We start from the raw sequence: 55,674 nt of genomic DNA on the forward strand, positions 1-55,674 counted from the left end.
CCGCGCCCGGGGAAACGAAGTGCTCATGCGGCTTGGAATGGTGCGCCTTCCCGGCGGCATCCGCTCCCGCGGCCTCCGGGGTCACCGCGTCCGCATCGCCCGGCCCGGACGCAGCGGCATTCGGAACGTCTTTTTCGGTCATCATCGAATGCTCCCATTGGGCGCCCGGCCCGGCTAGGGGCTAAAGACCGTTGAGCGCCCGACGGCGGAGCGTCAGTTCCAGCCGAGCAACCGCAGCCCGGCCGCCGCGCCGGCGCCAGCCAGGACCACCACCAGGAACGGCGCCCGCAACCACAGGGCGACGGCGGCCGCGGCCAGGGCACCGAGCCGCGCGTCCAGCGCCAGGGACTGCCCGGACGCCACTGTGTTCACGACGGTCAGGGAGGCCAGCAGCCCGATCGTCATGGTGCCGGCGATCCGGGACATCCTCGGATTGCGCAGCAGGCTGGCGGGGACAAGGTATCCCACCAGTTTCCAGGCGTACGCCAGCACGCAGGACAGCAGGAGCCAGAGCCAGAGCGTCATGAGGCCTCCCCCGGGCTGTGTCCGGAGCGACGGACAGCCTCATGCTCCTCGGCATACGGGTCGACGTCGGGTTCGAGGCCCTCGTCGCTGCGGCCGTGACTGAACCAGCCGACCACCGCCGCCACGAACGCGGCGACCAGGATCGGCACCCCGGCCGGCACAAACGGCACGGCCAGGACGGTTGCCAGGGCGCAGACGACGGCGATCGCGACGGGTTCGCGGCCCTTCAGCCGCGGCCACAGCAGGCCGAGGAACGCCGCCACGGCGGCGCCGTCGAGCCCCCACTGCTTCGGGTCGCCAAGGGCGCTGCCAGCCAGCGCCCCAACCGCGGTGAACAGGTTCCACAGCACGAAGATGCCCAGCCCCGCCGTCCAGAAACCCCGGCGCTGCTCCGCCGGGTCGGTCTGGCCGGTGCTCGTGGCCGTCGATTCGTCGATGGTCACGTGGGCGGCGGCGAACCGGCGCCAGCCCCGCGGCTGGAGCAGCGCGTTGAGCTGCATGCCGTAGATGCCGTTGCGCATGCCCAGCAGGGTGGCGGCGCTCATCGCCGCGACGCCGGAGCCGCCCCCGGCCACGACGCCGATGAACGCGAACTGCGAGCCGCCGCTGAAGAGCAGCAGGCTCAGGGCCATGGTCTGCCAGAAATCGAGGCCGGAGGTGACGGACAGCGCCCCGAAGGACACCCCGTAGAGCCCGGTGGCGATGCTGATGGAGAGCCCCACCCGGACGGCCGGGGATTGTGAGAGCTTCACCGGCGCCGCCGCTTCGGGACCGGCTTCGTCAGGCTCCACGCCCAGGCGATGAGCGGCGCCTGCAGCGGCAGCCGCAGGCTGTGGAAGCGGCGCTGCGCGGGCGCTCCCCCGGGTCCGAACGCCCTGCGAAGCGCGTCAAGGTGTCCGGCGAGAAACGCGGTGAACATCCCGGTGACGCAGCCGGCGGTCGCACGGCGGGTGGGCGGGATCAGGAGTCCGACGGCGGCGCCGACCTCCAGCAGACCGCTCGCCGCCACCCACTCCTCCCGGGACAGCACGGCGAGGGGTCCGTTGCGCCAGCCGCCGGAGTCGTCGCGGCAGAGGAACTCCGGGACCACCGGGGTGAAGAAGTCCGGATCGCGGAAGTGTTTGGCCGCGCTGGCCAGCAGCAGCCCGCTCAGGGCGGCCGCGGAAAGTGTCTGGGTTGCCCGGGGGGACCAGCGGAAAGGCATGCAACCATGCAACCACGGCGGCGGGGCGCCCGGTAACCGGGGCCTTAACCTGCGCCGGGTGCGATGCGCCACCCGGGCGTGGGCCGCGAAAGCAGGACCTTCCGCAGGGGTCCGGGAGCGGTGCCCGGGAGTACCTTGTTGACTATGAGCAGTGTCGTGCAGATGACCGGCGTCGTAAAGCGGTTCGGGGCCGTGACCGCCCTCGACGGCCTGAACTTCGAGGTGGCCGCCGGCGAAGTGCATGGCTTCCTGGGACCCAACGGGTCCGGCAAGTCCACCACGTTGCGGCTGCTGCTGGGCATGCTGAGGTCTAACGCCGGATCCATCCGGGTGCTGGGACTGGATCCGTGGCGCGACGTCTCGACGCTGCACCGCAGGCTGGCGTACGTTCCCGGCGACGTGGCCCTGTGGCCCAACCTGACCGGCGGCGAGGTGATCGAGCTCCTGGGCAAGCTGCAGGGCGGCCAGGACCGGGCACGGCGGGACCGGCTGCTGGAACTTTTCGAGCTGGATCCGACCAAGAAGGCCCGCACCTATTCCAAGGGCAACCGGCAGAAGGTGGCCCTCGTTGCCGCGCTGGCCACCGACGCCGAATTGTTCCTGCTGGACGAACCCACGAGCGGACTGGACCCGCTGATGGAGGACGCCTTCCGCGGCTGCGTCCGCGAACTCCGGGCACAGGGGCGCACCGTGCTGCTGAGCAGCCACATCCTCAGCGAAGCCGAGGCGCTCTCCGACCGGGTGAGCATCATCCGCGCCGGTCGGGTGGTGGAGACCGGCCCGCTCGAGCAGTTGCGCCACCTGACCCGAACCTACGTCACCGCCGACGTCGCCGCCGTGCCCCAGGGGCTGGAACTGCTGCCCGGCGTGCACGATGTGGTGGTGGTCAACCACCGGGTTAGCGCCCAGGTGGATCCCGCAGGGCTGGGCCCTTTCCTGCAGGCCCTTACCGCGGCCGGGCTGCGGGCGCTGACCAGCCAGCCGCCGACCTTGGAGGACCTGTTCCTGCGGCACTATGGCTCCGGGAACGGCGCAGTTAACGCTGGCGCCGGGACCGGGGCGGGCCCGCGTGACACCGGGGCCGAAGCGGTGGGTTCCGCGGCTGCGGGGCCCACCGGGCCGGGATCCGGCAATGCCTGAGACGCTGGCCGGCACCGGAACGCTGGTCCGGTTGGGGCTGCGCCGGGACCGCTGGCTGCTGCCGGTGTGGGTGCTGGGATTCGCCGTCGTTGCCTACTCGACGGCGGTGGCCGGCGCGGAACTCTACCCCGACGTCCGCAGCCGGATCGAAGCCGCCAATGCCGTGAATGCCACCGCGTCAATGGTGGCTATGTTCGGTCGCATCTACGACCCCGCCTCCCTTGGGGCGCTCTCGCTGATCAAATACACCGCGTTCATGACGGCCATCCTCGCGGTCCTCATGGTCATCCTGATCATCCGGCATACCCGGGCAGACGAGGAGGGCGGACGGCTGGAGCTGCTCGGCGGCGGCCGGCTGGGACGCGACGCCGCCCTGGCCGCCGCCCTCATGATCGGTCTGGGCGCCAGCCTGGGCGTGGGACTGCTGTCCGCCGCCGCCCTCGCCGCCGGCGGCCTGCCGGCCGCCGGGTCGCTGGCCTTCGGCCTCGGCTGGGCCGCCACCGGGATGGCCTTCAGCGCCGTGGCCGGCGTAGCCGCGCAGCTGACCGCGAGCGCCCGCGCTGCCACCGGCTTGAGCGTTGGCGTCGTCGCCGTCACCTACGGCCTGCGCGCCGTCGGAGACCTTGCCGAACCGGGCCCATCGTTCCTCTCCTGGCTTTCGCCGATCGGCTGGAACCAGCAGATCCGCGCGTTCGCCGGGGACCGATGGTGGGTGCTGGCGCTGCCGGTCGCACTCTGCGTTCTCCTCATCCCGGCGGCCTTTGTGCTCCGGGCACGCCGGGACCTGGGCGCGGGGCTCCGCGACGAGCGTCCCGGCCCCGCCGTCGGCTCGCTCTCCGGGGTCTGGGCTCTGGCCGTGCGCCTGCAGCACAGGGTGTGGCTGGCCTGGGCCGCGGCGTTCGTCGTCTTCGGCGTCGTCATCGGCTCGCTGGTCAGCAACGTAGCGGAGATGCTCAGTTCCCCCAACGCGCAGGACCTGATCAAACTGATCGGCGGCGCCTCGGCGCTGCGGGACGCCTTCCTGGCCGCCGAGATCAGCATCATGGGCCTGCTCGCCGCGGCCTACGGGGTGGCGTCGGTGAACCATCTGCGCAGCGAGGAGTCCGCCGGGCACACCGAAGCACTGCTGGGGACGGCCACCACGCGCAGCCGCTGGGCAAGCAGCCACTACGTATTCGCGCTGGCCGGGGTCGCGGTGCTGATGGTGCTGGCCGGGGTCTCGATCGGTGTCGGCGCGGCAGCCGCCGTCCAGGACAGCGGGCTGGTGGGCAGCGCCACGGTCGCCTCGCTCGCGCAGATTCCCGCCGCGTGGGTGCTGACCAGCGTGGCGCTGGCGGTGTTTGGCTGGGTGCCCCGGCTGGCTGGCGCGGTCTGTGGCGTGCTGCTTGCCTTCGTGGCGCTCGGCGAGTTCGGGGTGCTCTGGAACGCACCGGGATGGCTCATGGACCTCTCCCCTTTCCGGCACTCCCCGCTGCTGCCGGTGGGCACCGACGCGGTGCCGGCACTGCTGGGCCTGACCGCCGTCGCCGTCGGGCTCGCCGCGCTGGGTTACCTGGGCTGGCGACGGCGGGATCTGGCCGCCTAAGGGCACCACCAGTGGCTCCAGCTGGAGCGGCAATTAAGTGTCGCTGGCCGCTGGCCGTGAGCCTCCTGGCTGCAGTTCTTTGTCATACGCCTGCGCCCTGCAGTGCGCTGTTAGTTGCCGTTGTACTCGTCGTCGGTGATGTGCTCACCCCAGGTCGTGGTGGCGGCGGGGTCTTCGCCGTTCTGCAGCATGGCGATGTGTTCCATGAAGCAGCCGGGGGCGGCAGCATGCCAATGCTCCTCGCCGGGTGGGGTGTAAAGCGTCTGGCCGGGGTGGGCTTCGATGATCTTGCCGTCGCGGCCGCCGAAGCGGGCGACGCCGTGGGTGACCCGAAGGTATTGGCCGTGCTCGTGGGAGTGCCAGGCGGTGCGGGCTCCGGGGGCGAAGCGGACGGTTGCGACGACCATCGTCTGGCCTGGCTCATGGGGCAGAGCGATCGGGTCGAGCCAGACGTCGCCGGCGAATTGTGCGGACGGGTTTTTCGAGGTGGGCACGGCGGGTTCGATGTTCATGATTTTCCTTAGTTGTTGTCGGTGAAAAGTTGCTTGGCGACGCCCATCGCAGCCATGCCCTTGGGCCAGCCGGCGTAGAGCGTGATGTGGGTGATGGCTTCGATGAGCTCTTCCTGAGTCACGCCGTTCTCCAGGGCGCGGCCGAGGTGGAAGGCCAGCTGCTCTGTGTTTCCCCCGGCGGCGAGCACGGCAACGGTGATGAGGCTGCGGTCCCGCGCGGAGAGTTCAGGCCGGTTCCAAACGTCCTCGAAAAGCACGTCGTCGGTGAGTGCAGCGAGCTTCGGAGCGAAGTCACCGAACATTTTCCGGCCGCCGCCGATCTGCTTGGGTTGGTCAGTCATGATGTTCCTTCTTTCGGTGCGGTGTACGGGACGAGTCGGCGGGGCCGCCGGCATGGCTAGAGGCGGCCGGGGAAAGCGCTGCGGCGCCCGTAGATGGTCAGCATGAGCGCGGCCAGGCCGGCGGCGATCATCACGTCCGCCAGCACGAGGCCGCTATCGCTCGTCAGCAGGGCGGCGCCGAGGATGCCGGCGGTGAAGATGGCGAGGTTGAACGCCACCGGCAGGAATGAGTTCGCGACGTCGGAGTCCGCGCCTCCGGCGGTGGTCAGGGCGGCTTGGAGCTGGGCGGCGGCCCCGCCGAAGGTGCTCCCCCACAGGACGGTCGCGGCGATGATCGCCGGGGCCGATGTGTGGCCGAGCAGCAGCACCACCGCAGCCGAGATGAACAGGGCGACGCTTCCGTGCAGGAGCGGGCGGGGGTGTTTGTCGAGGAGGGCTCCGGTGATGATGATGCCGGCGATCGAGGAGATCCCGAAGATGAAGAGTTCGACGTCGACGGTGAGGCTGGTGCCGGTGGCCCGCAGGTACGGGGCGATGTAGGTGTAGATGGTGTTGTGGGCCAGCATCCAGGTGAAGATGACGGCCAGGATCACGGCGATGCCGGGGATGCGGAACACCCGGACCAGTGGAAGCCGGGAGGTGCCAGGCTGCCCGCCGGCATCGGGGGCGATGACAGCAATGAATACACCGGCGATGATGGCCACCGCGGTGAGTCCGGCGAAGGCCCACCGCCAGTCGAAGGCCGTTCCGAGCCAAGACCCCAGCGGTGTGCCGAGCGCGAATCCGACGGGCGCCCCTACCGAGACGATCGCCAGAGACAGGCCTGCCCGGGATGGCGGGCTGATCTTCCGGCCGTAGGCGGCCAGCATCCCCCAGATGATTCCCGAGAATGCGCCGGCGACGAAACGCGACGCCAGCGACAGGGTCACGTCGCTGGAGAGGGCCGTGGCGCTGTTGGCCAGGATGAGGCCGAGGAGCGCGCCGAGGAGCAACGGCTTGCGCCGCATGCCCCGGGTGAGGGTGATGGCGGGGATCGTGATGATCACCGTGCCGAGGGCGTAGGCGCTGACGAACAGTCCGACGGTGCCTTCGCTGGTCCCCATTCCGCCGGCGATAGACGGCAAGAGGCCGGCCGGCATGGTCTCCATCGCAACGAGGACGAAGCCGATAACGGCCAGCACAGCCAGGGTGGCGAGCGGCAGTCGTTTCTGATGTTTAGTAGCTGCCGGGTCAGTAGCTGCCGGGTCAGTAGCTGCCGGGTCAATGGCTGCCGGGTTCGACGCCGGGAGGGTGGTGGTGTCCATATGCTCTCCTAGCCCGCAGGGGAAGCGGACGGGTCATGTGCTGGGGATCTTCATCCAGTCAACAGGTGATGCACTCCGCGTGGGAGTCACTGTTGAGGGGTGTACCGGGAGGGCGCCCCTTGTTCAATCGCACCGATTTATCCTTGAAGCATGGATAACCGGGCTGAAGTGCGTGAGTTCCTGATGTCGCGGCGCGCACGCCTCACCCCGGAAGAAGCCGGGCTCGTAGCCGGCGGAAATCGGCGCGTGGCTGGGCTGCGGCGCAGCGAGGTGGCACTCCTCGCCGACGTCAGCGTGGAGTACTACGCCAAGCTAGAGCGCGGTTCGATCGCGGGTGCGTCCTCGTCCGTGCTCGATTCCCTTGCCCGCGCCCTCCGCCTCGACGACGCCGAACGTGCCCACCTTTTCGACCTCGCCCGGGCGGCAGACGGCATTCCCGTCTCCGGCAGGCCCCGGAAACGTGCCGCCACCCAGGCCAGCGCGCGACTGAGCCTGCAGTGGGCCCTGGAAGCGATCACCGAGGGCGTCGCCTTCGTCCGCGATCCGTACCAGAACCTGCTGGCGACCAACGCCTTGGGGCGGGCCTTCTACTCCCCGCTGATCGGAGACGGCGGCCGCCTGCCGAACCTCGCCCGGTTCCAGTTTCTCGACCCCGTTTCCCGGGACTTCTACCCCGACTGGGAGCTGTTCAGCGAGATGTGCGTCGGCATCATGCGTGCCGAGGCGGGCCGCGACCCCCACGACCGCACCATGCAGGACCTCGTCGGAGAACTCTCGACCCGAAGCGAGACCTTCCGTGCCCTCTGGGGTGCGCACAACGTACGCACCCATGGCTCCGGAACTAAACGCTTCCTTCATCCCGTGGCCGGTGAACTTACCCTGGCCTACGAAGAACTCGCCATCACCGCAGAGGCTGGTCTCGTCCTGATGGTCTACACCGCAGAGCCCGGTTCCCCCTCTGCAGAACGGCTCCGCCTCCTGGCAAGCTGGGGTGCAAGCGAGGACACGCCCGCGGAACAGCACCGGACCACCAGCTGACAGGCACCGGCACGCAGCAATGCCCTAGAGCGGGGCGAGCAGCTGGGCGCGGACCTCGGCGGGCCGGTTGGTGGTGATCTCGTGGATGCCCAGTTCACGGCAGAGGTCGACGTCGTCCGCCGAGTCCACGGTCCAGACCCGGAAGCGGCGGCCCGATTCGAGCCAGCGCCGGACGGTGCGGGAGTGTCCGCGCACGTAGCCGATGCCGGGCCCGGCCAGGCCCACCTCGCAGTCGTCCAGGATCCGCTCCCCCTCGGTCTGCGCAGCTTTCATGACGTTGGCGAGGGCGCCGCCGGTGATCGCCCCGAGGCCGAGTTCTTCGCGGATTTCCTCCACGTTCACGTCGTCCACGAGCTGGCAGATGGCCGCGGCGGGCACGCTCTGGAGCAGGTGCTTCACCGAGTCGGGGCTGAAGCTCATGAATGAGACCCGGATGTTGTCCAGCATCGAGGTGGCCCGGTCCCAGCCCTCGGACTCGAGGACAGCCAGGACCCGGTCCTCGAGCTTGAGCTGGTAGGGGCTGGGGTGCTTGAGTTCGATCGCCAGGCCGATCTCGCGGCCGGCCAGGCGCAGGATATCGAGCAGTTCGGGGAGGGTCAGGAACTGCTCGGACCGGGCGCCGTACTCCTCGGGAATCCGGGCGCCCTTCCAGGAGCAGAAGTCCAGCAGCCGCAGCTCCGCCAGGGTGTGGTCCGCGACCGGGCCGGTGCCGTCCGAGGTGCGGTCCAGGTTGGCGTCGTGCAGCAGCACCGCGTGCTGGTCGCGGGTCAGGTGGATGTCGCATTCGACGCCGTCGGCGCCGTCGGCGATCGCCTGCAAATAGGCGGCACGGGTGTGCTCGGCGAAGGCTCCGCTGGCGCCCCGGTGGGCGTAGACCAGCGGGCGGGCGGCGGCGGACTCCTCGGTATTCATGCTGACACGTTAGCGGACGTCGGTTACGGATGCGCGGCTAGGCTGGGCACATGCAGGTGAACACTGAACGACCCGCCCGTCCCGCCGTCCCCCCGGCCGGCGTCGAACACCGACTCTCCGCCGCGGACGCAGAAAAGGCCGCGGCGCTGCGGAAGATGAAGCTGCTGGCGGTGTCGCTGCTGATCGGCATGGCCGTCATTTTCGTGCTCGCCTTCGCCCTGCAGAAGCAGTACCCGTGGCTTGAGTACGTCCGGGCAGCGGCCGAGGGCGGCATGGTGGGCGCCCTCGCGGACTGGTTCGCGGTGACGGCCCTGTTCAAGTACCCGCTGGGCCTGAAGATCCCGCACACCGCGATCATCCCGCGGCGCAAGGACCAGATCGGGGCGTCGCTGGGCGAATTCGTGGAGACCAACTTCCTCTCCGAACAGGTGGTGAAGGAGAAACTGGCCAGCGTTGACATTGCGCGCAAGGTCGGCGGCTGGCTGTCCGGGCCCGGTGGAGCCGAGCGGGTGGCCAAGGAAGGTGCCGCCGTGATCCGCGGCGCCTTCACGGTGCTGAACGACGACGACGTCCAGGCCGTCATCGAGGGCATGGTCCGCCGGCACCTGCTGGCTCCGCCCTGGGGACCGCCGGTGGGCCGGCTCGCCCAGCGCGTGTTCGACGACGGCCACCACCACGCTCTCGTGGACCTGCTCGTGGACCGTACGGTGGACTGGGTGCGGGACAACCACGAAACGGTCAACCGGCTGGTCACGGACCGTTCCCCCACCTGGGTGCCTACGTTCGTGGACGGGCTCGTAGGCGACAAGGTCTACGTGGAGATCCTGAAATTCACCCGGGCCGTGCAGGCCGATCCGCAACACCAGGTCCGGCTCTCCATCGACAAATACCTCAAAGAACTGGCCCAGGACCTGCAGCACGATCCGGTCATGATCGCCCGCGCCGAGGGCGTCAAAGCGCAGGTGCTGGGCGACCCGGAGGTCCGCGAACTCGCCTCCCGCACCTGGGGCACGGTCAAGGCCGCACTGCTGGCCGCCGTCGACGATCCGCACAGCGAACTGACAGTGAAGTTCAAGGCCGCCGTGCACGACTTCGGCACCCGGCTGGTGGTCGACCCCGAGCTGGCCGGCAAGGTGAACACCTGGATCGGCGACGCCGCCGGGTACCTGGTGAACAACTACCGCTCGGACATTGCCGGCGTGATCACCGATACCGTGGCCCGCTGGGATGCCGAGGAGACCTCGCAGAAGATCGAACTCCAGGTGGGCAAGGACCTGCAGTTCATCCGGATCAACGGCACCGTCGTGGGCGCCCTCGCCGGGCTGGCCATCTTTACCGCCGCGCACCTCGTCTTCGGCTGACCCGGATGGATCCGGCACAGACACCCCGCCCGGAGGCCGCCTTCGAAACCGGCCGGTTGCTGCTGCGGCCATTGCGCGTGTCCGACGCCGCGGTCCAGCACGAGCTCTGGACCGAACGCGACCCCCGCGTCCCGCCGCATCGCCGCATCAGTCCCGACGGCCACCCCACGCTGGAGGAAATCGCCGACGGGATCCGTCGGGACGACGGGCTCCCCTTCCCGGGGCTGCTGGCGGCGGAGCAAAAAAGTTCGGGGCAGGTCATCGGCTACTGCGGGCTGATTCCCAATCGGCACGGGCAGGACGGGGAGCCGGAACTCGCGTTCGAGTTCCTACGAAGGGTCTGGGGGCGGGGGTTGGCGAGCGAGGCCTCCCGGGCCGTCCTGCAGCAGGCGCAGGCAGCCGGTTACCCCCTGCCTTTGGGCCACCGTCCGCGATTGGAACACCCCGTCACGCCGCGTCCTGGCCAAACTTGGCTTCGTCGAAACCGGCCGGGTGGACCTGGACGACGTGCACGGCGACTCCCTCTTCACCCGGAAGACGCTCTGAGCCCACCGGTCAGCTCGGCGGCCCGCTTGGCCGTCAGGCGTGCGCGACTGTGGCCTTGACGCGGCCATGCATGGCGAAGACCGTGAACGCCAGCGCCGCGAGCGCCGTGACCACGAGCAGCATCAGCCCGATCGAGTAGCTGCGGGTCGCGGCGTCGTAGGTGGCTCCCATCACCAGCGGCGGGAAGTAGCCGCCCAGGCCGCCGGCGGCGCTGACCACCCCGCTGATGCTGCCGACCTTGCCGGCCGGGGCAAGCACCCCGACCCAGGCGAAGACGCCGCCGGTGCCCAGCCCCAGGGCGGCCGCCATGGCGACGAACGTCAGGCCGGCGGGCACATCGCCGTCGGGCTGCAGGTTCACCACCCAGGCGAGCACGGCGACGCCGGCGAGCGAGACCACCACCACGGGCTTGGGGCCGAACCGGTCCGCGAGCACTCCCCCGATGGGCCGGGCCAGCACGGCGGCCAAGGCGAAGCCGGCGGTACGCGCGCCGGCGGCGCTCGGGTCGAAGCTGTAGATGTCCCGCAGGTACGTCGGCAGGTAGGTCGCGAAGGACACAAATCCGCCGAATACGACGGCGTAGAGGAAACACATCTTCCAGGTGACCGGGGTTTTTGCGGCGTCGAGCAGCTTGGGCATGACCGGCGCGTCCTGGCGGCTCCACGCCGGGGACTCCTTCATCAGGAACCAGACCAGCGCGGCCATGACGGCCAGGACTCCGGCGATCAGCAGGTGCGTCGGAAAGTAACCGATCCAGGCGACCAGCCGCGGGTTCAGGAACGCGGCCAGGGCGGTGCCGCCCATCCCGGCACCAAACACCCCGGTGGCGAAGCCGCGCCGTGACGGTTCGTACCAAGCGCTGACGAAGGGGATGCCGACGGCGAACACGGTGCCGGCCACCCCGAGCAGCAGCCCGGAGCCGAGCACCAGCGCGAAGGAGCGGATGGTGCCCCCGACGGCCACCAGCAGGATCGGGACAATGGCCGCCAGCAGCACGAAGCTGAAGAGGGCGCGGCCGCCGTACTTGTCTGTCAGGGCGCCGACGACGATCCTGCCCAGCGAGCCGACGAACACCGGCATGGCGACGAGGATGCCCGTGGTGGCGGGGTTGAGCTGGAGGTTCTGGGTGTAGAAGGCCCCGAGCGTGGCCACGGAATTCCAGGCCCAAAAACCGGCCACCGAGGCCGCGGTGGCGAGCACCAGGTTGAGCGTCTGGCCTGCCGGCGCGGTTGCGGACGGGGTCGCTGCTCCGGCCACGGAGGTCTCCTTTCGGTTCGGGAAGGGTTCGGGAAGGCTTCGGGAAGCTGCGGCATAGCCGGCACCTCAGCGGTTGCGGGTGTCCCGGTCGCGGGTCCCGACGGCGGACCAGCCGCGGCGGGCGGCGGTGCCGGAGGACCGCGTGGCGGCCGCGCCGGCCCGGCTGCCGTCCCGGTCCCGGTCGCGGGAGCGGTAAACGATGTACGGCCGGAAGAGATAGTGGAACGGCGCCGTGAACGCATGGACCAGGCGGGTGAAGGGCCAGATGACGAACAGCGCCATGCCCACCAGGGTGTGCAGGTGGAAGGAGAAGGGCGCCGCCGCCATCGCCGCGATGTCGGGTTGGAAGATGAACAGCGAGCGGAACCACGGCGCCACGGTTTCGCGGTAGTTGTGCCCGTGTTCGCCCTCGAAGACGCTCGCCAGGGTGGTCCAGAGCCCGAACACGATCGCGCCGGTGAGCACGACGTACATGGTTTTGTCGTTCCTGGTGGTGGCCATGAAGACCGGACCGGTGGTGCGGCGCCGGTAGATCAGCAGGATGATGCCGCCCAGGGTCCCCACCCCGGCGATGCCGCCAACCAGGAGGGCGTTGAAATGGTAGAACTCCTGGCTCATGCCCACGGCCTGGGTCCACGCCATCGGAATGACCAGGCCGAAGAAGTGCCCCGCGATCACGGCGAGCAGGCCGAAGTGGAACAACGGCGAGGCGATCCGCAGCAGCCGGGATTCGTAGAGCTGGGAGGACCGCGTGGTCCAGCCGAACTGGTCGTACTTGTAGCGCCAGATGAGGCCGCCCACCAGCACAACGACCATGACGTAGGGCAGTACGCCCCAGAGCACGATGTCCAAGGCGGAGATTTCGACGGCGGATCCGGGCTCGGCCTCTAATGCCAGCATGGTCAGGCCCCCTTCACGGGCAACAGTCGCGGATCATACGGGTCCAAACCCACCGCCTCGGTGGGCGGCCCGTAGCCGGCCATCCGCATCACGGCCTGCTCATCCGCGGGTGATTTCCCGGGCAGGGTGGCGCAGACGGCCCGCAGGATCCGGGCGTGTGGGAGGTCGTCCCGGAGCAGGCCAAAGCGCAGCATCTCCAAGCTGGCCCGGAACCGGCTCAGCAGCTCGCGGCCGGCCGCCAGGTCCACCAGCGCGGCGTATTCCAGCACCATCGGGAGGTAGTCGGGCAGTTCACCGTGGGTGTCCACCAGGATGTCGCTTTGCCGGTAGGTCTTCTTGAAGTTCCCCAGCACTTCGCCGCGGCGCCGGGTGTCTCCGTCGGTCCAGTAGGACAGGTGCAGGGCGTGGCGCTTGCCGAGGTCGAACTCGCGCACATAGTGGGCCTGCAGCTCCAGCGGCGGGGTGGCGTCCAGCCGGTCCAGCACCTCGGCGAAGTCCGCCCCGGCGCCGGGAAACTCGGCCAGCGCGGCCCGCATCAGCGGCACCCGCCCGATCAGTTCCTCGTCCGGGTAGGACAGGCACCAGGCCGCGGCGAGGTAGACGACCTGTTCGCGGCGGCTCACGGCTGGTCCTCCGCCGCCGCCAGGGTGCCCGGTTCGGGCCGCTTGTCCGGGAACAGCCCGGCCGGCGCTCCCGTGCCGTCCCAGTTCAGCAGGTTCACCCGTCCGCGCAGCGTCGTTTCGCCGGGTGCGGCGCCGGAGGTTTGCCGGTCCCGGAGGGCGTTGAAGGTCTCCACCGCCACCGGGACGGGCCTGCCGCTGGCCTCGCCAAACGGCGAGGAGTCCTGCATGCCCGGGCCGCCCTCAAAATCCAGCGAGCAGCCCATTTCCTCGAGGTCGTGGGCCTGCTCCACGTGTGCCTTGGGGATCACGTAGCGCTCCTCGTACTTCGCGATCGCCATCAGCCGGTACATCTCGTACATGGTCTGGCTGTCCATCCCCACGGCTTCCGGGATGGAGTCGTCCGGGTCGTTGCCGAGGCTGATGCCCCGCATGAAGGAGCGCATCGCGGCGAGCTTCTTTAGCACCGCGGTGACCCGGTCCGCGTCGCCGGCGGTGAAGAGTTCGGCGAGGTATTCCACCGGGATGCGCAACGCGTCGATGGCGCCGAACAGGTTGCCGGCGTCCTCGCCGTCGTGGCCCTGGTCCCGCAGCAGGTCCACCACGGGTGAGAGCGGCGGGACGTACCAGACCATCGGCATGGTCCGGTATTCGGGGTGCAGCGGCAGGGCGACCTTGTAGACCTTGGCCAGGGCGTAGACCGGCGAGCGCCGGGCCGCGTCGATCCAGTCTTCCGGGATGCCCTGGGCCCGCGCCTCGGCCTGCACGGCGGGGTCGCTGGGGTCCAGCAGCACGTCCATCTGCGCGTCGTAGAGCTCCTGCGGGTCCGTCACGGCGGCCGCCGCGGTGACGGCGTCGGCGTCGTACAAAAACAGCCCCAGGTACCGCAGCCGGCCCACGCAGGTCTCCGAGCAGACCGTCGGGAGTCCTACCTCCACCCGCGGGTAGCAGAAGGTGCACTTCTCGGCCTTGCCGGTCTTGTGGTTGAAGTAGATTTTCTTGTACGGGCAGCCGGTGACGCATTGCCGCCAGCCGCGGCACTTGTCCTGGTCCACCAGCACAATCCCGTCCTCCACCCGCTTGTAGATCGCGCCGGAGGGGCAGGAGGCCATGCAGGACGGGTTCAGGCAGTGCTCGCAGATCCGCGGCAGGTAGAACATGAAGGTCTGCTCGTAGGCGAACTTGATCTTGTCCTCGGATTCGCGCCGGACCTTTTCCACGATCGGATCCAGGTGCCCGTTCTCCGTGGAGCCGCCCAGGTCATCGTCCCAGTTCGCGGACCAGGTGATCTTGGTGTCCTCGCCGGTGATCAGGGACTTTGGCCGCGCCACCGGGAAGTCGTCGCCCAGCGGTGCGTCCACGAGGGTCTTGTAGTCATAGGTCCACGGCTCGTAGTAGTCCTTGAGCTCGGGCTGGACCGGGCTGGCGAAGATCCCCAGGAGCTTCTTGACCCGGCCACCGGCCTTGAGCACGAGCTTGCCGCGTTTGTTCAGCACCCAGCCGCCGTGCCACCTCTCCTGGTCCTCGTAGCGGCGCGGATACCCCTGCCCGGGGCGGGTTTCGACATTGTTGAACCAAACGTATTCGGTGCCCGCACGGTTCGTCCACGCCTGTTTGCAGGTCACGGAGCAGGTGTGGCAGCCGATGCATTTGTCCAGGTTCATGACCATGCCCATTTGGGCCATGACACGCATCAGTACTGCACCTCCTGGGAGCGACGGCGGACGGTGGCCACCATGTCGCGCTGGTTTCCGGTGGGGCCAAGGTAGTTGAACGCGTAGGCCAGCTGGGCGTAGCCGCCGATCAGGTGCGAGGGTTTGACCAGCAGCCGGGTCACGGAGTTGTGGATACCGCCGCGCCGCCCGGTGGCCTCGGACTTCGGCACGTCGATGGTGCGTTCCTGGGCGTGGTGGACGTAGACGACGCCGGCCGGCATCCGATGGCTGACGATCGCGCGGGCCACCAGGACGCCGTTGATGTTCACGCACTCCACCCAGTCGTTGTCCTTGACCTCGATGGCGTCCGCGTCGGCCGGGCTCATCCAGACCGTGGGTCCGCCGCGGGAGAGCGAGAGCATCAGCAGGTTGTCCTGGTATTCGGAGTGGATGGACCATTTCGAGTGCGGCGTCAGGTAGCGGACCACCACCTCCATGGACCCGTCCCGGCCGAGTTTGGGTTCGCCGAAGAGCCGGTGCATGTCCAGCGGCGGCCGGTAGATCGGCAGCGCTTCACCGATGTCCAGCATCCAGTCGTGGTCCAGGAAGAAGTGCATCCGGCCGGTCAGGGTGTGCCACGGCTTGAGCCGCTCCACGTTGATGGTGAACGGTGCGTAGCGCCGGCCGCCGGTCTCGGAGCCGGACCATTCCGGCGAGGTGATCACCGGGACCGGGCCGGCCTGGGTCTGCGCGAAGGTGATGAACTTTTCCTCGGACCCCTCGGACAGGTCCGCCAGTTTCCGGCCGGTGCGGACTTCCAGGTCCTTGAAGCCCTGCACGGACAGGGCGCCGTTGGTGGTGCCGGAGAAAGCCAGGATCGCCTCGGCCATCTTCGCGTCGGTGTCGATCGCGAGGCGGCCGTCCGCGGCGCCGCCGAGCATCACCCCGTTGGACCGGCTCAGCCGCTCCAACGGCCCTGCCAGTTTGTAGGTGACGTTTTTGACCGTGAAGCCCAGTTTGTCGGCCAGCGGACCGACGGCGGCCAGCTTGTCCGCGATGGCGGTGTAGTCGCGTTCCACCACGGAGAAGATGGGCATGTTCTGTCCCGGCACGGCGGGGATGGACGCGTGCCGCCAGTCGCGGACTATCCCGCCGGGCTGGGCGAGCTGGCCGGGGGTGTCGTGCTGCAGCGGCACACTGACCAGGTCCCGGCGGACCCCCAAGTGCGTCCTGGCCTGCCGGGAAAACTCCTGGGCCAGCAGGTGGAAGGTGTCGAAGTCCGTCTTGGTCTCCCACGGCGGGTCGATCGCGGGGGTGAAGGCATGCACGAAGGGGTGCATGTCGGTGGAGGACAGGTCGTGTTTCTCGTACCAGGTGGCGGCCGGGAACACGACGTCGGAGAGCAGCGTGGTGGAGGTCATCCGGAAGTCCGCGGAGACCAGCAGGTCCAGTTTTCCTTCCGGCGCCTGCTCGTGCCATTTCACGTCCCGCGGCTTGAGGCCTTCCGCGTGGTCCTTGCCGAGCACGTTGTTGTGGGTGCCCAGCAGGTTGCGCAGGAAGTATTCGTTGCCCTTGGCCGAGGAGCCGAACAGGTTGGAGCGCCACAGCACGAGGGTCCGCGGCCAGTTTTCCGGGGCGTCCACGTCCTCGATCGCCGGGTTCAGGGTGCGGTTTTTCAGTGCGTCGGCGATGTAGCCCGGGGTGTCTTTCGCGGTGCCGGCGGCGACGGCGGCTTCCGCCTCGTCCGCGATGTCCAGCGGGTTACGGTCGAACTGCGGGTAGAACGGCATCCAGCCGAGTCGCGCGGACTGGGCCATCGCGTCCGCGGTGTGCATGCCATCCAGGGCTCCGGTGGACAGCGGAGACTTCAGCGCGTCGGCGGAGTAGCCGTCCTGCCGCCACTGGTCCGTGTGCATGTACCAGTAGCCGGTGCCGATCATGGTCCGCGGCGGCCGGGACCAGTCCAGCGCGTTCGCCAGCGACACCCAGCCGGTGGCGGGGCGGGTCTTCTCCTGGCCCACGTAGTGCGCCCAGCCGCCGCCGTTGCGGCCCATGCAGCCGGTCAGCATGACCAGGGCCAGCACGGCCCGGTAGGTGGTGTCGCCGTGGAACCACTGGCAGATGCCGGCGCCCATGATGATCATGGACCGGCCCTTGGACTGCTCCGCGTTGCGGGCGAACTCCCGGGCCACCCGGATGCAGGCCTGCGCCGGGACGGAGGTGATCTCCTCCTGCCAGGCCGGGGTGTAGGGCGTCGCGGCGTCGTCGTAGCCGGCCGCCCAGTCCCCCGGCAGACCCTCGCGGCCCACGCCGTACTGGGCCAGCATCAGGTCGAACACGGTGGTGACCAACTGGCCCTCCACCTCGAGGACGGGCACGCCGCGTCGGAGCACGCTGCCCTCGCGGCCGGCGTCCTCGAAGCATGGCAGCAGGATCTCGGCGTTTTCAGCGGAGACCTCCCGCAGCGACAGCGCCGGCTCGATGCCCTCGAGGTCCAGGTTCCATTTGCCCTCGCCGCTGCCGGAATAGCGGAACCCCATCGAGCCGTTAGGGACAACGGGCAGGCCGGTCTTCTTGTCGAACAGCACGGTCCGGAACGCCGCGTCCTCAGCCAACGACTCGGCTTTGAGGTCCCTGGCGGTGAGGAACTTGGACGGGGTGAGGGTGCCGTCGTCGCGCCGTTCCAGCCGGACGAGGAACGGCAGGTCGGTGTACTGCCGGACATAATCGGAGAAGAACGGCACGTCGCGCTCAACGAAGAACTCCCTGAGCATGACGTGCCCCATCGCCATCGCCAGGGCGGCGTCGGTGCCGGCCTGGGCGGGCAGCCATTCGTCGGCAAACTTCGTGTTGTCCGCGTAGTCCGGGCTGACCGTGACCACCTTGGTTCCGCGGTACCGCACCTCGGCCATCCAGTGCGCATCCGGGGTCCGGGTCACGGGGACGTTGGAGCCCCACATCATCAGGTAGCGCGCGTCCCACCAGTCGCCGGATTCCGGGACGTCGGTCTGGTCGCCGAAAACCTGCGGGCTGGCCACCGGCAGGTCGGCGTACCAGTCGTAAAAGGACGTCATCACCCCGCCGATGAGCTGGATGAAACGGGTGCCGACGGCATGCGAGACCATCGACATGGCGGGGATCGGGGAGAAACCGGCGCAGCGGTCCGGCCCGTAGTTCTTGATCGTGTTGACGTGCGCGGCGGCCGCGATCTCGATCGCTTCCTGCCAGGAGACACGGACCAGGCCGCCCTTGCCGCGGGCCTGCTGGTAGCGGCGGCGCCGCTCCGGGTCCCCCACGACGTCGGCGAAGGCGAGCACCGGGTCGCCCAGCCGGGCCTTGGCCTCGCGGTACATCTCCACCAGCACACCCCGGGCGTAGGGAAAGCGGACCCGGGTGGGCGAGTAGGTGTACCAGGAGAAGGCGGCTCCGCGCGGGCAGCCGCGCGGCTCGTATTCGGGACTGTCAGGGCCCACCGAAGGGTAGTCGGTCTGCTGGGATTCCCAGGTGATGATGCCGTCCTTGACGTACACCTTCCAGGAGCAGGAGCCGGTGCAGTTCACCCCGTGGGTGGAGCGGACCACCTTGTCGTGGCTCCAGCGGTCCCGGTAGAAGATGTCGCCCTTGCGGCCGCCTTCCCGGAACACCGCCCTGCCGTCCTCGGTCTGGTCCCATTTCGTGAAAAAGCGGCCAAGCTTCAACATTGCGTCCGAGGCGGGTCCATCCAACCCCGCGGGGCCTCCGGCAGTCATGCCCCCAAAGCTATGGGGCACCCTGCTCCCCCGATAGGGCCCTACGGCACTAGTGTCACAACCGCCACTTTAGTCTCAGCGCGGACTGCGAAACGGGACTCAGGCGAACGACTCGAGTTCGACGCCGGCCTTCTCCAGCGCGGCGCGGACGGCGGCGGCCACCTGCACCGAGCCGGGGGTGTCACCGTGCAGGCACAGCGAATGCGGTGTGAGCGTGACGACGGTTCCGTCGACCGCCAGGACTTCGCCCTTGAGGGCCAGCCGGAGCGCGCGCTCGACGATCTCGTCCGGGTCCTCGATCACCGATTCGTCCTCCAGCCGCGGCACCAGTGAGCCATCCGGGAGGTAGGCGCGGTCGGCGAAAGCCTCGTGGAACACGGGATTGCCGGCCTCACGGGCAATCCTGAGCAAGGCCGAACCCTCCAGGCCCAGGATCGGAAGCCCCGGATCGTAGGCCTGGATGGCGGCGACCACGGCGGAGGCCTGTTCGTCGTCTTGCATCGTGCGGTCGTAGAGGCCGCCGTGCACCTTGACGTAGTCCACCGAGGCGCCCACCGCATGGGCCACGCCGTCGAGCGCGCCGAGCTGGTAGAGAACCGCGCCGAACAAGTCGTCGAAGCTCATGTCCATGGCGCGGAGCCCGAAGCCGGCCAGGTCGGGATAGCCCAGGTGGGCGCCGACCCTGACGTCGAGTTCGTAGGCCGCGCGGCAGGTGTCCAGCATGGTGACGGGGTCCCCGGCGTGCAGACCGCAGGCCACGCTGGCGCTGGTGACGAGCGGGAACATCGCCGCGTCATCGCCCATCGTCCAGGAGCCGAAGGACTCCCCGAGGTCAGCGTTCAGATCCACGGGTTCCGCCTTCCAGGTCCGGGCCGGCTTCCGCGGTACCGGCGCCGGGCTTCAGCTCGCCGGGGATGGTCACCGGCATCGGGCCGAAGGCCTCCTTGGCGTTTTCGACGACGGCGCGTCCCATCATCCGGTTGCCCACGCCGCCCACCACGGCGCCGATGCCGAAGGGCAGGGCGCGGCCCAGCAGAGCGGTGCCCTGGCGCTTGAGCAGGTTCCGCAGGAAGGCCCGCTGGATCCGCTCTCGCACCGACCCGAAGCCGATCATCGGCGCTCTGCGTGCGAAGAGCGTGCCCCAGGCCTGGGTTGGCCCCTTGCCCTGCCCGGCGGCGTGGCCGCTCAGCGAGCTCAGCAGGGCGGTGCCTTCTTCGCCGAGCATGATGGCCATGACCAACGTGCTGGCCCTCTCCGGGTCGACCATTCGCACCCCGTGCAGTTCCGCCAGCGAGGTGGCGAACAGCGCGGTAGCCTCCAGGAATCCGACGGTCGCGGCGGCGGAGAGACCCAGCGCGGCAACGGTGCCGACGCCGGGGATAACGGCCGAGCCGCCGACGAGGGCGCCGCCGCCGGTAACGGCGGTCAGGTAGTTGCGTTCCAGGATGGCGGCGAGCTGCGCCGCGGTGGCGTTCGGGTGCTTCCGCTGCAGCCGGCGCAGGTTCGCCAGAACCAGCGGCCGCTGGATTTCCACCGCGCGCAGGAGCATGTTGTGGACGCCGGGCTTGGGCTTGCCGTCGGCGTCGAACATTGCGCTGTGGGCGGTCTTTTGGGCAATTCTCATTGCCGGGTTGCTGCGCTTGGCCATCATCGCCTCTCCGTGAACCGTAAGTGTGCTGAACATCGTCCAGCCTTAACACTAGGCCACGTGCCGCCTGGCCGCTCTTGCGCAGCCCCGGGCCGGTGCCGCCGCCGGGCAGGGACGCTAGAGCACCCAGGATTCGGCCAAGGCGATGAACGCCGAGGAGGACGGTCCCAGCGGACCGGGATAGACCGCCGGCGTGCCCGGCCACTCCACCCCGAATTCCGCGAGCCGACCGGTGCTGCAGGGCAGATAAACGTTGCTCAGGGCGGCGCTGCCTTCGCCGAGCTGGAAGTTGGGGGCGGTGAACTGCCTTCGGTCCAGGATGCCGCTGATTGCCAGCTCCGCCTTGTGGCCGGTTGCGCGGAACCCGGTCGCCGGGTCCACTTCCACCGTGAACTCGTCGTGGGTGTGCCCGATCCCGGTCAGCGGGAATCTGGACGCTTCCGGGAAATAGCGGGTAAGTTCGGTGGCCAGGGTTTTCGCGAGGGCCTCATTGGTGCCGTAGCTGCGCCAGCCCTGCAGGGTCGCAACCAGCAGGGCGCTCCCGGCACCCCAGCGTGACCAGTCGGCCCGCCAGAACGTGGCGAAGCAGCTGGCCGGCTCGCCCGGGACCTGGGCGCCTCGGGAGTCCGCCGGGTGCAGCGCCAGGCCCGCGTTGATTCCCACGAATGCCAGGCTGCGCCGCGCCGCTGCGGTGGCCGTTTTCTCCATGTGAGGAGCCTAACGGGACGGCAACGGCTGCGGCCGGAAGGTCTTCACCTCCGACCGCAGCCGTGTCCTGGCTGGGCTTCCCGTCTGAAGCGGTCCCCACTGAAGCGTTCCCGCCCGGGGCGCTCCCGCTTAGCGCGGGGTGCGGATCAGTTTCTTGTTCACGAATTCGTCCATGCCGAACCGGCCCAGCTCACGCCCGACGCCGGAGCGCTTGACGCCGCCGAACGGCAGGTCCGCCTGCGTTACGGCCACCGAGTTGATGAAGACCATGCCGGTATCCAGCCGGTCCGCGAGGTCCTGGGCCTTGCGCGGGTCGGCGCTGAAGACCGAGCCTCCGAGCCCGTACGGGGACCCGTTGGCGAGTTCGACTGCCTCCTCGGCGCTGGCCACCTTGTAGATGACCGCGGCCGGGCCGAACAGCTCCTCGGAGAAGGCGCGCATCTCCGGCGTGACGTCGGTGAGCACGGTGGGCTCCACGAAGGCACCCGGGCCGTCCACGAGGTGGCCGCCGGTGCGGAGCGTGGCGCCCTTGTCCACGGCGTCCTGGATCTGTTCGATCAGGCCGTCCGCGGCGCTCTGCGAGGAGAGCGGACCGAACTTGGTGTCCTCCAGCAGCGGGTCCCCGGGCTTGATCCCGGCCATCCGGGCGGTGAACTTTTCCACGAAGGGCTCGTAGAGGTCCTCGAGCACGATGAACCGCTTCGAGGCGGTGCAGGCCTGCCCGGCGTTGCCCATCCGGCCGCCCACGGCGGCCTTGACGGTGGCGTCGAGGTCATCGGAATCCAGCACGATGAAGGGGTCGCTGCCGCCGAGTTCCAGCACGTACTTCTTCAGGTTCCGGCCGGCCACTTCGGCCACGGCCGAACCGGCCCGCTCGCTGCCGGTCAGGGAGACGCCCTGGATCCGGCTGTCGGCGATGACCTCGGCGACCTGTTCGTTGCTGAGGAAGAGGTTGGTGTAGGCGCCCTGTGGGAGTCCGGCATCCTTGAAGATTTCCTCGATCGCGAGGGCAGACTGCGGGCAGCTGCCGGCATGCTTGAGCAGGATCGTGTTGCCCAGGACCAGGTTCGGCGCCGCGAAGCGCGCCACCTGGTAGTACGGGTAGTTCCACGGCATGATGCCGAGCAGGGGTCCGACTGGAGCCGAACGGACGACGGCGGAGCCGCCGCCCTTGACCTCCAGCGGCTCGTCCTTGAGGAAGCCCGGGCCTTCCGCGGCGTAGTAGTCGTAAATATCGGCCACGAGCTGCACTTCGCCGCGGGCCTGTGCCAGGGGCTTGCCCATCTCGGTGCTGATCAGCCGGGCGAGCTCGTCCTGGCGTTCCCGGTACAGTTCTGCGACGCGGGCGATCACCTTGGCGCGGGCCTCGACAGGGGCGGCGCGCCAGGCCTGGAACGCCTGCTGCGCGGCTGCGAGCGCCTCTTCCACCTCGCCTGCGGTAGCGAGCGGGAATTCCTTCAGAGTTTCTCCGGTCGCGGGGTTCACTGTCTTGTAGGCAGTCATTGGTCCACCATCTCCGTTTCTGGCTGGTTAGAGCCGGTTCGGACGCGGACCGCCGTTGGCGCCGGATACGGCGTCGAAGGCGGTTCCCGCCCATTGCGCGGGGCCGGCCTGCCTGCAAAGGCGGGCCAAGTCCCTTAGGCGCCAACCGAGGTGTCCCCGGGAGTATTCCATCCAGCCGCGGCCGTTGCCGTCCCCAGACCTCAGGGACGGCCAGCCGCCGCCACCTGTCCCCTAGAGTGCCACGTCGCCGCAGAGGTGGACCTGCACCCCTAGCTCGGCAAAGAATGCGGCCTTGGCTTCCAGCGCCTTGTCCGCCGTGGCGGCGTCCGGGGCGTAGACCACCTGGGCGTGGTTGGCCTTGTGGCGGGCCATCAGCTGGTCTCGGCTGACGCCGTCGAGGACGGCGTGCATGATCGGCCACTGCGGGTCGGTCGCGTCCAGCCGGCGTTGGGTCTCCTCCGCCGGAAGCTCGACGACGTGGCCGCGGCCCAGGTCCACGTGCAGCCGGTCGTCCATGATGAAGACCCGGGACCAGACGATCTCCCCCGGCTTGGAGACACCGCTGAGGGTGCCGCCTCCCAGCGGAAAGAACATCTCGGGCTGTCGCATGGAGTACGACTTGTCGTAGCCGCCATTGTGGGAGGCCGGCACGGAGCCGGAGATCTCGAAGACCCAGACGAACTCGCCGTCGTAGTCGGCACCCCAGCGCACGTCGTGCAGCGTGGTGGCAGGATCGAGCCCCATCGCGGTCCAAATCCGGTTGGTGATGAGGGCGTCGACGGCGACCCCCTCGTCCACCTCGTTGAAGTGCGGCAGCGCCTTTCCGGCGAACAGTTCCCGGCCGCCGTCGCGGGAGTATACGGGCGGGCGCTGGACGTTGTTGAGCAGGCCTTCGGCCAGGTCGGACGCCGGGACGGTGTCCTTGAGGCCCTGCTGGTACTGGATGCCGACGGCGTCGACGCCGTAATCGTCCGAGATGCGCAGCGCGGCAATGTACATCTTGAGCTGGCTGTGGACCTGGTCGGGGGTCAGCTCCGTCGCAGGGTCGGTGCCGAAGTGGAAGGTCAGGCCGGCGTCGTCGAGCCAGCTCTTCACCGCGTCGGCCTCTGCGTCCGGGACCTTCAGCATCTCGGCCACGAGGGCGCTCTGCGAGAGCCGCTCCTTGTAGATGCCCAGCGGGTTGAGCATTTCGTCGTCGATGATGGCGTTGTACATGCCCATGCAACCCTCGTCGAAGACGCCGATGATGGCCTTGTCGGCCATCAGCTGCTGCGCCAGGGCGCGTCCCAGCCGGACCTCCTCCGTATCCGCCAGCGGCGGCAGTTCGCGGACGTGGCTCGTGTCGTGGGTGATGCTGCCGGAGGTGAGCCAGGATTTGAGCTTGCCCACCGCCCATTCGTCGGTGAAGTCCTCGCTCCACAGCGCGGAGTAGTCGACCTTGGCCTTGGTCAGGCTTCCGGTGAGGTTAAGCAGGCCCACCAGCCCCGGGAAGTCGCCCGCCCAGTTCGCCACGACCAGGATCGGGCCGCGGTGCGTGCGCAGGCCGGCCAGGACGTGGTGGCTGTACTGCCAGACGGCCTCGACAACCACCACCGGCGCCGTCGGCGGAATGTTCTTGAAAACTTCCATACCCATGCGCTGGCTGTCGATGAAGCCATGCCCGGTGTCGGGGTTGACGCCGTGCGCGCGGACCACCTGGTAGCCGAGGGACTCCACGGCGGCCGCGAAGTGCCCTTCGAGCTGCTGCTGGGTGGGCCAGCACTTGGTGTTGGCAGCGAGCCGCAGGTCGCCGCTGCTGATGGTGTAGACCGTGTTGGCCTCGGCGTCGGGGGTTTCCGTGATGGACGGGAAGGTGTAACTGCTCATGGTGTGGTTTCCCTTTCAAGGTTTTGGGGGCTCAGACGTTCCTCGCGTCCGGCGAGGGCGTGGGCAATGTCCTGGGTGGCCGGGTAAAGGCGTAAGTAGAGGTCGTACAGCTCCTCATAGTCCGCGCTCACGGCAGGATTGGGGTGGACGGTCCGGGCCGGCGGATTCCACTCGCTGATCCGGACCTCGGCAACCGTGCCCGCGGCCAGATACGCGGCGCCGTAGCTGGCGCCGATGGTCTGGCTCGGAATGAGCTGCGGCTGCCCGGTCACGTCGGAAACGATCTGGGTCCACAGCTCACCCTGGGTTCCGCCGCCGACGGCCACGATGCGCCGGATGTTTCCGCCGGCCAGCTCCATGGACTCGATGTTGTGCCGGACGCCCAGTGCCGTGGCCTCCAGGGCGGCGCGGTACAGGTCGCCGCGGGTGTGCGAGAGGGTCAGTCCGGCAATGATGCCGCGGGCTTGCGGATCCGCCACCGGGGTCCGTTCGCCGGCGAAGTAGGGCAGCATCAGGAGTCCACGGGCGCCGGGGCCCGAGGCGGCGGCCAGCTCCAGCAGTTCCGGGAAGTCGAGGGAGCCGAACAGTTCCTTGAGCCAGGACGTGACCGCCCCGGAGGTGGCCATCCCGCCGGCCAGGTTGCGGGTTCCCTCGAACGCGCCGACCGTCCCCCACAGCTGGGGTGAGGTGACCCGGTCCGGGACGGTGTTGACCAGGAACATGGTGGTGCCGTACATCAGCATCAGGTCGCCATTGTTCTGGCTGTCCACGCTGACGGCTTCGCTCCAGGCGTCGATGGTTCCGGCAATCACCGGGACTCCGGCCGGAAGCCCGGTGGCGACGGCGGCCTCCGCGCTGACGTACCCGGCGGTGTCGCCGGGCCAGAGCAGCGGCGGAAGTTCCAGCCCGGGAGCGATCTTGCTCGCGAAGGGCGGATACCATTCCAGCGTCCGGGTGTCGTACAACGGCGTGCACTGGCTGGCGGAGTGGTGGTCCAGCACGTACGCGCCGGTGAGCTGGTAGGCCAGCCAGGAGGAGGGCATAAAAAGCCGGCGGCTCCTGGCGAAAGTGTCCGGCTCGTGCCGGGCCAGCCACGCCAGCTTGGGCCCGACGGCCTGGGTGGACAGCACGGAACCGCAGCGCTCCATAATGAGCTCGTCGCCGCCCAACTCAGCGGTGAGGGACTCGATCTGCTCGGTGGCCCGGGAGTCGATGCCGTAAAGAATCGCCGGGCGCAGTGGGGTGCCGTCCTGGTCGGTGACGAGGACGCAGGGGCCCATACCGCTGACGCCGACGGCGACGATTTGTTCGTCCGCGCCCCGGCCAGCCAGCAGTTCGCGGCTGATCGCGGCGAATTCCTCCCACCACAGGTCCCCGTCCATCTCAGCCCAGCCCGGCCGGGGCCGGCTTACCTCGTGGCTGCGCGCGGCGGAACGGAGCACCTTGCCCTCCAGGTCCACGACGACGCCCTTGCTGCTGCTGGTGCCGATGTCGACTCCGAGCACCGCCCGGACCGGCTGATCCGTCACTGTGCCGGCCTCAGGCGCAGGCCCTGCATGCCGCCGTCAACCGCCAAGGAGGTTCCAGTCGTGGAGCCGGCGGCCGGTGATGCGAGGTAGGTGATGGCGGCCGCCACCTCGTCCGCGGTGACCAGCCGGCCGTGGGGCTGGCGGGCGTTGAGGGCGGCGCGTTCGGCCTGCGGATCGTCGCTTTGGGCCATCAGGCGGCCGATCCATGGGGTGTCAGCGGTGCCCGGGTTCACGCAGTTGACCCGGATGCCTTCGCGGATATGGTCCGCGGCCATGGCCAGCGTCAGGGACAGGACCGCGCCTTTGCTGGCACCGTACAGCGCCCGCTGCGGCAGCCCCGCCGTGGCCGCGATGGAACACGTGTTGACGATCGCGGCGGCCGGCGAGCGCCGCAGATGCGGCAGTGCGGCCCGGCTGACCCGCACCATGCCGAGCACGTTGATGTCGAGGACGCGGTGCCATTCATCGTCGTCGTTGTCCGCGATCGTGCCTTGGGCGCCGATCCCGGCGTTGTTGACGACGACGTCGATCCGGCCAAAGTGTTCGGCGACCCCCTGGACTGCCGCGACCACGGAGGCGTCGTCGGCCACGTCGCAGCGCACCGCGAAGTGCCCCTTGGCGGCGTCCTCCGGGTTCAGGTCCAGGACCGCCACCGAGGCTCCGGCGGCGGCGAGCCGGGCGGCTGCCGCGGCGCCGATGCCGGAAGCACCTCCGGTCACAATCGCGACCAGCCCATCCATCTCCGTTGTCATGCTTGTCCTTTCCAAAGACATTTAATTGCTTGCTCGCCGCCTCACCGGGCCGGGCAGGCCCGGTGAGGCAGGCTGGCGCGGCGGCTGTTCAGGACTGCGCGAAGACCTGCCGCTGCCGGCCCAGGCCCTCGATCTCGACCTCGACGACGTCACCGGCTTTGAGGTACGGGAACTTGCCGGAGAGCGCCACGCCCTGCGGGGTGCCGGTGAGGACCACGTCGCCGGGCTCGAGGGTGAGGTACTGGCTCAGGTGGTGGATCAGGAAGTCGACCGGGAAGACCATGTCAGCCGTGCTGGAATCCTGGCGGGGCTCGCCGTTGACCCAGCTGCGGAGCCGGAGACTGCCCGGATCGACCTCGTCGGCGGGCACGAGCCACGGCCCTAGCGGGGAGAACCCAGGCGAACACTTGCCCTTGGACCACTGGCCGCCGGACTCCTCGATCTGGAAGGCACGCTCGGACAGATCGTTGGCAACCAGATAGCCCGCGATGTGCGCGGCAGAGTCGGCCGGCGAGCCGAGGTAGCTGGCGCGCCGGCCGATCACCACCCCGAGTTCGACCTCCCAGTCGGTCTTGGTGGAATTGCGCGGGATGAACGCCGCATCATCCGGGCCAGCGACTGTGTTGGGCGTCTTGAGGAAGATAATGGGAACCTCGGGCGGCAGCGCCCCGGATTCGGCGGCATGCGCGGCGTAGTTCATACCCACGCAGATGACCGCGGACGGACGGGTGATCGGAGCGCCGACCCGGAGGCCGGCGGGATCCAGCGGCTCAAGCTCTCCGCGTTCCAGGGCGTTCCGCGTGGCGGCAATTCCCCCGCCGGCAAGGAACTCGCCGGTGATGTCCGAAGTCAGGGGAGATAGATCATATGTCTTTTCCGTACCTGCGCCATTTGCAGCAATCACGGCGGGGCCTTCCGCACCAGCGGGGCCCAAGCGAACCAACTTCACACTTCCTCCAAATCGGGCAACTCTGCCCGCCGCTAACCCGGCGGCCGGACCGGCCGCGCGGAAAGGTGTCGCACACCACAATACAGACCACACCGTCGTTGACAAGCCATACATCGGATGTTTACTGTCGAATTCACCGCCCGACCGGGCGACGCGAGATTCCGGGGCTGCCCGGAGCATGAGGAGTTCCCACGTGAGTACCATCACCGCCGTCACGGTCAGTGACGTCCGCTTTCCGACGTCGTCGTCCTTGGACGGCTCGGATGCCATGAATCCCGACCCGGACTACTCGGCGGCCTATCTGGTGATCGGCACCGACGCCGGCGACGACCTTGAAGGCCACGGCTTCGTCTTCACTATCGGGCGCGGCACCGAAGTGGTGGCCAGCGCCCTGACAGCCCTCGTCCCCTATCTCCAGGACCGGAACGCCGAGGAGCTGCTCGATGACATGGGCGTTACCTGGCGCTCCATGGTGCACGACTCGCAGCTGCGCTGGCTGGGGCCGGAGAAGGGGATCATGCACATGGCCATCGGGGCGGCCATCAACGCCCTGTGGGACTTGAAAGCAAAACGCGCCGGGTTGCCGCTTTGGCAGCTGCTGTCCCGGCTGTCGCCCGAAGAGCTGGTTGACCTGGTGGACTTCCGCTACCTCAGCGACGCCCTCACCCCGGAAGAGGCCCTCGCTATCCTGCGGGGCGCAGAAACCGGCCGTCCGGGTCGGGAGTCCGAGCTGCTCCGCGCCGGCTATCCGGCGTACACCACCACCCCGGGCTGGCTCGGCTACGACGATGCCAAGCTCTCCCGGCTGTGCCGCGAGGCCGTCGCGGACGGCTTCCCGCTGGTCAAGCTCAAGGTTGGCGCCAACCTGGCGGATGACGTCCGGCGTCTGCGCGTCGCCCGGGACGCCTGCGGACCGGGCATCAAGATCGCCGTGGACGCGAACCAGCGCTGGGACACCACGGAGGCCATCGAATGGATCCGCGGCCTCGGCGACCCCGACCTCGCCTGGGTGGAGGAACCGACGAGCCCGGACGACATCCTGGCCCATGCCGCGATCGCCCGCGCCATCGCCCCGATTCCGGTGGCGACCGGGGAGCATGTCCAGAACCGGGTGGTGTTCAAGCAGATGCTGCAGGCCGGATCCCTCGAGGTGCTGCAGCTCGACGCGGCGCGAGTTGCCGGAGTGAACGAAAACATCGCCATCCTGCTCCTCGCGGCCAAGTTCGGGGTCCGGGTCTGCCCGCACGCCGGCGGCGTAGGCCTCTGCGAAGCCGTCCAGCACCTCTCGATGTTCGACTACGTGGCAGTTTCCGGGCAGCTCGAGGGCAGGATGATCGAATACGTCGACCACCTCCATGAGCACTTCGTCGTCCCGGTCGACGTCCATGGCGGGCGCTACTGGCCCCCGGCCGCCCCGGGCGGCGGCAGCGAAATGAAAGCGCACTCGCTCGCTGAGTTCTCCTTCCCGGCCGGTCCGGCGTGGTCCGCTCCGGCTGAAGCTGTGGCAGGCTAATCCGATGAGCACAACCCCGGAACGCATCGCCCTGCACACCCGGCTCAAGCCCGGCCGCGAGGCCGACTACGACCGGATCCATGCGCGGATTCCCGCCGAGCTCGCGGACGCCATGCGCGGGATCGGCGTCCACAGCTGGCGGATCTGGCGCAGCGGACGCGAACTTTTCCACGTCGTGGAGGTCGAGGACTACGCCACCATGCGCAAGTTCCTGGCCGAGCACCCTGCGAACGTCCCCTGGCAGGCGGAAATGGCCGAGCTCCTCGAGGTCGAGGACGACTATTCGGGCGAGGACCGCGGCATCCCGATGGTGTGGGAGCTTGCACGGCAATGACGCAACTGCCCCTCGGCCGGCTGGGCTACGGCGCCGCCGCTCTCGGGAACCTGTATTCGAGCATGGATGACGACGACGCCCGCCGCACCCTGGAGGCCGCCTGGCTTGGCGGGATCCGCTATTTCGATACGGCGCCGCACTATGGACTCGGGCTCTCGGAACGGCGGCTCGGCGACTTCCTCCGCACCTGCCCCCGGGAGGACTACGTCATCTCCACCAAAGCCGGCCGCCTGCTGGAGCCCAATCCGGCCTTCCGGCCCGGCGAACCGGACACCGAGGGCTTCGCCGTCCCGGCCCGGAGCACCCGGCGGTGGGACTTCACCGAGCGCGGCATCCGGCAAAGCCTGGAGGACTCCCTGGACCGCATGGGCATCTCCCGGGTGGACATCCTCTACCTGCACGACCCTGATGCCTACGACATGGACGCCGCTCTCAGTGAGGCCCTGCCGGCCCTGCAGCGGTTGAAGGCCGAGGGCCTCGTCCGGGCCATCGGGGTGGGATCCAACTCCGCGGAGGCCCTGCACACGCTCGTCGACCGCGCCGAACTGGACCTGGTCATGCTCGCCGGCCGCTTCACCTTGCTCGAGCAGCCCGCCCTGACCGGGCTGCTGCCCCGATGCGTCGAACGCGGCGTCGGCGTCGTCGCCGCCGGAGTGTTCAACTCGGGCATCCTGGCCACGGCTGAAGTCCCGGCGGATGCCCATTACAACTACGGACCGGCGCCGCAAGAGCTGCTGGCCCGGGCACGGCGGCTTGCCGCCGTCTGCGCCTCGTTCGGGGTGGACCTGCCCGACGCCGCCATCCAGTACCCACTGCGGCACCCGGCCGTGTGCAATGTGGTCATCGGGGCGCGGGGCGCGGAGCAGATCAGTGCCAACATCGCCGGCATGGACCGGGCGCTCCCCCGGGACCTTTGGGACGCGCTCGAAGCGGAGGGGCTGATTCCCCGGTGAGCGGGCTGCCCACGGTGGACTCGCACCTGCACCTGTGGTGCCTGGGCCGCAGCCGGTATGGCTGGCTGGATTCGGTGCCGGAGCTGAAGCGGACCTTCACCGCCGCGCAGGCCCGGACTGAGCTCGATGCGGCCGGCGTGGCGGAGGCGATCCTCGTCCAGGCGGACGACACGCTGGAGGACACCGGGTTCCTGCTGGAAACGGCGGATGCCGAGCCGTGGATCCGCGGGGTGGTCGGCTGGATCCAGCTGGACTCGCCCGCCCGCGCAGGGGCCCAGCTGGACCAGTGGCTGGAATCGGACAAGTTTTGCGGGGTCCGGCACCTGGTCCACGACGACCCGCGGGACGGCTTCCTCGCCCTCGCCCCGGTCCGCGAATCGCTCTCCCTGCTCGCCGCGGCCGGCCTGCCCTTCGACGTCCCCGACGCATTCCCGCGCCATCTGGGGGCCGCGGCCGACCTGGCCGGGGCACTGCCGGAGCTCACCGTCGTCGTGGACCACCTGGGCAAACCGCCGCTCACCGACCCGGACGCGATGGCGCGATGGCGCCGCGAACTGACCGCGTGTGCGGGCCGCCCCAACACGGTGGCGAAGCTCTCCGGACTTCATATTCCCGGTGCAGAATATAACGCTTCCGCCTTGGCGCCGGTGTTCCACGAGTCCCTCGAGCTGTTCGGTGCGGAACGGCTCATGTACGGCGGCGACTGGCCCGTGTCGGTCCTCTCCGGCGGCTATCAGCAGACCTGGCAGGTGCTGAAGGAACTGATCGAAACGCTCAGCCCCGCCGAACAGGACAACGTCCTCGCCGCCACGGCGCGGCGGGTATATCGCCGCGGCACGGTAGCCTGATCTTTCCCGCCCGGGGCCTGTGGCGCCCGGTCTAAGATGTTCTTCAGGCGTGCCGACGCCGGATGCACAGAATGGCGCTTCCCATGACAAACCCCCCAGCCGCAGCCCCCGCGCACACCGCGGTGCCGAGCGACGCCTCCCCGGCCAAGATGGTCAAGGACGCATCGCTGCCGATGTACAAACAGCTGTGCGACCAGCTGATCCTGGAAATCTCAACCCGCAAGCTGGCACCGGGATACCGTCTCCCTGGCGAGCACGGGATGTGCGAACTGTACGGGGTTTCCCGCACCGTGGTCCGGCAGGCGCTCGGGCAGCTCGAACACGACGGCGTGATCGAACGGGTCAAGGGCAAGGGCACCTTCGTGGCCCCCCGCAAGGTCTCCGAAAGCCTGGTCCATACCCTGCGCGGCCTTTACGCGGACGTGGAATCCCGAGGCGGCAGCGTCTACAGCGATGTCCGCCGCCAGGAGCTGGTCCCGGCCGACGACACGGTGGCCGAGGCGCTCCGGATCCCAGCGGGCGAACCCGTCGTCGCCCTTGAGCGGCTCCGCTACGTTGAGGATTCCCCCTGGTCCCTCACCACGACCTACCTTCCCGGCGACATGGCCGAGATCGTGCTTGGGGCCGACCTCCGCAACCAGTCGCTGTACGCCTTGCTGGCCAGCAAGGGCATCCGGGCGCACCACGGCATTCGCTCGGTCGAGGCCACGGTGGCAAACAAGACGCAGGCCGAGGCGCTGGGCATCGTGAAGGGCGCCCCGCTGATGCAGCTGCGGAGCATCGTCTACGACGCGGCGGACCGGCCGCTGGAATTCTTCGTGGCCCACCACCGCGGAGACCAGAGCCGTTTTGAGGTGGTCATTGACGCCGCCTCGGCGGGCTCCGGCACGGCTGGCTTCCACCGGGTCACCACCGGCTGAACGCCCGGGCCGGGCAGGCCCGCGCCTCCTGACGATTCCCAAGGACCCACTGGGCATGTAACCTGTAATTACAGGTTGCCGCTTCGGCAACGGACCATTTGCTGATCCTCAGGAGACTTCTGCCCGTGAGCGAATTCATCACTCCCCCCGTTCCGCCCATGACCATCCGCTTCGACGCGCAGGCCGGCACTCTGTCGCCGCAAGGCCCGACGCTGGAACGCCGCATGTCGGACCTTGAAGGCCTGTTCGCGGACAAGGACGCTTGGAACGAGGCCGTCGCCAACGGCAACCCCGTGGTCTACTCCGTGGTTTCCACGCCGGTGCCGGAAGCGGACCGGGAACTCCCGCAGTCCATCACCACGATCCAGCCCGGCACCACCGCCGGGGAGTTCTGGATGACCAAGGGACACCAGCACCCGAACCACCAGGGCGAAATCTACCTGGGCATCTCCGGGCAGGGCGGGCTGCTGATGTTCGACGGCGAGAACACTTCCTGGGTTGACATGGCCCCCGGCGTGATCGGCTACATTCCGCCGGGCTGGGCGCACCGCAGTATCAACGTGGGCTCCGAGCCCTACAAGTTCCTCGCGGTCTACCCGGGCTGCGCGGGCCACGACTACGGCTGGGTCCTTGAACACGGCATGGGCCAGCGCGTCTACTCCGCGGACTCCGGCCACGAGTTCGCACCCTTCTTCGCAGCACAGGCCTAAGACGGAAGGACCGGTCCCATGATCATCGCTCACGATCTCGGCACGACGGGCAACAAGGCATCCCTGCACGAGGCTGACGGAACCCTCCTGCGGGCCGTCACCATTGGCTACGAGCCGCACTTCGCTGCCGGCGGCCGCGCCGAGCAGGACCCCGACGTCTGGTGGAACGCGGTGGTCCAGGCCACGCAAAAACTGCTGGCCGAGACCGGCGTCGATCCGTCATCGGTGCAGGGCCTGGTGGTCGGCGGGCAGATGATGGGGGCCGTACTCCTCGACGGCAACTACGCGCCGGTCCGGCCCGCCCTGATCTGGGCCGACCACCGGAGCGTCGCCCAGTCCGACGAACTGGCCGGGGCCTTCGACGAGCAGGAGGCCTACGCCATGCTCGGCCACCGGATCAACCCCACCTATTCGCTGAGCAAGGTCATGTGGGTCCGGGACAACGAGCCCGAGGTCTTCAGCCGGGTCCGCCACGTCTGCCTAGCCAAGGACTACGTGGTGCACCGTCTCACCGGGCGGCTCGCGACGGACCACTCCGACGCCTCCGCCACGAACGCCTACGACCAGACCACCGGAACCTGGTCCGAGCGGATGCTGACCGCCGCCCGGATCGATCCGGCGCTGTTTCCCGAAATCCTCAAGTCCACCGACGTCGTCGGTCCCCTCACCTCCGCCGCTGCGGCGGCCACGGGCCTGGGAACCTCGACGTCGGTGGTGATGGGCGGCGGTGACGGCCCGGTCGCGGCCGTAGGCGCCGGCGTCGTCTCCGAGGACGACCAGGCGTACGTCTACCTTGGCTCCTCCTCGTGGGTGCAGATCGTCACGGCCGCGCCGCTGATCGACCCGCTCCGCCGGACCATGACGTTCGACCATGTCATCGACGGGAAGTACGTCCCGACCGCGACCATGCAGGCCGGCGGCGCGTCCCTCCAGTGGGCCGTCGGACTGTTTTCCGACCGCGGCGAGAAGGACCGCTTTGATCGGCTCATTGCCGAAGCGGCCGGGGCAACTGCGAGCGAATCGGGACTGTACTTCCTGCCGCACCTGCTCGGCGAGCGCTCTCCCTATTGGAACCCCCAGGCCGCCGGCGCGTTCGTCGGCCTCGAGATGCACCACGGCCGTGCGAACATGATCCGCTCCGTCCTCGAGGGTGTGGCCTTCAACCTGGGAACGTGCGTCAACGCCTTCAACGACGCCGGGGCGGCCATCAGCCGGATCGACGCCATTGGCGGCGGTGCGGCCAGCGACACCTGGCTGCAGATCATGGCCGACGTCTGGGGCGTGACCGTCCGGCGCCGGAGCATCGTCGAAGAGGCCAACAGCCTCGGCGCCGCCGTGACCGCCAGCGTGGGACTCGGACTCGTGGACGACTTCAGCGTCGCCCGGGACCTGTCCCGGGTGACGGCCGAGTTCCAGCCCGACCGCGAAGCGCACGAGCGCTACACGGCCGCCCACGAGATATTCCTCGACGCCTACGGCCAGCTGGAACCGTGGTTCCCCACCCGCCGGGGGAAACACTGATGCCGGTCATCCTCGTCACCTCCCGCTCCTTCTCCTCCGGCGAACAAGACCTGGTCTCCCGCCTGGAAAGCCGCGGCCACACCGTTCGGCGTGGCCCCTCGGACCACTCGCTGGACGCCATCGGCGCCGATCTGGCGGTGGCGGACGGGTGGATCGCCGGAACCGGCGAGGTCACCGCGGCCCACCTGGACGCGGCGCCGCGGCTGAAAGTCCTGGCCCGCTACGGGGTGGGGTTCGAAGCCGTGGACGTCCGGGCCGCAGCCGAGCGGGGCGTGGTGGTCACGAACACCCCCGGCGCCAATTCCAATGCTGTCGCCGAGCATGCCCTGGCTCTCATGCTGTCCGTCCTGCGCACCGTTCCGGAGGGCGACCGCCGGGTGCGGAACCGGGACTGGTCGGTCACCCGGGGCCGCGAGCTGGGCTCGCTGACCGTGGGCCTGGTGGGCTTCGGCCGGATCGGGCAAATCGTGGCCCGCTTGCTCTCCGGATTCGGTTCCCCCGTGTACGCCTCGGACCCGTTCATGGGACCCGAGCTGATCAGGAGCCTCGGCGCCGAGCCCCTGGACCTGGCGGAAATGGCGGCCACCTGCGACGTGATCTCCCTGCACGCCCCGGGTGGCCAGCAGCTCATCGACGCGGCCTGGCTGGCCGCCGCTGCGAAACCGCTCGTCGTGGTCAACACCGCCCGACCGGAACTCGTGGATGAGGAGGCGGTCGCCGAGGCCCTGCGCACCGGAGTGCTCGCCGCCTTCGCCGCGGACACCCTGCGCGGAGACACGAGCGGGCAGGACTCCCCCGTGCTCGATCCGCAGCTCGCGGCCCGGGTGGTCATCACTCCGCACTTCGGGGCGCAGACCGTCCAGGCCGTCGACGGCATGGGGTCCATCGCCGTGGACAACCTGCTGGCCGTCCTGGAAGGGCGGACGCCGCCCAACCCCGTCAGCCCGACTCCTACGAAAGTGAACTAATGGCCGACCTCCTCAAACTCAGGCAGACCGGGATCCTCGCCGTCGTGCGGGCTCCCAGCACCGAGAGCGCCATCCGCGGCGCCGCCGCCCTGTTGGAAGGGGGTGTGACCGGACTGGAAATCACCTATTCCACCCCGGATGCCCCCGCCGTCATCCGCGCCCTGCGCGCCGAATACGGCGACAAGATCTACCTGGGCGCCGGCACCGTCCTCACCCGGGCCCAGGCCGAGGACGCCGTCGACGCCGGCGCGGAGTTCCTCGTCAGCCCCGGCACCGTCGCCGGGACCGTGACGGCAATGAAGGCCACCGGATCCCTCGTCATGGCCGGTGCCCTGACGCCCACCGAGGTTCTTACCGCAGTCGGCCTGGGTGCCGACGTCGTCAAGATCTTCCCCGCCTCCCTTGGCGGCCCCTCCTACTTCCGGGCGCTCCGCGGCCCGTTGCCGGACGTTCCCCTGATGCCCACCGGAGGGGTCACCCCCGGCAACATCGGTGACTGGTTCGACGCCGGAGCCGTCGCCGTCGGGGCCGGCGGCGACCTCTGCTCCACCGCAGACCTCGCTGCCGGACGCTACGACCTGGTCCGCGAGAAGGCCCTCAACTTCAGCGCCGCCTTGGAAAGGACGCTTGCATGAACGGCTACATGGGATTTGTCGGTGTGACCACCTCGGGGTCCTCGATCATGAAGATCTTTCCGCAGTGGGCCCGGATCCTCCAGCTGCCCACCGACCGGCTCACCGGCCACGACCTCCCCCTGGGGGCCAGCCGGGAACAGTACCGGGAGCTCGTCACCCGGATTCGCGACGACAAGGACCACCGCGGCGCCCTGGTCACAACCCACAAGATGGACCTTTACCAGGCCGCCCACGACCTTTTCGACGAGGTTGACGAGTTCGGCCGGCTCTGCGGCGAAATCTCCAGCATCTCCAAGCGGGACGGCCGTCTCATCGGCCACGCCAAGGACCCCATCACCGCGGGCCTGGCGCTCGAGGAATTCCTGCCGCCGGGCCACTTCAAGGAAACCGGCGCGCACGTTATCTGCCTGGGCGCCGGCGGCGCCGGAACCGCCCTGAGCTGGTACCTGGCCGGCCACACGGACGCGCCCGAGAAGATTGTCTGCACCGACACCAGCCCGGTCCGGCTCCAGCACCTGGCCGACGTCCACGCCCGGGGCCAGCTCCCCGCTGCCCTCTTCGAGTACCGGCTGGTCGAGGGCCCCGGGGACACCGCGCGGGTGATGGCCGAAGCCCCGGCGGGCAGCCTCGTGGTCAATGCCAGCGGCCTCGGCAAGGACCGGCCGGGATCGCCCCTCCCGGACGGCGTCGATTTTCCCCGCGACGCGATCGTGTGGGAGTTCAACTACCGCGGCTCCCTCGAGTTCCTGGCCCAGGCCCGGGAACAGGCGGAACGGCGCCAGCTGACCGTCGTAGACGGCTGGCGCTATTTCATCCACGGCTGGAGCCAGGTCATCGCCGAGGTGTTCGACGTCGAACTCACCGACCAGCTGCTGGACCAGCTGGCCGAAGCCGCGGCCAGCGCAAGATGACCTTTGTCCGCACCGTCCTCGGCGACATCGAACCGGCGTCGCTCGGACCGACGAACTACCACGAGCACCTGTTCCAGTCCTCTCCTCTGTTGCCCGGGGACGAGCTGGACGACGAGGCGCTGTCCGGCCGGGAAGCAGCCCTGCTGCGCGGCGCCGGCATGACGGCGATGGTGGAGGCGACCCCGCTCGGCCTGGGGCGCAATCCCGCGGCGGCGGCACGCATCGCCGCCGCCGCGGGGCTGCACATCGTCGCCACCACGGGTGCCCACCGGGAGGCGCACTACCCCGAAGGGCACTGGTTGCGCGGGGAGCGGGAAGAGAAACTTGCCCGGCGGTTCACCGTTGAGCTCACGGCAGGCTGCGGGTCACCCGACGAATCCGCAGCGCCATCGGCGGCCGTCTCCGGCCCGGAGGCCGGCGCTGCCGTCTCCGGCCCGGCGCCGGTGCGCGCTGGGTTGTTGAAGGCCGGGATCGGCTACTGGTCCATCACGGCCTTCGAACGCCGCGTGCTGGCGGCCGTGGCGGTGGCCCACGCCGTCACCGGCGCCCCGGTCATGGTCCACCTGGAGTTCTGCACAGCAGCCCACGAACTGCTCGACCTCCTGGCCGCCGCCGGCGTCCCGGAGTCCCGCGTGGTCCTGGCCCACGCCGACCGCAACCCCGACGCCGGGCTGCACCTCGAGCTGGCCTCCCGCGGCGCCTACCTGGGCTACGACGGCATGGCCCGGCCCAAGGGCCGCACGGACGCGGAGATCATCACCCTCGCCGAGCAGGTCATCGCCGGCGGCGGTGGAGGCCGCCTGCTGCTCGGCGGCGACGTCGCCCGGCGCACCCGGTACGTCTCCTATGGCGGGATGCCCGGCCTGGCCTACCTCTCCGAGCGCTTCGTTCCGCGGCTCGCGGACCGCGTCGGCGCTGCCGCGGTGGACCGGATCCTGGTGGGCAATGCCGCCCGGGTGCTGCAGTGGCGCACCGGCCCCGAGCCCGACTAGGCAACGCCGGTCCGCCGACCGGCCGCAGCACACACAGAGAGAGGCCCCGGAGAAATCCGGGGCCTCTCTTGTGTGTGCTGCCAGGTGCAGCGGCCGCTGCTTAGTGGTGGAGCAGCTTACTGGTAGAGGACAGCTGCGATCTTGGCGTCGTCCATGTTGTTCTTGTCGTACCAGTAGAACGGGGTGTCAGTGACCTTCGCCATGGACTTGCCCTTGGAGGCGTCAATCGCGGCCTGCACCGTGGCGGCACCCATGCCGATCGGATCCTGCGTGATGGCGCCGGCCATCAGACCGCTGCGGATCGCGTCGAGCTGGGCTTTGCCGGAGTCGAAGCCGATGACGGTGAGCTTGCCCGGCTTGAGGCCGAGTTCGGTGACGGCGTTGACGATGCCGACGGCCGAGCCCTCGTTGGTGCCGTAGAGGCCCTTGAGGTTCGGGTGGGCCTGGATCATCGCCTTGGCGATGTCCGCGGACTTCAGGTGGTCACCGTCGCCGTACTGGACGTCGACAACCTTGATGTCCGGGTACTTGGCCTTCATCTCGTTCAGGAAGCCGTCGCGGCGTTCCACACCGGTGCTGTTGATCTGGCTGTGGCCGACGACGGCGATCTCGCCGCTCTTGCCGATCAGTTCAGCCATGTGGTCGGCCGCCATGGCGCCGGCATCCATGCTGTTGGTCTTGGCCAGGTTCACCGGGTAGTCGCTCTTGCAGCCGGCGTCGAACTGGACCACGGGGATGTTGGCTGCCTTGGCCTGCTCAATCGCCGGGACACAGGCTTCCGGGTCCAGGGCGGCGTAGGCGATCGCCGTCGGCTTCTTGTCGATGGCCGCCTGGAGCATCTGCAGCTGCGAATCGACTTCGGTTTCGGCAGCCGGGCCCTCGAAGGTGATCTTGACGTTGAGTTCCTTGGCCTTATCCTCGGCACCCTTCTTCACAGCCTGCCAGAACTGGTGCTGGAAGCCCTTGGAAATCATGGCCACGTACGGGGTACCGCCATCGCCCCCGCCGCTGGGGGTCGCGCTGCCGGAGCCGCCGCAGGCGGTCAAGGAAAGAGCTGCGGCGAGGACGCCCGCCGCGAGGGTCTTTTTGCCGAGTTTCATGTAAATCTCCATCCAGTGAGCGGGCCGGCAACATTGCGGGCCCTTGACCATTGTTGTTGGTTTCGAACGTTAAGTACAGGTAGATACAAGTTATTTTTGGAACTAATTTTTCCGTGGCCCGGTCGCCGGCCTGGTGGGCTGCGGCGGGCCCCGCCTAGGCCTCCCGGCGGCGGCGCAGCGAGTCGGTGAACACGGCGACGAGGATCACGATGCCCACCACGACGGTCTGCCACTCGGTCTGCACCGACATGATGCGCAGGCCGTTGATCAGCACGCTCATGATGAGGGCGCCGATAAGGGTGCCGAGGACCGAGCCCCGGCCGCCGAGGAGGGAGGTTCCGCCAATGATGACCGCGGCGATGGCCTGCAGTTCGTAGCCGGATCCCAGCTGCGGCTGCGCGGAGTCGAGGCGGGCGGCGATGACGACGCCGGCCACGCCGGTGAAGATGCCCGCGACCGTGTAGACGAGGATCTTCCACTTGCCGGTGTTGACGCCGGAAATTTTGGTGGCTTCCTCGTTGCTGCCGATCGCGAAGATGTAGCGGCCCAGCAGGGTCTTGCCGAGCACCAGGTACGCCGCGATGCCGGTCAGGACCAGGATCAGGACGGCGTTGGGCAGGCCCGGGATGAGCTGGCCCAGGGCGATGTCCTTGAAACCCTGCACCTTGCTGAAGTAGATCGGCCGTACGCCGGAGAGGACCAGGGCAAGGCCCTGGGCGATCAGCATCATGGCCAGGGTGGCGATGAACGGCGGAAGCTTCAGGATGGAAACGTTCAGGCCGTTGATCAGGCCCATCAAGGCGCCCGTTGCGATGCCGCCCAGCACGCCAATGTACAGCGGGAGCTGCAGGTTCACCAGCAAAAGGCCCGTGACCACCGAGCACAGCGTCATGCCCGTTCCGATCGAGAGGTCGATTCCGGAGGTGATGATCACGAGTGTGGTGCCGAACGCCAGGATGCCGATCACCGCGGTGGACAGCAGGATTCCGGAGATGTTCGTCCAGGTGAAGAAGTTGCCGCTGGCCAGGGAGAAGAAGGCAAGCAGGACGATCAGGGTTCCGAAGGCCAGCGACTGCTGCAGCCGCTGGCGCAGGAAGGATCCCCTGGGTGATTCGCGCTTGACCGCGCCCGCGGGCGCCTCCGTGCGCGGTTCAGACTTTACTTCGCTCATTTTTCCGCTCCCTGCTGCTCCACACGTGTGGCGTAGTCCATGATTGTTGCTTGATCAGCACCGTCGCTGTCGATTTCCCCGGTGATGCGGCCTCCGGCCATGACCATGATCCGGTGGGACAGCCGGAGGACCTCCGGCAGTTCCGAGGAGATCATGATGATCGACTTGCCCCGCGCCACCAGGTCGTTGAGCAAGCGGTAGATTTCTTCCTTCGCACCGATGTCAATGCCGCGCGTCGGCTCATCGAAGATGAGGATGTCGCAGTCGCGGGCCAGCCATTTGGCGATGACGACCTTCTGCTGGTTGCCACCCGAGAGGTTCTTCGTGGTCGCAAACATCGACGGCGTCTTGATCCGGAGCGAGTCGATGTACTTCTGGGAGGTGCCCTTGCCCGAGCCCGACTTCATGAACCCAACGGGATTCGTGTAGTTGCCCAGCGAGGACAGCAGGATGTTGGTGTTCACGTCACGGTCCAGCAGCAGGCCCAGGCTCTTGCGGTCCTCGGACAGGTAGCCGATCCCGTGCTTGACGGCGTCGGCGGGCTGGCCGATCTTGACTTCCTTGCCGTTGACGAAGATCCGCCCCTCGGTCATCCGGTCCGCGCCGATGATGGCCCGGGCCAGTTCCGTCCGGCCCGCACCCATCAGTCCGGAGAATCCCAGGATCTCGCCGCGCCGCAGCTCGAAGCTGACGTCCTTGAGCAGTTTCCGGGTGCTGAGGTTTTCCACCCGCAGGACAACGTCGTCCACGTTGTCCCGGCGGACGTTCTCCGGTCGGGCGTTCTCGTCGATCTCCCGGCCGACCATCAGCTTGATCACTTCGTGCTGGCTGGCCGTGGCGGTATCCATGGTCGCGATGTATTTCCCGTCGCGCAGGATGGTGATGCGGTCGGTAATCCGCCTCAGCTCCTCCATCCGGTGGGAAATGTAGATCACGCCTACGCCGCGGTCGCGGAGGTCCCCGATCAGGCGGAACAGGGTCTCGGTCTCCGAGGTGGTGAGGGCCGACGTCGGCTCGTCCATAATGACGACCTTCGCGTCGAAGGACAGCGCCTTGGCGATCTCGACCATCTGCTGCTTCGCGACGGTGAGGTTCTCGACCAGGTCGGTCGGGGCGAATTCCTTGATCCCAAGCCGGCTTAGCAGTTCGGCGGTCTGCCGGTTCAGCTTCTTCTCGTCCAACAGAAGGCCGCCGAGACGCCTCGGCTCGCGGCCGATGTAAATGTTCTGGGCCACCGTGAGGTGGGACATCAGGTTCATTTCCTGATGGACGATGATGATGCCGAGTTCCTGGGCATGGCGCGGGCCGTCGATCTGGACCGGGACGCCTTCGAGGTAGATGGTCCCGGCATCCTTTTGGTAGATGCCGGAGAGGATCTTCATCAGGCTGGACTTTCCTGCGCCGTTCTCGCCGACGAGGGCGATAACCTCGCCTTTATGGACGTCGAAGTGGACATCACTCAGAGCCTGGACGCCGGGAAAGCTTTTGCTGATCCCTTCGACCTTCAGTAGTGGTTCACCCACTGTCTCACCTACTTCTTCGGAGATAACGCTGGTGCCTTGCGGCCGGTACTCGGTGGATTTCGGACGACGGCCGGCAACACTGCCGGCCTCAACTTGTATCTCGATGTATCTATCCTTGGTCCATAACTAGAGTAAGGTCAAATATGACCTAAAACACACCCTTTGGTCGGATGTTTAGAAATCGTTATGGGAGAAACATATGATGATTGGCTGCCACAGCCTAGTCTGGAACGGCTCGCTGGACCCGATTTCTTTCGCGGAGTCAGCACGAATGACGGCCGAAGCCGGCTTCGACTTACTGGAAATCCCGCTTATGGACCCATGGTCCTTCGACCCGAAGCAGGCCTCCCGCTCCCTCAAGGAACAAGGGCTGGCCGCCACCGCCTCGCTAGGTCTGACCGCGCAGACCGACCTCAGCAGCGAGGATCCGGCCGTGGTCGCAAGGGGCGAAGAGACCCTGAACAAGTGCCTGGAAATCGTGCACGATCTTGAGGCGGACTACCTGTGCGGCGTGATCTACAGCGCCATGCAGAAGTATTCCAGGCCCGCTACTGAAGCAGGCCGGCGCAACAGCGCCGATGCCTTGCGGCGGCTCGCGGAGCGCGCAGCAGTTCTCGGCATCCGCCTCGGCCTGGAAGTGGTGAATCGCTACGAAAGCAACTTGCTCAACACCGGCAGGCATGCCCTGGGGTTCATCGAGGAGATCGGCCACCCCAACGTCTACCTGCATCTGGACACGTACCACATGAACATCGAGGAGCCGGACCTGCTGAGCCCCGTGCTGGCGGCGGGCAACAAGCTGGGCTACGTGCACATCGGCGAGAGCCACCGCGGCTACCTCGGCTCCGGCAACGTGGACTTCGGCGCCTTCTTCCGCGGCCTCGCCCTCACCGGCTACGACGGCCCCGTGGTCTTCGAATCCTTCTCCTCCGCCGTGGTGGACGAACACCTGAGCAACACCCTGGGCGTCTGGCGCAACCTGTGGGACGATTCGGCGGACCTGGGCGCCCACGCCAACGACTTTATCCGGGGCCAGCTGGAGTCGGTCGCCTCCATCGCAAAGCACTAAACATCTGATCTATAAGGACTGACATATGACAAACCAGAGCGGAAACGGCCGACAAGGCGTCATCATCGTCGGCAGCATCACTGCGGACGTCACGACTTTTTCCAAAAGACTGCCAAAAAGAGGGGAAACCATCCTCGGCGAGGAGTTCACCCTGCTGCTGGGAGGCAAGGGAGCCAACCAGGCCGTCGCGAGCGGCCTCGCCGGCGCACCCTCCTTCATGGTGGGGTGCGTGGGCAACGACCTCTTCCGGCCGTTGGTCACGGGAGGGCTGGAGGACCACGGCGTCGACACCAGCGAGCTGCGTGTGGTCGAAGCTCCCACCGGAATCGCCCACATCAGGGTGGACGACTCCGGCGAAAACGACATTGTGATGGTGCCGCTCGCCAATGACCATCTGGGGCCGGAACAGATCACCGCCGCGATCACGCGGCTGGCGGCCAGGGCATCGGTACTGCTGACCCAGCTCGAGATCCCCCGGGAAGCGGCCGCGCACGCGGTCCGGGCAGCCCGGGCGGCCGGGCTGACGGTCATTCTGGACCCGGCGCCGGCCGCCGCGCTGGACCAGCAGACCTGGGCAAGCGTGGACTATGTGACCCCGAACGAGACGGAGGCGAGCCTGATCACCGGGATTCCGGTCACGGACCAGGCCAGCGCCATCCGCGCCGGAGAGTGGTTTCTGGCCCAGGGAACCGGCGGCGCCATCATCACTCTCGCCTCCGCCGGCGCGGTCCTGGTCACTGCCGACCGGCAGGCCGTCTTCGAGTCCTTCCCTGTCACGGCGGTGGACACCACGGCCGCCGGGGACGCGTTCTCCGGCTACCTTGGCGCCTCGCTTGCTGCCGGCCTGCCCATTGACGACGCGATCCGGCGCGCCATGGCTGCCGGGGCACTGGCCGTGACCAAGAAGGGGGCGTCACCCAGCCTTCCCTCCGCGGCAGACGTCGAGCTGTTCCTTTCCGACAACGTCCCGAGCTACTAGGAGTACCCGCATGAGAAAGAACCAAGGAATCCTGAACGGGCAGCTGTCGCGCATTGTTTCCGAGACCGGCCACACGGACACCCTGGTGGTCACCGACGCGGGCCTGCCCATCCCGGCCGGGGTCGAGCGCGTGGATCTGGCCTACTTCCCCTCCGAACCGCCGTTCCTCAAGGTCCTCGATGCCGTGCTGGCAGAGTTGGTGATCGAGGGTGCGACTCTGGCCGAAGAGCTCCGCGAGGCGAGTCCGGCGATGCTGGCGCAGATCCTGGAACGCCTCGAAACGGCGGGCGTCGTGCCGGAGTTCGTGCCGCACACCGAGTTCAAGGCGCAGACGTCCGGAGCCCGCGCGGCCGTACGTTCGGGCGAGTTCACTCCGTACGCAAACGTGATCCTGCACGCCGGTGTTGCCTACGGCCCGGGCAAGGACTAGGCGGGGCCATGCACTTCTACTTGGACACGGCCACGCGGGCCGAGGCCGAACCGCTCTTGCGCAGCGGCCTGTTCGCGGGACTGACCACGAACCCCAGCATCCTCGCCGGCGCGGGTGTGCTCAACCGACAGATTCCTGAGCTGGTCGACTGGGCCTCCGCGGCCGGCGCCGGCACGGTATTCGTCCAGTCCTGGGGTTCCACCCGGGCCGAGCTGGAGGACCGCGGCGACTGGATCCACTCGCTGGGCGACAACCTCGTGGTGAAGGTTCCCGCCACCGCAGAGGGCGTCGCGGCGGCCAGGGCGCTGGCGGACCGGGGTGTGCGGGTGCTGGTCACGGCCGTCTATGCGCGGGAGCAGGCGCTGCCCGCCATGGCTGCCGGCGCGGAGTTCCTGGCCCCGTACCTGGGCCGGATGAACGACGCCGGCCGGGACGGGGCCGGAGAGATCGCCGCCATCCAGCAGTGCATCACCGCCGGGGTCTCGCCGCTGAAACTCCTGGTGGCAAGCCTGCGGGAGACGGCCCAGATCTCGGCGCTGGCACGGCTGGGGGTCTCCCATTTCACCTTCGGACCGGCCACGTGGCATAAGTTCTTCGCGGACCCGCTGACGGCCGCCGCGGTGGAGGTTTTCGAAGCCGAATCCGCGCGGATGGAGGTGGGCGGCTAGGACCCGGGCCGTTCCGGTTTGGCCGGCAGGGAGCGCCTGAGCCAGTGTTCAACGCCGCTGACGTGGACGATCGTCAGCGCCCGGGCCAGGTCGGCATCGTGGTTCGCCAGCGCGTCCGCGATCGCCCGGTGTTCTGCGAGAGTCCGGGCGACGGCGTCCTGCTCCGTGAGGGCCCGCCACACCCGGGCGCGCACGGTGCGGCTGTTGAGCCCGGACAGCAGGCTCGCCAGATAGGAGTTGCCCGAGGCCTCGGCGATCAGCGCATGGAAGTTCAGGTCGTGTTCGACGAGGTTTTCCGCCGACTCGACGTCGACGTCGTCGATCTCCTTGTGCAGCAGCGCGAGCTGCTCCGGCGAGATCGCCTGCGCCGCGAGCGAGGCCGCCGAGGCTTCCAGGATCCGCCGTACCTCGAGTAGTTCCAGGACCGAGGAATCACGGCTGAGATCCACCATGAACGCCACGGATTCCTTCAGCAGGGCCGGCTCGAGGCTCGTGACATAGGTCCCGTCACCGCGTCTGACATCCAGTACCCTGATGGTTTCGAGGGCCTTCACGGCTTCCCGCAGGGAACTGCGGGAGAGCCCCAGCTTTTCACTCAGGTCATTTTCCGGAGGGAGTTTGTCTCCGGGCGACAACTCGCCGGTGAGAATCATGTCCTTGATTCTGGCGATCGCATCATCCGTTAGGGCCATTCGCCCAGCATAGTTCACCACCGGAACGGCCCGATGCCGCCAACCCGGACCGGTCACAGAGACAAGGAGCCGCGTGGAACCCATCCGCAGCCAGGGGATTGAACTCGAGGCGGTCTTCTGGGATCTCGACGGCACGCTGGTGGACACCGAGCGCCACTGGACCGCGGTACAGACGGAACTGGTCGAGAGCTTCGGTGGAACCTGGACAGAGTCCCAGGCGCTGTCGATCATGGGCCGGTCCCAGGCGGACTCGATCAAGGTCCTGCAACGCGCGGGAGTCCGCCTGTCCTTCGAAGAGATCGCCCGGCGGGTCATGGAAGGCGTCCGGGACCGCATCAGCGAAAGCGTTCATTGGCGTCCGGGTGCCGCGGAGCTGCTGGCCGGCCTCCGGGCGCACGGCGTGCCATGCGTGCTCGTGACCATGTCCCATCGCCACATCGTTGGCGACATCCTGAACCACTTTCCGGCCAACAGCTTCGAACTCGCGGTGACCGGGGACATGGTTACCCAGGGCAAGCCGCATCCCGAGGCCTACCAGACCGCGTTCCGCCACCTCGAACGCACCCGGCCGCGGCTCTCCCGCCGGAGGGTCGTCGCCATCGAGGACTCGCTGCCCGGAACCCGCGCGGCCCGGGCAGCCGGACTGCCGACGGTCGGTGTCCCGCACCTCGCGCCGTTGCCGGCCGCCGACGGACTGACGATCTGGCCCACCCTGGCAGGTCGCGGCGTCCCCGACCTGCATGCGGTCATCGCCGCCGCGGACCACGGCCGCGCCGAAGGCCCCCAAGGGTCGTAGCGCCTGGGGCCGGGAGCGCCTAGGGTTCGGTTGCCGCCACCGGGGTGAGCCAGCTGAGCTCCGAGCCGTCTTCCTCGATCAGGGCGCCAAGTTCGGCGTTGAAGGCCTTGCTGTGGTCCGCGGCGATGTGCGCCCGGAATGCCTCTTCGTCGCGGTAGATCTCATAGACAAAGTAGGCATTCGGATTTTCACGCCGCGTGTGCGGATCGAAGACAATGTTCCCGCTCTCCCCGCGAACCCTGGCAGTCAACTCAGCCATCATCTCCGCGACCCGGTCCTCGGACCCGGCCTTGACCGTAAATTCAGCATACAAAGCAACAGGCACTGGCATTCCTCTCCCTCGGTGGATCCGACTCTAGCCGTCCAGGCGGTCGGAGCGAAGCGTTGACGCGGTGGCGCAGGCACTCCCCCCGTAATGACTGCGCGCCGGACGGGCGCCGCGGCCGCTACCCGTTAGTTGACGGCGCGCACAACCGGGATCGACGCCGTCGCCGGCCCTGGGAACACGGTTGGCTCCGGGCTCACCACGGCGTGTAGCGGCACGGCCACCGGTTCACTGCCCACGGTGAACCGTTCTCCGCGCACGTCGACGTCCAGCGGCGCGCCCTCCCGGACGGTCAGCCGGAGCGCCGCGTGGTCCAACTCGACATGCAGAAGGCCGCCGCGGAGTTTCAGGTGGAAGGACAGGGAATCCCATTCGGCCGGCAGCCGGGGATCGAAGTACGGCACCTGGCCCTGGTCCCGGAGGCCGGCGAAGCCGCTGACCAGCGAGCTCCAGACCCCGCCGGTGGAGGCGATGTGCACGCCGTCGATCGTGTTGCCGTGGGTATCGTCCAGGTCGATGTACAGCGCGTGGATGAAGTGGTCCAGCGCGGCCTTGCCGTAACCGACCTCGGCGGCCATGATGCCCTGCACACAGGCGGACAGGGTGGAGTCGCCGGTGGTGATGGGGTCATAGAAGTCGAAGGCGCGGCGCTTTTCCTCCGCGGTGAAGTCCTGCCACTGCAGGAACATCGCCAGCACCGTGTCCGCCTGCTTGAGCACCTGGTGCCGGTAGATCACCAGCGGGTGGAAATTCAGCAGCAGCGGGTATTTGGACCGCGGCGTGTCCCAGTCCCACGGCTCCAGGGTCATAAAGTCGTTGTCCTGCGAGTAGACCTGAAGGTCCTCGTCGTAGGGCAGCTGCATCCGGTTCGCCGCCTGCTCCCAGACCTCACGCTCGGCGTCGTCGATGCCCGGGTGGTCCAGCGCCGCGGCGGCGCGCAGGTTAAAGCGGGCCATGACGTTGGTGTAGAGGTTGTCGTTGACGACGGCGGTGTACTCGTCCGGGCCGGTCACGCCATGGATGTGGAACAGCCCGTCCTTGCCGAAGAAGCCCAGTGAGGCCCACATCCGGGCGGTCTCGATGAGCAGATCGGAGCCGAGGGTCTCCTGGAACCCGGCGTCACCGCTGGCCCAGATGTAGCGGTTCGTGGCGAAGGCGACCGCGGCGGCGATGTGGAACTGCGCGGTGCCGGCGGCGTAGTAGGCGCTGGCTTCCAGGCCGTTGATGGTGCGCCACGGGAACAGGGCGCCGTCCACGCTGAGCTCCTTGGCGCGGACCCTGGCCTCAGGGAGCAGGTCGTGGCGGAACTCGAGGACCTGGCGGGCGTTGGCGGGGCTGGTGTAGGTCAGGTAGGGCAGCAGGTACACCTCCTGGTCCCAGAAGTAGTGCCCGTCGTAGCCGGAGCCGGACACGCCCTTGGCCGGAATGCCGGCCACGTCTGCACAGGCCGTGGCCTGGGCCAGCTGGAAAAGGTTCCAGCGGATGGCCTGCTGCAGCTCGGCCTGGCCGCCCACCACGATGTCGCTGGTGGTCCAGTAGTCGCGGTAATGCGCCACGCTCTGGGCAAAGATCTCGGCGACGGGCAACAGGGCCCGCTCGGCGGTGTCGGCGAGGTCTTCATCCGCGGCTGCGGCGCGTCCCACGGCGTAGGAGACGCTCTTCTCCAGCACGAACGGTGTATCCGCGCTGACGGCCAGGACGTAGCGGACGCTGCTGTCGTCCTGGTCCACCTGGGTGTCGAACGGCTGGACTCCGGCGGAGGTCCAGTGGTCCACGGCCATACCGAGCCGCTGCTTGGACTCGGCGGCCTCCCAGGAGAGCCGGAGCGAACCGTCGCCGCCGTCGAGCCTTACCGGGAGCAGCACGCGGCCGGCGTGCCGGCCGGCGCGGCGCGGGTCATGCGCCGAGTGGTCCTCTACCGGCTGGTCCTGCCGGTTCACCACGGCGGAGGTCACGTCCGCGGAGATGTCCCGGTCCGCCGCAACTTCCAGCGAGATGCCGAGGGCGCCGCGCGCCTGGTACCCCACCGCGCGGCGTTCCGTGGTGGTCACGGTGGCGCCGGAACGGCACTGCCAGGTAATCCGGCATTCGTAGATGCCGGTGGCGAAGTCCACGCTGCGCCGGTAGTCAAGCACCGTGGATTCCTCAAGCGTGAGCATCTCGCCGTCGATGACCACGACGAAGTTGTTGGCATCCGGAACGTAAAGGATGCGCTGGCCGGTGCGGGCGAAGCCATAGGCATTTTCCGCGTGCTTGATGTCCCAGATCTCGTGGAAGCCGTTGATGAAGCTGCCCGGAAGCTCGGCGTCGGCGGCCGCCCAGTGGGCGCCCCGGATGCCGAGGTGGCCGTTGCCGAGGCTGAAGAGCGTCTCCAGCGTTCCGGCATTGCCCGGCAGGTGGACGGTTTCCACGAGCTGCCAGGGGTCATTGGGGAACCTGGCGCGGTCCGAGGTGATGAGAGCCATGGTTGGGGTCCTTTGGCGGTGACGGTTGTGCGGGTGGGTGGTGGCGGCGGCCGGCTAGAGCAGTTCGGCCAGATCGTTGACCACGATCGTGGCGCCGGCGTCGAGCAGGGTCTTCCGGCCCGCTCCGCGGTCCACGCCGATGACCGAGTGGAAGCTCCCCGCGCTTCCAGCCTGGACACCGGAGACGGCGTCTTCGACGACGACGCACTCTTCACTGGGAAGTCCCAGCAGCCGTGCGGCGTACTGGTAGGTGGCCGGGCTTGGCTTGCCCGGCAGTCCCTCCGACACCGCGACGACGCCGTCCACCACCACCGGGAAATAGTCCGAGAGCCCGGCGGCCTTCAGCACCGGGACGGCATTGCGGGAGGAGGAGACGACGGCGAGCTTGAGTCCGCGCTTGAGCGCGGCGTCGATGAAGCGGACGGAGCCCTCGAAGGGCTGCACGCCGCCGGCGGCCACGATGTCGTTGAACACCTTGTTCTTGCGGTTGCCGAGGCCGTGCACGGTGTCGTGCGCCGGATCGTCGTCGGCGGGGCCTTCCGGCAGCACGATGTTCCGCGAAGCCAGGAAGTCGCGGACGCCGTCGAAGCGGGGCTTGCCGTCGATGTGGTCGAAGTAGTCGCTCTCGCGGTAGCCCGGGGCCTCCGGCACGCTCTTGAGGAAGCCGTCGAAGAGTTCCTGCCAGGCACGCTCGTGCACCACCGCGGTGGGGGTCAGGACGCCGTCGAGGTCGAACAGGATGGCGGAGGCGCCGGCGAGCACGTCTGCCGGTGCGCCGGCGGCGTTGGAGGTCTCAGTCATGGGGCGAATGTCCTTTCAGACGGTGGCGGGGAAAGTCTTGGAAAAGAAAGTTGGCGGGCCGCCCGCCGGTACGGGGCGTGCCTGCGGGCGTTGGCCGGCATCAGCGTCGGCGGCGGGTGCTCCTGCGCTCGACCAGCTTGGTCTCCAGCAGGTGCGTGGCGGGGGGATTCGGAAGCCCGGAGCGGTGGAGTCTTTCGATCAGCAGGTTGGCGGCGAACGCGCCCTGGTCGGCGACCGGCTGGGCCATCGTGGTGAGCCCGAGGAACCAGCTCATCTGATGATCGTCTATCCCAATGATGGAGACGTTTTTGGGCGCTGACAAACCGAGGTCCCGCAGGGCCATCAGCGCTCCGAACGCGGTCTCGTCGCAGCCGGCGAAAACGGCGGACGGCATCCTGCGGTTCTCGATCAGTTCGGTCATGGCCCGTCGTCCGCCCTCGATGCTGGATCCGGCGTCCAGCACCAGGTCGGGATCAACGGTCAGTTCGTGTTCGGCGAGGGCCATCTCGAAGCCGCGCCGCCGCGCGTCCGCGGTGACCACGGAGCGCTCCCCCGGCTCGCGACCGGCCAGCATCGCCAGGTCCCAGTGGCCTAACCCGAGCAGGTGGCCCGTGGCTTGCCGGGCGGCCCCTTCATTGTCGATTCCCACGTTGTCCCACGGGACGCCGTGCATGCCCACGCTCGCGACGGCGAGGCCGGAGGCTTCGACGGCGGCGATTTCGCCGCCGTCGAGGGCAACGTTCAGCAGCAGGACCCCGTCCACCCGCTGGGCCAGTCCGGCCAGGTCGCCGAAGAGCTTGCGCTGCACGCTGGGCCGGTTGCGGAGGCTGATCAGCACGGTGTCGTAGCCGCTGTCGGCGAGGACTTCCTCCGCAGCCTCGACGGCCTGGGCGAAGAACCAGGCCGTCGCGGTGGGGACGATGATCGCCACTGCGCCAGTGGTTCCGCCGGCCAGGCGCGAGGCCGCGGACGATGCCTTGTAGCCGAGCTTGGCGGCCGCGTCGGCGACTTTTGCCTGGGCCTTTTCGGACACGTTGGGGAGGTGCCGGAGAGCCCGGGAAACGGTGCAAATGGAGAGCCCGGAGAGGGCTGCGACGTCCTGGATGGTCACGCGTGGAGCCTTAGCCATGCGACACGGGCCTGGACCTTTCTTCCCCCTGCAGTAGTGGGCCGATCAAATTGGCCAAAGTTGAGTGTAAACGCTTATAAATTCGGCGCGCAAGTGGCGGCGGTTTTCCATCGAATGGAATTGCCAGAGGGTACGGAATCCGGCTCCTGAAGGTACGGAGTCCGGCTCAGCGCAGCACGTAGTGGCGCAGGAACGCGCCGACATCCACGAGTTCCGCCCGGGAGATCGCGTGGCCCATACCGGGATAGCTGCGCGCCGTGAGTTGGGTGTTGCGGTGCAGCCATTCCTCGGTGTGTGCCGTGGCGGCGTCGTTGATCACGGGATCCGCTTTGTCGCGCCCCCAAAAGAACGGCGGCCTCGCGTCGAAAGACTCGCTCATGGCCAGCAGTTCGTTGTCCAGCACGAAGCCCGACAGCCCGACGACGGCACGGAACCCCTCCGGCCGCAACCTCAGCAGGGTGCTCGCCATGGCCATGCCCTGGGAGAAGCCGAGCAGGCTGACGCTGCTGTGCCGCCCCTTGACGGCGTCGATCCAGCTGAAGACCGAGTTCGTGGCGCTGATGACGTCCGCGAAGTCGTGGGTGAGGAAGTAGTCCAGCAGGAACCAGCCGTAGTCATCGCCGATCACCTTCGGCCCGCGCAGGGCGGCGCAGGTGAAGTCGGGCGGCAGGCTGGCAAACAGGTCCGCCATCCGGGTCTCGTCCGTGCCGTAGCCGTGCAACATCACCAGCAGCGGCGTGCCAGCGCGCTCCGGCTCCGGCCTGGACCAGACAACAGTATTCATGGGGCCAGCCTAGCCAGCCCGGCCGGTGGTGCCGCTTGGCGCCACGGCGTCCGCTCCCCGTGTCCTTGCGCCGGCCCCTGCGCCGGCCCCTGCACCGGTTACCGCGCCGGTTACCGCGCCGGTTACCGGTCCTTGCGCCGGACCCTGCCACGGTTTGCGCTACGGCCCGGGAATTCCGCTACGGATTCGGACAGCTGCACCCCGGATCCGCGCCGCGCTTGCCCGGAGTTGACGCCCTTGTCCGAAAACGCCGCGGAAATGGCCCGATATGGCCCCTCACCTGCGGATTTCCCCGGCGGGGCGCGGCCAAAATCGTTGAAAGGACACGTACCGGGCTGTAGCGTGACGCTGGACAGCATGCTTAGCAATACCTATCGGTCCCACCCGGACAACAAGGAGCAAGTCATGAGAATCGGTTCCTCCATCTTCCTTATCGCCATCGGCGCCATCCTGGCCTGGGCCATCGCGCCCGGCCTGATCCCCAACGTGGACCAGACCATGATCGGTTACATCCTGATGGTGGTCGGCGTCATCGGGCTGGTCGCGTCCCTGATCCTGGCCTCCCCCGGCCGCAGCCGCACCCGCCGTGTCAGCGAGACCCGTTCCGTCGTCGACCCCAACACCGGCGAGACCATCACCCGCAATGAAAGCCGCGACGCCGGCATCTGATCCCCCGGCGCTGCGACGCGCCACCCAACTGACCCGGACGCCGGGCCGGACCTCACAGGTCGGGCCCGGCGTCGGGCGTTTAAGCTGCGGGCCCGGGGAGCTTCCCACGCCCGTCTGGCACGGCCCCGCGTCCGGACATGCCCAACGTCGGGCTTGTCCAATGGACATAGACCTGAACTGTCCACACCCCGGGCCGAGCAATGGACATGCTCCGCCGGGCAAGCGCAGTCCGGACATGCCCACCCCCGGGGTGGTCAATGGACATAGACCCGAAGTGCCCATTCCCGGACCCAGGGAATGGACATGTCCCCCGCTCTTGGTCCGCAGGAAATGGACATGTCCAACGGCTGCGGGGAACGAAGTCCGGACATGCCCAGCCTCGGACGCGGCCAACGGACATGATCCCGAAATGCCCATGCGTCGGCCCGGGGAATGGGCATGTCCCCAACTCCCGGGTGCGAAGAATGGGCATGTCCCCTTCAGGGCACAGGGGCTGGGCATGTCCCCGGGCCCTCCGACACCCTCGTCTGCGTTCATGTGGTTTTTCGTTGACAAAGCCACATGAACAAAGATAAAGTCAATCAATTCCACTTCATGTGATGGGGGTCACCGAAGCAGCCGGAAGCCGCAGCACAGGAAATAGCAGCACTCGAGTAAATGTCGCAATGGAGGGCTCGTGTTCGCCGAGGAACGCCAACAACTGATCGTGGAGCTCGTCGCCGCCAGCGGCCGGGCCAGTGTCACCGACCTCGCCGAGCGCTTCAGCATCACCACGGAAACCGTCCGCCGCGACCTGGCCGCCCTTGAGATCGCCGGCACGGTCCGCCGGGTCCACGGCGGCGCTGTCTCCCCCGAGCGCATCAGCACCACGGAAGAGAGCATCCTCGAGCGCACCGTGCAGCGGCAGCCCGAGAAGACCCGGATCGCGGAGGCGGCCCTGGCCCTCATCCCGCGGGGCCGGTCCGGCAGCATCCTGATCGACGCCGGCTCCACCACCGAGGCCCTCGCGGAGCTGCTCGCTGCCCGCACGGCCGCCGCCGGAGCCGCGGCCCCCGGAACCGCGGCCGACGCCGAACTGGTGGTCATCACCCATGCACTGCCCATCGCGGCGAGGCTGTCCGGCGAACCCGGCATCGCCCTGCACCTGCTCGGCGGCAAGGTCCGCGGCCTGACCCAGGCCGCCGTCGGCCAGTCCACTGTCGAAGCTGCCGGGCGGATAAGGCCCGACATCGCGTTCATCGGCACCAACGGTATTTCCGCGGCCTTCGGGCTGAGCACTCCCGATCCTGAAGAAGCTGCCGTCAAGGCCGCCTTCGTCCATTCAGCGCGCCGCATTGTGGTGCTGGCTGATACCTCCAAGCTGGATGCAGAGACGCTGGTCCAGTTCGCCTCCTTGAAAGATCTGGACACCGTGATCACAGACACGAAACCCAGCCCGGCCCTCGCCGAAGCCCTCGCGGACGCCGGAGTGGAGGTGGTGGTCGCATGATCGTCACCCTCACGGCCAACCCCAGCCTGGACCGCACCGTGGCGCTGCCCGGCCCGCTGCTCCGCGGCGAAGTGCAGCGCGCCATTTCCGTCCGGCAGGAGTCCGGCGGCAAGGGAGTCAATGTCTCCCGGGCACTCGTCGCCTCCGGCCTGCAAACCCTTGCCGTGCTGCCGGGAGCGGCTGCGGACCCGGTGCTCGCCGGCCTGCGCGACAGCGAGGTACCGTTCGCCGCCCTGCCCATCGGCGAGCCGCTGCGCAGCAACGTGGCGCTCACCGAGCCCGGCGGCGTCACCACCAAGATCAACGAGCCCGGTCCGGCGCTGAACGGGGAACAGCAGGAGGCGCTGATCGGGCTGCTGCTGGATTCCTCCCGCGGCGCCAGCTGGGTCGTCTTGGCCGGCTCGCTCCCCCCGGGAGTCCCGGTCGACTTCTACGCCACCGTTACCCGGCGGCTGCGGTCCCTGCACGACGGCACCGAGGCACCCCTCATCGCCGTCGACTCCTCCGGCGAACCGCTCGCCGCCGCGATCTCCGGGGACGCCCTGGGGAAACCGGATCTGCTCAAACCCAACGCCGAGGAACTGGCGGAACTGGCTGCCGCGGCCGGGTTCGCCACGGATAAGTCCGCCGAGGAACTCGAGGGTGATCCGGAGGCTGCCGCGGCAGCCGCCGCCGCCGTCGTGCGTTCCGGAGTGGGTGCCGTACTCGCCACCCTCGGTTCCAAGGGTGCGGTGCTTGTGACGGCCGACGGCGCATGGCTGGCCACGCACCCGCCGGTCAAGGCGGTCAGCACGGTCGGCGCCGGCGATTCCTCGCTTGCCGGCTACCTGCTCGCCTCCAGCCAGGGCGCCGCCCCGGCCGATTGCCTGCGTCAGGCGGTGGCCCATGGTGCCGCCGCTGCCTCGCTGCCCGGCTCCACCGTCCCGGCAGTGCATCAAACAACCCCCGCCGCCGTAACCATCACGGCCCTGAAGAAGGATTGACAGTGACCCAGCTCATTACTACCGAACTGGTCGAGCTCGACCAGAATCTAGGCACTACGCCCGAGGACGTGATCCGGCACCTGGCAGGCAGAGTTGCCGCCAACGGACGCGCCACCGAAGTCGAAGGGCTTTTCACGGACGCCTTCGCCCGCGAATCCAAGACCGCCACGGGGGTGCCGGGCGGCATCGCGATCCCGCACTGCCGCTCGACGGCGGTCACGGAAGCGACGCTGGCCATGGCACGGCTGTCCCAGCCGGTCGATTTCGGCGCCAAGGACGGTCCGGCCGACCTGATCTTCTTCATCGCGGCCCCGGAAGGCGCGGACCAGGAGCACCTCAAGCTCCTGTCCAAGCTGGCCCGGTCCCTGATCAAGAAGGACTTCACCGCAGCGCTGCGGGCAGCCGCCACGCAGGGCGAGGTCGTGGAGCTTGTCGAGGGCGCGCTGGCGGACAAGCCCGCCAGCCACGCCGCCGACGTCCCGGCCGACACTGCCGCTCCGGCAGCGGCCGGCTCAACCGCGGCAGCGCCGGCGGCCCCCGGGACTCCCCGCACCAAGCGCCTCGTCGCCGTCACGGCGTGCCCCACCGGCATCGCCCACACCTACATGGCCGCCGACTCGCTCGTGGCTGCGGCCAAGGAAGTCGGCATCGACCTGCAGGTGGAGACGCAGGGTTCCTCGGGCGCGAAGGCC

At 68.5% G+C, this 55,674-nt stretch carries 55 protein-coding genes (2 of these 55 only partly in view); 25 read left to right on the top strand and 30 right to left on the bottom strand.

Annotated features, from left to right (window positions below; translation table 11 throughout):
* From AB4Y91_RS08405 to AB4Y91_RS08420, 4 genes are all read right to left on the bottom strand, one after another.
* On the bottom strand, positions 1–142 hold the 5' portion of the coding sequence (locus AB4Y91_RS08405) for a hypothetical protein (RefSeq protein ID WP_441418031.1). 134 nt of this gene lie to the left of the window's left edge; the window shows 142 of its 276 coding nt (coding positions 1–142); it begins with the start codon at positions 140–142; its stop codon lies off the left edge, out of view.
* A gap of 71 nt (positions 143–213) precedes the next feature.
* The gene (locus AB4Y91_RS08410; protein ID WP_441418032.1) at positions 214–525 is read right to left on the bottom strand and encodes an AzlD domain-containing protein; all 312 of its coding nucleotides are present in this window, start codon (positions 523–525) and stop codon (positions 214–216) included.
* Entirely contained in the window at positions 522–1,322 is an 801-nt protein-coding gene (locus AB4Y91_RS08415; RefSeq protein ID WP_441418178.1) for an AzlC family ABC transporter permease, read from the bottom strand. Before AB4Y91_RS08415 ends, AB4Y91_RS08410 begins: the two co-directional genes overlap by 4 nt.
* Positions 1,274–1,729 carry a DoxX family protein gene (locus AB4Y91_RS08420; protein ID WP_441418033.1) on the bottom strand — a complete coding sequence of 152 codons (456 nt, stop codon included), beginning with the start codon at positions 1,727–1,729 and terminating at the stop codon, positions 1,274–1,276. The genes AB4Y91_RS08415 and AB4Y91_RS08420 overlap by 49 nt, the downstream gene beginning before the upstream one ends.
* A gap of 144 nt (positions 1,730–1,873) precedes the next feature.
* On the opposite strand from AB4Y91_RS08420, the gene AB4Y91_RS08425 reads away from it, so the two are divergent.
* The gene (locus tag AB4Y91_RS08425; RefSeq protein ID WP_441418034.1) at positions 1,874–2,869 is read left to right on the top strand and encodes an ATP-binding cassette domain-containing protein; all 996 of its coding nucleotides are present in this window, start codon (positions 1,874–1,876) and stop codon (positions 2,867–2,869) included.
* Positions 2,862–4,454 (top strand): ABC transporter permease, encoded by a 1,593-nt coding sequence (locus tag AB4Y91_RS08430; RefSeq protein WP_441418035.1) that lies wholly within the window; start codon positions 2,862–2,864, stop codon positions 4,452–4,454. Before AB4Y91_RS08425 ends, AB4Y91_RS08430 begins: the two co-directional genes overlap by 8 nt.
* 110 nt (positions 4,455–4,564) lie before the next feature.
* Here the strand turns inward: AB4Y91_RS08430 and AB4Y91_RS08435 are convergent, their stop codons facing one another.
* Genes AB4Y91_RS08435 through AB4Y91_RS08445 form a run of 3 tightly spaced genes read right to left on the bottom strand, consistent with a single transcriptional unit; the run spans position 4,565 to position 6,611 of the window.
* Positions 4,565–4,966 (bottom strand): cupin domain-containing protein, encoded by a 402-nt coding sequence (locus AB4Y91_RS08435; RefSeq protein WP_441418036.1) that lies wholly within the window; start codon positions 4,964–4,966, stop codon positions 4,565–4,567.
* A gap of 8 nt (positions 4,967–4,974) precedes the next feature.
* Positions 4,975–5,307, bottom strand: coding sequence for a carboxymuconolactone decarboxylase family protein (locus AB4Y91_RS08440; protein WP_441418037.1), 333 nt, complete (start codon positions 5,305–5,307; stop codon positions 4,975–4,977).
* Positions 5,308–5,363: 56 nt separating this feature from the next.
* A complete protein-coding gene (locus tag AB4Y91_RS08445; RefSeq protein WP_441418038.1) occupies positions 5,364–6,611 on the bottom strand; it encodes an MFS transporter in 1,248 nt (415 codons plus the stop codon).
* Between the two features lie 150 nt (positions 6,612–6,761).
* Between AB4Y91_RS08445 and AB4Y91_RS08450 the strand changes: the two genes are divergently transcribed.
* Positions 6,762–7,649: a helix-turn-helix transcriptional regulator gene (locus AB4Y91_RS08450; RefSeq protein WP_441418039.1), complete on the top strand. Its 888-nt coding sequence runs from the start codon at positions 6,762–6,764 to the stop codon at positions 7,647–7,649.
* A 24-nt stretch (positions 7,650–7,673) separates the two neighbouring features.
* Here AB4Y91_RS08450 and AB4Y91_RS08455 read toward each other — a convergent pair whose 3' ends face one another.
* A complete protein-coding gene (locus tag AB4Y91_RS08455; protein WP_441418040.1) occupies positions 7,674–8,561 on the bottom strand; it encodes a glycerophosphodiester phosphodiesterase in 888 nt (295 codons plus the stop codon).
* 50 nt (positions 8,562–8,611) lie between these two features.
* Here AB4Y91_RS08455 and AB4Y91_RS08460 point away from each other — a divergent pair, with 50 nt between their 5' ends.
* Positions 8,612–9,922, top strand: a complete 1,311-nt coding sequence (locus tag AB4Y91_RS08460; RefSeq protein WP_441418041.1) for a DUF445 domain-containing protein — start codon at positions 8,612–8,614, stop codon at positions 9,920–9,922.
* 5 nt (positions 9,923–9,927) lie between these two features.
* On the top strand, positions 9,928–10,527 hold the full coding sequence (locus AB4Y91_RS08465) for a GNAT family N-acetyltransferase (protein WP_441418042.1): 600 nt from the start codon (positions 9,928–9,930) through the stop codon (positions 10,525–10,527).
* Here AB4Y91_RS08465 and AB4Y91_RS08470 read toward each other — a convergent pair.
* The 13 genes from AB4Y91_RS08470 to AB4Y91_RS08530 form a co-directional block, all read right to left on the bottom strand.
* Positions 10,502–11,725: an MFS transporter gene (locus AB4Y91_RS08470; protein ID WP_441418043.1), complete on the bottom strand. Its 1,224-nt coding sequence runs from the start codon at positions 11,723–11,725 to the stop codon at positions 10,502–10,504. The genes AB4Y91_RS08465 and AB4Y91_RS08470 overlap by 26 nt on opposite strands.
* A gap of 66 nt (positions 11,726–11,791) precedes the next feature.
* On the bottom strand, positions 11,792–12,625 hold the full coding sequence (gene narI, locus AB4Y91_RS08475; RefSeq protein WP_441418044.1) for a respiratory nitrate reductase subunit gamma: 834 nt from the start codon (positions 12,623–12,625) through the stop codon (positions 11,792–11,794).
* Positions 12,626–12,627: 2 nt separating this feature from the next.
* Positions 12,628–13,248, bottom strand: coding sequence for a nitrate reductase molybdenum cofactor assembly chaperone (gene narJ / locus AB4Y91_RS08480; RefSeq protein ID WP_441418045.1), 621 nt, complete (start codon positions 13,246–13,248; stop codon positions 12,628–12,630).
* Entirely contained in the window at positions 13,245–14,939 is a 1,695-nt protein-coding gene (narH, locus tag AB4Y91_RS08485) for a nitrate reductase subunit beta (protein ID WP_441418046.1), read from the bottom strand. Before narH ends, narJ begins: the two co-directional genes overlap by 4 nt.
* Positions 14,939–18,649: a nitrate reductase subunit alpha gene (locus AB4Y91_RS08490; RefSeq protein WP_441418047.1), complete on the bottom strand. Its 3,711-nt coding sequence runs from the start codon at positions 18,647–18,649 to the stop codon at positions 14,939–14,941. Before AB4Y91_RS08490 ends, narH begins: the two co-directional genes overlap by 1 nt.
* A 99-nt stretch (positions 18,650–18,748) precedes the next feature.
* Positions 18,749–19,498: a LamB/YcsF family protein gene (locus AB4Y91_RS08495; protein WP_441418048.1), complete on the bottom strand. Its 750-nt coding sequence runs from the start codon at positions 19,496–19,498 to the stop codon at positions 18,749–18,751.
* Entirely contained in the window at positions 19,482–20,297 is an 816-nt protein-coding gene (locus AB4Y91_RS08500; RefSeq protein ID WP_441418179.1) for a hypothetical protein, read from the bottom strand. Before AB4Y91_RS08500 ends, AB4Y91_RS08495 begins: the two co-directional genes overlap by 17 nt.
* 117 nt (positions 20,298–20,414) lie before the next feature.
* On the bottom strand, positions 20,415–21,005 hold the full coding sequence (locus AB4Y91_RS08505; RefSeq protein ID WP_441418049.1) for a hypothetical protein: 591 nt from the start codon (positions 21,003–21,005) through the stop codon (positions 20,415–20,417).
* 129 nt (positions 21,006–21,134) lie between these two features.
* Positions 21,135–22,508 (bottom strand): NAD-dependent succinate-semialdehyde dehydrogenase, encoded by a 1,374-nt coding sequence (locus AB4Y91_RS08510; protein WP_441418050.1) that lies wholly within the window; start codon positions 22,506–22,508, stop codon positions 21,135–21,137.
* Between the two features lie 231 nt (positions 22,509–22,739).
* Entirely contained in the window at positions 22,740–24,374 is a 1,635-nt protein-coding gene (locus tag AB4Y91_RS08515) for a fucose isomerase (RefSeq protein ID WP_441418051.1), read from the bottom strand.
* Positions 24,371–25,903 (bottom strand): FGGY-family carbohydrate kinase, encoded by a 1,533-nt coding sequence (locus AB4Y91_RS08520; RefSeq protein ID WP_441418052.1) that lies wholly within the window; start codon positions 25,901–25,903, stop codon positions 24,371–24,373. The genes AB4Y91_RS08515 and AB4Y91_RS08520 overlap by 4 nt, the downstream gene beginning before the upstream one ends.
* Positions 25,900–26,655, bottom strand: a complete 756-nt coding sequence (locus AB4Y91_RS08525; RefSeq protein ID WP_441418053.1) for an SDR family NAD(P)-dependent oxidoreductase — start codon at positions 26,653–26,655, stop codon at positions 25,900–25,902. The genes AB4Y91_RS08520 and AB4Y91_RS08525 overlap by 4 nt, the downstream gene beginning before the upstream one ends.
* A gap of 88 nt (positions 26,656–26,743) precedes the next feature.
* Positions 26,744–27,604, bottom strand: a complete 861-nt coding sequence (locus AB4Y91_RS08530; RefSeq protein ID WP_441418054.1) for a fumarylacetoacetate hydrolase family protein — start codon at positions 27,602–27,604, stop codon at positions 26,744–26,746.
* Positions 27,605–27,797: 193 nt separating this feature from the next.
* Here AB4Y91_RS08530 and AB4Y91_RS08535 point away from each other — a divergent pair, with 193 nt between their 5' ends.
* The 11 genes from AB4Y91_RS08535 to AB4Y91_RS08585 all read left to right on the top strand — a co-directional run bounded on the left by AB4Y91_RS08535 (position 27,798) and on the right by AB4Y91_RS08585 (position 37,909).
* The gene (locus tag AB4Y91_RS08535; protein WP_441418055.1) at positions 27,798–29,117 is read left to right on the top strand and encodes an enolase C-terminal domain-like protein; all 1,320 of its coding nucleotides are present in this window, start codon (positions 27,798–27,800) and stop codon (positions 29,115–29,117) included.
* A gap of 4 nt (positions 29,118–29,121) precedes the next feature.
* On the top strand, positions 29,122–29,451 hold the full coding sequence (locus AB4Y91_RS08540) for an L-rhamnose mutarotase (protein WP_441418056.1): 330 nt from the start codon (positions 29,122–29,124) through the stop codon (positions 29,449–29,451).
* Complete coding sequence (locus AB4Y91_RS08545) at positions 29,448–30,404, top strand: aldo/keto reductase (protein ID WP_441418057.1); 957 nt, start codon at positions 29,448–29,450, stop codon at positions 30,402–30,404. The genes AB4Y91_RS08540 and AB4Y91_RS08545 overlap by 4 nt, the downstream gene beginning before the upstream one ends.
* Positions 30,401–31,252 (top strand): amidohydrolase family protein, encoded by an 852-nt coding sequence (locus tag AB4Y91_RS08550; RefSeq protein ID WP_441418058.1) that lies wholly within the window; start codon positions 30,401–30,403, stop codon positions 31,250–31,252. The genes AB4Y91_RS08545 and AB4Y91_RS08550 overlap by 4 nt, the downstream gene beginning before the upstream one ends.
* Before the next feature lie 83 nt (positions 31,253–31,335).
* Positions 31,336–32,172, top strand: coding sequence for a GntR family transcriptional regulator (locus tag AB4Y91_RS08555; protein ID WP_441418059.1), 837 nt, complete (start codon positions 31,336–31,338; stop codon positions 32,170–32,172).
* Between the two features lie 125 nt (positions 32,173–32,297).
* On the top strand, positions 32,298–32,882 hold the full coding sequence (locus AB4Y91_RS08560) for a glucose-6-phosphate isomerase family protein (protein ID WP_441418060.1): 585 nt from the start codon (positions 32,298–32,300) through the stop codon (positions 32,880–32,882).
* A gap of 18 nt (positions 32,883–32,900) precedes the next feature.
* Entirely contained in the window at positions 32,901–34,403 is a 1,503-nt protein-coding gene (gene xylB, locus AB4Y91_RS08565) for a xylulokinase (protein WP_441418061.1), read from the top strand.
* A complete protein-coding gene (locus AB4Y91_RS08570; RefSeq protein WP_441418062.1) occupies positions 34,403–35,371 on the top strand; it encodes an NAD(P)-dependent oxidoreductase in 969 nt (322 codons plus the stop codon). Before xylB ends, AB4Y91_RS08570 begins: the two co-directional genes overlap by 1 nt.
* Positions 35,371–36,006 (top strand): bifunctional 4-hydroxy-2-oxoglutarate aldolase/2-dehydro-3-deoxy-phosphogluconate aldolase, encoded by a 636-nt coding sequence (locus tag AB4Y91_RS08575; RefSeq protein WP_441418063.1) that lies wholly within the window; start codon positions 35,371–35,373, stop codon positions 36,004–36,006. The genes AB4Y91_RS08570 and AB4Y91_RS08575 overlap by 1 nt, the downstream gene beginning before the upstream one ends.
* Positions 36,003–36,917: a shikimate dehydrogenase family protein gene (locus AB4Y91_RS08580; RefSeq protein WP_441418064.1), complete on the top strand. Its 915-nt coding sequence runs from the start codon at positions 36,003–36,005 to the stop codon at positions 36,915–36,917. Before AB4Y91_RS08575 ends, AB4Y91_RS08580 begins: the two co-directional genes overlap by 4 nt.
* Positions 36,914–37,909 carry a phosphotriesterase family protein gene (locus tag AB4Y91_RS08585; RefSeq protein ID WP_441418065.1) on the top strand — a complete coding sequence of 332 codons (996 nt, stop codon included), beginning with the start codon at positions 36,914–36,916 and terminating at the stop codon, positions 37,907–37,909. The genes AB4Y91_RS08580 and AB4Y91_RS08585 overlap by 4 nt, the downstream gene beginning before the upstream one ends.
* 116 nt (positions 37,910–38,025) lie before the next feature.
* Here the strand turns inward: AB4Y91_RS08585 and AB4Y91_RS08590 are convergent, their stop codons facing one another.
* The 3 genes from AB4Y91_RS08590 to AB4Y91_RS08600 all read right to left on the bottom strand — a co-directional run bounded on the left by AB4Y91_RS08590 (position 38,026) and on the right by AB4Y91_RS08600 (position 41,703).
* A complete protein-coding gene (locus AB4Y91_RS08590; protein ID WP_441418066.1) occupies positions 38,026–39,009 on the bottom strand; it encodes an ABC transporter substrate-binding protein in 984 nt (327 codons plus the stop codon).
* Between the two features lie 154 nt (positions 39,010–39,163).
* The gene (locus AB4Y91_RS08595) at positions 39,164–40,180 is read right to left on the bottom strand and encodes an ABC transporter permease (protein ID WP_441418067.1); all 1,017 of its coding nucleotides are present in this window, start codon (positions 40,178–40,180) and stop codon (positions 39,164–39,166) included.
* Entirely contained in the window at positions 40,177–41,703 is a 1,527-nt protein-coding gene (locus AB4Y91_RS08600) for a sugar ABC transporter ATP-binding protein (protein WP_441418068.1), read from the bottom strand. Before AB4Y91_RS08600 ends, AB4Y91_RS08595 begins: the two co-directional genes overlap by 4 nt.
* 271 nt (positions 41,704–41,974) lie before the next feature.
* Between AB4Y91_RS08600 and AB4Y91_RS08605 the strand changes: the two genes are divergently transcribed.
* The 4 genes from AB4Y91_RS08605 to AB4Y91_RS08620 are packed head-to-tail and all read left to right on the top strand — an operon-like array spanning position 41,975 to position 44,849.
* Positions 41,975–42,772, top strand: coding sequence for a sugar phosphate isomerase/epimerase family protein (locus AB4Y91_RS08605; protein WP_441418069.1), 798 nt, complete (start codon positions 41,975–41,977; stop codon positions 42,770–42,772).
* 25 nt (positions 42,773–42,797) lie between these two features.
* A complete protein-coding gene (locus AB4Y91_RS08610) occupies positions 42,798–43,751 on the top strand; it encodes a ribokinase (protein WP_441418070.1) in 954 nt (317 codons plus the stop codon).
* A 10-nt stretch (positions 43,752–43,761) separates the two neighbouring features.
* The gene (rbsD, locus tag AB4Y91_RS08615) at positions 43,762–44,181 is read left to right on the top strand and encodes a D-ribose pyranase (protein ID WP_441418071.1); all 420 of its coding nucleotides are present in this window, start codon (positions 43,762–43,764) and stop codon (positions 44,179–44,181) included.
* An 8-nt stretch (positions 44,182–44,189) separates the two neighbouring features.
* Positions 44,190–44,849 (top strand): transaldolase family protein, encoded by a 660-nt coding sequence (locus AB4Y91_RS08620; protein ID WP_441418072.1) that lies wholly within the window; start codon positions 44,190–44,192, stop codon positions 44,847–44,849.
* On the opposite strand, the gene AB4Y91_RS08625 is transcribed toward AB4Y91_RS08620, so the two are convergent.
* A complete protein-coding gene (locus tag AB4Y91_RS08625; RefSeq protein WP_441418073.1) occupies positions 44,846–45,541 on the bottom strand; it encodes a FadR/GntR family transcriptional regulator in 696 nt (231 codons plus the stop codon). The genes AB4Y91_RS08620 and AB4Y91_RS08625 overlap by 4 nt on opposite strands.
* Positions 45,542–45,614: 73 nt before the next feature.
* On the opposite strand from AB4Y91_RS08625, the gene AB4Y91_RS08630 reads away from it, so the two are divergent.
* Entirely contained in the window at positions 45,615–46,337 is a 723-nt protein-coding gene (locus AB4Y91_RS08630) for an HAD family hydrolase (RefSeq protein ID WP_441418074.1), read from the top strand.
* A 19-nt stretch (positions 46,338–46,356) separates the two neighbouring features.
* Here the strand turns inward: AB4Y91_RS08630 and AB4Y91_RS08635 are convergent, their stop codons facing one another.
* From AB4Y91_RS08635 to AB4Y91_RS08655, 5 genes are all read right to left on the bottom strand, one after another.
* Positions 46,357–46,662, bottom strand: coding sequence for a putative quinol monooxygenase (locus tag AB4Y91_RS08635; RefSeq protein ID WP_441418075.1), 306 nt, complete (start codon positions 46,660–46,662; stop codon positions 46,357–46,359).
* Between the two features lie 128 nt (positions 46,663–46,790).
* Positions 46,791–49,127, bottom strand: a complete 2,337-nt coding sequence (locus AB4Y91_RS08640; protein WP_441418076.1) for a glycoside hydrolase family 65 protein — start codon at positions 49,125–49,127, stop codon at positions 46,791–46,793.
* Between the two features lie 54 nt (positions 49,128–49,181).
* On the bottom strand, positions 49,182–49,928 hold the full coding sequence (locus AB4Y91_RS08645) for an HAD family hydrolase (RefSeq protein ID WP_441418077.1): 747 nt from the start codon (positions 49,926–49,928) through the stop codon (positions 49,182–49,184).
* A gap of 100 nt (positions 49,929–50,028) precedes the next feature.
* A complete protein-coding gene (locus AB4Y91_RS08650; protein ID WP_441418078.1) occupies positions 50,029–51,039 on the bottom strand; it encodes a LacI family DNA-binding transcriptional regulator in 1,011 nt (336 codons plus the stop codon).
* A 184-nt stretch (positions 51,040–51,223) separates the two neighbouring features.
* On the bottom strand, positions 51,224–51,841 hold the full coding sequence (locus tag AB4Y91_RS08655) for an alpha/beta hydrolase (RefSeq protein ID WP_441418079.1): 618 nt from the start codon (positions 51,839–51,841) through the stop codon (positions 51,224–51,226).
* A 405-nt stretch (positions 51,842–52,246) separates the two neighbouring features.
* Between AB4Y91_RS08655 and AB4Y91_RS08660 the strand changes: the two genes are divergently transcribed.
* From AB4Y91_RS08660 to AB4Y91_RS08675, 4 genes are all read left to right on the top strand, one after another.
* Positions 52,247–52,510: a DUF6458 family protein gene (locus tag AB4Y91_RS08660; RefSeq protein ID WP_138767724.1), complete on the top strand. Its 264-nt coding sequence runs from the start codon at positions 52,247–52,249 to the stop codon at positions 52,508–52,510.
* A gap of 676 nt (positions 52,511–53,186) precedes the next feature.
* Positions 53,187–53,999, top strand: coding sequence for a DeoR/GlpR family DNA-binding transcription regulator (locus AB4Y91_RS08665; protein ID WP_441418080.1), 813 nt, complete (start codon positions 53,187–53,189; stop codon positions 53,997–53,999).
* A complete protein-coding gene (locus AB4Y91_RS08670; protein WP_441418081.1) occupies positions 53,996–54,982 on the top strand; it encodes a 1-phosphofructokinase family hexose kinase in 987 nt (328 codons plus the stop codon). The genes AB4Y91_RS08665 and AB4Y91_RS08670 overlap by 4 nt, the downstream gene beginning before the upstream one ends.
* A 2-nt stretch (positions 54,983–54,984) precedes the next feature.
* Positions 54,985–55,674 carry the beginning of a PTS fructose transporter subunit IIABC gene (locus AB4Y91_RS08675; RefSeq protein WP_441418082.1) on the top strand. It continues 1,377 nt past the right edge of the window, so the window shows 690 of its 2,067 coding nt (coding positions 1–690); its start codon is at positions 54,985–54,987; its stop codon lies off the right edge, out of view.

The sequence above is a fragment of the Arthrobacter sp. YAF16 genome (assembly GCF_052113385.1).
Classification (GTDB): domain Bacteria; phylum Actinomycetota; class Actinomycetes; order Actinomycetales; family Micrococcaceae; genus Arthrobacter.

Coding starts and splice junctions, on each gene's coding strand:
- AB4Y91_RS08620 (WP_441418072.1), top strand. CDS start 44,190: ATGCACTTCTACTTGGACACGGCCACGCGGGCCGAGGCCGAACCGCTC.
- AB4Y91_RS08515 (WP_441418051.1), bottom strand. CDS start 24,374: ATGAGCAGTTACACCTTCCCGTCCATCACGGAAACCCCCGACGCCGAG.
- AB4Y91_RS08595 (WP_441418067.1), bottom strand. CDS start 40,180: ATGAGCGAAGTAAAGTCTGAACCGCGCACGGAGGCGCCCGCGGGCGCG.
- rbsD (WP_441418071.1), top strand. CDS start 43,762: ATGAGAAAGAACCAAGGAATCCTGAACGGGCAGCTGTCGCGCATTGTT.
- AB4Y91_RS08640 (WP_441418076.1), bottom strand. CDS start 49,127: ATGGCTCTCATCACCTCGGACCGCGCCAGGTTCCCCAATGACCCCTGG.
- AB4Y91_RS08455 (WP_441418040.1), bottom strand. CDS start 8,561: ATGAATACCGAGGAGTCCGCCGCCGCCCGCCCGCTGGTCTACGCCCAC.
- AB4Y91_RS08660 (WP_138767724.1), top strand. CDS start 52,247: ATGAGAATCGGTTCCTCCATCTTCCTTATCGCCATCGGCGCCATCCTG.
- AB4Y91_RS08585 (WP_441418065.1), top strand. CDS start 36,914: ATGACCTTTGTCCGCACCGTCCTCGGCGACATCGAACCGGCGTCGCTC.
- AB4Y91_RS08590 (WP_441418066.1), bottom strand. CDS start 39,009: ATGAAACTCGGCAAAAAGACCCTCGCGGCGGGCGTCCTCGCCGCAGCT.
- narH (WP_441418046.1), bottom strand. CDS start 14,939: ATGCGTGTCATGGCCCAAATGGGCATGGTCATGAACCTGGACAAATGC.
- AB4Y91_RS08625 (WP_441418073.1), bottom strand. CDS start 45,541: ATGGCCCTAACGGATGATGCGATCGCCAGAATCAAGGACATGATTCTC.
- AB4Y91_RS08410 (WP_441418032.1), bottom strand. CDS start 525: ATGACGCTCTGGCTCTGGCTCCTGCTGTCCTGCGTGCTGGCGTACGCC.
- AB4Y91_RS08610 (WP_441418070.1), top strand. CDS start 42,798: ATGACAAACCAGAGCGGAAACGGCCGACAAGGCGTCATCATCGTCGGC.
- AB4Y91_RS08430 (WP_441418035.1), top strand. CDS start 2,862: ATGCCTGAGACGCTGGCCGGCACCGGAACGCTGGTCCGGTTGGGGCTG.
- AB4Y91_RS08425 (WP_441418034.1), top strand. CDS start 1,874: ATGAGCAGTGTCGTGCAGATGACCGGCGTCGTAAAGCGGTTCGGGGCC.
- AB4Y91_RS08460 (WP_441418041.1), top strand. CDS start 8,612: ATGCAGGTGAACACTGAACGACCCGCCCGTCCCGCCGTCCCCCCGGCC.
- AB4Y91_RS08555 (WP_441418059.1), top strand. CDS start 31,336: ATGACAAACCCCCCAGCCGCAGCCCCCGCGCACACCGCGGTGCCGAGC.
- xylB (WP_441418061.1), top strand. CDS start 32,901: ATGATCATCGCTCACGATCTCGGCACGACGGGCAACAAGGCATCCCTG.
- AB4Y91_RS08445 (WP_441418038.1), bottom strand. CDS start 6,611: ATGGACACCACCACCCTCCCGGCGTCGAACCCGGCAGCCATTGACCCG.
- AB4Y91_RS08655 (WP_441418079.1), bottom strand. CDS start 51,841: ATGAATACTGTTGTCTGGTCCAGGCCGGAGCCGGAGCGCGCTGGCACG.
- AB4Y91_RS08580 (WP_441418064.1), top strand. CDS start 36,003: ATGAACGGCTACATGGGATTTGTCGGTGTGACCACCTCGGGGTCCTCG.
- narI (WP_441418044.1), bottom strand. CDS start 12,625: ATGCTGGCATTAGAGGCCGAGCCCGGATCCGCCGTCGAAATCTCCGCC.
- AB4Y91_RS08440 (WP_441418037.1), bottom strand. CDS start 5,307: ATGACTGACCAACCCAAGCAGATCGGCGGCGGCCGGAAAATGTTCGGT.
- AB4Y91_RS08465 (WP_441418042.1), top strand. CDS start 9,928: ATGGATCCGGCACAGACACCCCGCCCGGAGGCCGCCTTCGAAACCGGC.
- AB4Y91_RS08670 (WP_441418081.1), top strand. CDS start 53,996: ATGATCGTCACCCTCACGGCCAACCCCAGCCTGGACCGCACCGTGGCG.
- AB4Y91_RS08500 (WP_441418179.1), bottom strand. CDS start 20,297: ATGGCCAAGCGCAGCAACCCGGCAATGAGAATTGCCCAAAAGACCGCC.
- AB4Y91_RS08525 (WP_441418053.1), bottom strand. CDS start 26,655: ATGACAACGGAGATGGATGGGCTGGTCGCGATTGTGACCGGAGGTGCT.
- AB4Y91_RS08570 (WP_441418062.1), top strand. CDS start 34,403: ATGCCGGTCATCCTCGTCACCTCCCGCTCCTTCTCCTCCGGCGAACAA.
- AB4Y91_RS08435 (WP_441418036.1), bottom strand. CDS start 4,966: ATGAACATCGAACCCGCCGTGCCCACCTCGAAAAACCCGTCCGCACAA.
- AB4Y91_RS08505 (WP_441418049.1), bottom strand. CDS start 21,005: ATGGAGAAAACGGCCACCGCAGCGGCGCGGCGCAGCCTGGCATTCGTG.
- AB4Y91_RS08540 (WP_441418056.1), top strand. CDS start 29,122: ATGAGCACAACCCCGGAACGCATCGCCCTGCACACCCGGCTCAAGCCC.
- AB4Y91_RS08510 (WP_441418050.1), bottom strand. CDS start 22,508: ATGACTGCCTACAAGACAGTGAACCCCGCGACCGGAGAAACTCTGAAG.
- AB4Y91_RS08545 (WP_441418057.1), top strand. CDS start 29,448: ATGACGCAACTGCCCCTCGGCCGGCTGGGCTACGGCGCCGCCGCTCTC.
- AB4Y91_RS08450 (WP_441418039.1), top strand. CDS start 6,762: ATGGATAACCGGGCTGAAGTGCGTGAGTTCCTGATGTCGCGGCGCGCA.
- AB4Y91_RS08420 (WP_441418033.1), bottom strand. CDS start 1,729: ATGCCTTTCCGCTGGTCCCCCCGGGCAACCCAGACACTTTCCGCGGCC.
- AB4Y91_RS08575 (WP_441418063.1), top strand. CDS start 35,371: ATGGCCGACCTCCTCAAACTCAGGCAGACCGGGATCCTCGCCGTCGTG.
- AB4Y91_RS08605 (WP_441418069.1), top strand. CDS start 41,975: ATGACGGCCGAAGCCGGCTTCGACTTACTGGAAATCCCGCTTATGGAC.
- AB4Y91_RS08645 (WP_441418077.1), bottom strand. CDS start 49,928: ATGACTGAGACCTCCAACGCCGCCGGCGCACCGGCAGACGTGCTCGCC.
- AB4Y91_RS08490 (WP_441418047.1), bottom strand. CDS start 18,649: ATGACTGCCGGAGGCCCCGCGGGGTTGGATGGACCCGCCTCGGACGCA.